The following is a 57,190-nucleotide window of genomic DNA, read 5'->3' on the forward strand; positions in this document are numbered from 1 at the left end:
GCAGACCAGCGGAATCGAATCCATCAGCGCATCGGTCAGAGGCGTCACCATGTTGGTGGCGCCGGGTCCCGACGTCACCAGCACCACGCCGGGCTTGCCGGTCGAGCGCGCATAGCCCTCGGCGGCGTGGCCGGCGCCCTGCTCGTGCCGCACCAGGATGTGCTCGACCTCGCTCTGCTGGAAAATCTCGTCATAGATCGGCAACACCGCGCCGCCGGGATAGCCGAACAGGTGCTTGACGCCATGATCGATGAGCGCGCGCACGATCATCGCGGCGCCGGTCATCTGGTTCGGATCGTGGCTGTTGTCGGTCATGACGTATTCCTTGGCTGGCTTCGGTCTTGCGTTTTGGGAAATAAAAAAGGGCCCCAGAGGCCCCATGCGCACCGCCCGAATTCGGGATGGCTTCAGCCACCCCCGGCGGTGCGCCTGGGTACGACGACGATAAGCAGTTTGGTAATAATATTACGCATTCGAGGGCTCATACTTCTCAAAGGTTGCGCGGGTTATACCGTCCGATCCCTGGAAGTCAAGGGAAGGACGCTTTCAGCGCGATTTGGCCAGTGTAGCGGGGTTACTGACGTTCGGCGAGCGGGAATTTTGCCATTTCCAGCCCGGCGGCGCGGAACACGCCCGCACGCGAAGCGCGAACCTCAGATGCGCAATCGCGCATCTGGGAATCACGAGATTTCGGGCTGGCTCGTTTCACGAGCGCCCCGGAATGACTCGGGCCAGCCACTCCCTTGCCGCCTCCGGCGCCACCCATTCGAACTCCGGCAGCTGGTGCCGGAACCAGGTGAATTGCCGCTTGGCGTAATGGCGGGTATCGGCGCGGCCGATCTCAGCCGCCTGATCGCGGGTGATCTCGCCGCGCAAATGGCGGATCAGCGCCGGCACGCCATGGGCCTTCATCGCCGGCAGCAAGGGATCGAGCTTTCGCGTGGCCAGCGCGGCGACCTCCTCCAGCGCGCCCGCATCCAGCATCGCGTCGAACCGCGCATCGATCCGCGCGTAGAGCTGATCGCGCTCCGGCGCCAGAAACAGCGCACTGAATTCGCCCGGCGGCAGCAGCGGCGGCAGGCCGTCCCGATGCCAGTCCGGCAGCGCGCGGCCGGTGGCCTCCACGACCTCAAGCGCGCGCGCAATCCGGGTTCGGTCGCGCGGCTTCAGGCGTTCAGCCGAAACGGGATCACGCCGCGCCAGTTCGGCATGCAACGCCTCGACGCCGTCGCGTTCCATCCGGGCGCGAACGGCGTCGCGCACTTCAGGCGGGATCGGCGGCACCGCCGAAAGACCGCGCGTCAGCGTCTTGAAGTAGAGGCCGGAGCCGCCGATGAAGATCGGCAGGCGGCGTTCTGCCCGCGCCTCCGACAACGCCTTACCGGCGTCGGTCACCCAGGCGCCGGCCGAGAAATTGACCGACGCATCGACATGGCCGTAGAGCCGATGCGGCACAGCGGCCTCTTCGGCCGGCGTCGGTCGCGCGGTGATGACGCGCAGATCGCGATAGACCTGCATGGAGTCGGTGTTGATGACGACGCCGCCGGCCTGTTGCGCCAGATCGAGCGCCAGCGCCGACTTGCCGCTGGCGGTCGGCCCTGCGATAAGCACGGCCTTGCCTGGAACTAGCGAACTCGCCTGCATGTCCCTCGTCGCCACCCTCATCTGCAATCCGGCCAATCCCGCGCTCGACGCCAGCATCGTCGAGGGCGCGCGCGCCGTTCTTCCCTCGCCCGGAGCAGCCCAATGGCTGTTCGACGAGGTCGCGGTCGACATTCCCTTCGCGAGCCAGGAGAACGTCAAGGCCATCGAAGCTCGCCTGCAACAGGTGCGCGGCGACCTGCCGATCGACATTGTGGTGCAGCCTGAAGCGGCCCGGCGCAAGAAGCTTTTTCTGGCAGACATGGATTCCACCATGATCGGCCAGGAATGCATCGACGAGTTGGCCGACTTCGCCGGGCTGAAGGCGCATGTCGCGGCCATCACCGAGCGCGCGATGCGCGGCGAGATCGAGTTCGAGCCGGCGCTGCGTGAGCGGGTGGCGCTGCTGAAGGACATGCCGGTCAGCGTCGTCGACGAGGTGCTCGCCAGCCGCATCACGCCGACGCCGGGCGGCCGCGAGCTGGTTTCGACCATGCGCGCCAACGGCGCCTGGACCTGTCTGATCTCGGGCGGCTTCACGTTGTTCACCAACGCGGTCGCCGCCCGCATCGGCTTCCAGGAAAACCGCGCCAACGAATTGAAGCTTCGCAACGGCAAACTCACCGGCGAAGTCACCGAGCCGATCCTGGGTCGCGCCGCCAAACTCGCCACCCTGATCGAGCTTCGCGACTCCTTCGATCTCGACGCGATCGACACGCTGGTGACCGGCGACGGCGCCAACGATCTCGGCATGATCGAGGCGGCGGGCCTCGGCGTCGCCTACCACGCCAAGCCCGCGGTGGCGGCAGCGGCGGCGGCGCGGATCGACCACGGCGACCTCACCGCGCTATTGTATGCGCAGGGTTACCGGCGCGAGGAATTCGTTGGAGGATAGCATCCAAATGTCATCACCCGCGAAAGCGGGTGATCCAATATTCCAGAGCCATCAGCGATGGAACCGAAGGGCCGCGGCGTACTGGGTACTCCGCTCTCGCGGAGTATGACCGGCCGCTATTGCACGCTCAACGCCACGAAGCGCAACTCGCCTTCGCCGTTGGCGACCATCAGCAGCACCGACTTCTTGCCGTCCTTCTTGAGCTGATCGACCCGCTTCTTGATGTCGGCGGCGCTGCCGACCGCCTCCTGCGCCACCTCGACGATGACGTCGCCCGCCGACAGCCGCTTTTCGGCGGCATCGGAGGCGTTGTCGACGCCGGTGATGACGACGCCCCTGACGCTGTCCTTGATCTTGTACTTGCTGCGCAAATCCTTGCTGAGCGCGGCGAGATCGAGGCCGAGCGCCTTTTGCGTCACCAGCTTCTCGGCCGGTTCTTCCTTGGCCTTGGCGGACGCCTGCTGCGCCTTTTCATTGTCCTCGAGACGGCCGAGGGTAACCTTGCGGGTCTCTTCCTTGCCTTTGCGGATGATCACGACGTCGACTTCCTTGCCGACCGCAGTGTCGGCCACCACCCGCGAGAGATCCTTGGGGTCCTTGACGTCCTTGCCGTCGAACCTGACGACGACGTCGCCGGGTTCGATGCCGGCCGGCTTCGCCGGCCCCTTGTCGTCGATGCCGGCGACCAGTGCGCCGCGGGCAGGCTTGATGTTGAGGCTTTCGGCGATTTCCTCGGTGACCGGCTGAATTCGAACGCCGAGCCAGCCGCGGCGCAATTCGCCGAACTGTCGGAGCTGGTCGACCACGCCGGCCGCCGTCTTCGACGGCACCGCGAAACCGAGGCCGATCGAGCCGCCGGTCGGCGAGATGATCAGCGTGTTGACGCCGACCACTTCGCCTTCGAGGTTGAACAGCGGCCCGCCGGAATTGCCGCGATTGATCGACGCGTCGGTCTGGATGTAGCTGTCGTAGGGCCCTTGGCTGATGTCGCGGTTGCGCGCCGACACAATGCCGGCGGTGACCGACCCACCGAGGCTGAACGGATTGCCGATCGCGATCACCCATTCGCCGAGCCGCAGCTTGTCGGAATCGCCGAACTTCACCGCGGTCAACTGCTTCACCGGCTTGAACTTCAGGACCGCGATATCGGTCTTCTTGTCGACGCCGACCAGCTCGGCCTTGATCTTGGTGCCGTCGTTCATGATCACGTTGATTTCGTCGGCATCGGCGATGACGTGATTGTTGGTGACGACGACGCCTGCGGCGTCGATGATGAAGCCGGAGCCAAGCGAATTGGTCTTGCGCGGCTGCATCTCCCCGCCCCTGTCGCCCCCCTTGGGAGATCCGCCACGCCGGTTCTTGAAGAAGTCGTCGAAGAACTCTTCGAACGGCGAGCCCGGCGGCAATTGAGGCATTGCTTCCCGGTTACCGCCGCCCTTGGCCTCGACGTTCTGCGAGGTGGAAATGTTGACAACGGAATCGATCACCTTCTCGGCGATGTCGGCGATGCCATCAGGCCCGCGCGCGCTGACGGGCGTCGCAACCAGAAAGCTGGCTGCCCCGAGCGAGATGGCAATCCCCATCAGGCGCAGGCGACGGGTCAAGGCGGGTCTGGCACCGGTCATGTCAGGGTGTCTCCAAGGGATATCGGAACGGGCCCACAGTGCGCCCGAACGGGTCCGAGGCGCAAGCATTTGGGCCGGTCAATTCGGCGAAAAACCGACCGGCGACGGCTCACGATTTCGTTTTCACGACAGCCCATTGCGGGGGTTTCGATCGCCGGCGTTCCGGGCGCCTAGCGAGCCGAATCTCTTCAGGGTCTTGTCCTTCGGAACATCCCGGAATGACGGTGAATGCCTAGCGCCGGACGAACCAGATCAAGAGCAAGCCCACGACCGCCGAGGCGATGCCGACGATCCGCAGGATGTTGTCCGGCGTTGCCAAGGCGCTCTTCATGGCCCGGCGCATCCAGGCCGGGCTCGCTGCGAACATCAGGCCTTCCAGCACGAAGAGGATACCCAGGCCGATGAGGAAGTCGGCGAACGCAATGGACCTCATCGGATGACTTCCCCCGCTAACCGAGCTTTTTTTATTTCAGCGAAGCGGACAACCGCTTCGCTCCACTGACATGTCCGGCCGTAGTCTTTAGGGCTTCGGCGCGGCCGTCAGCGGACGGCCGGACGGATTGGCGAAGAAGCGGAAGAACTCGGAATCCGGGCGCAACAGGAAACGGGTGTCGTTGGAGCGCAGTCCGGTTTCATAGGCGGCCATGGAACGGTAGAAGGCGAAGAAATCCGGATCCCGCCCATAGGCCTCGGCAAACAGCCGGTTGCGTTCCGCGTCGCCGACGCCGCGCGTCTGGTCGGCGGTCGAATTGGCCTCGGCGATGATGACGGTCGCCTCGCGGTCGGCCCTGGAACGGATCTCCTGCGCCTTCTGGCCGCCCTGGGCGCGGAACTCGGCGGCCTCGCGCTGCCGCTCGGTCTGCATCCGCTGGTAAACCGCCTGGCTGTTGGCTTCCGGCAGATCGGCGCGGCGGATACGCACGTCCACCAGCTCGATACCGTATTGGTCAGCCTCCTTGTCGAGTTGCTCGCGGATGCGCGCCATCAGGAGTTCGCGTTCGTCACGCACCACATTGATAAACGTCGCCCCGCCCAGCACCCGGCGCAACGACGCGTTGAGCAGCGTGGTAAGCTGGAGGTTGGCCGCCGGGATCGAGCCGACGCTCTGATAGAACCGCAGCGCGTTCTTGATGCGATAGCGGGCGAAGGCGTCCACCACCAGCCGCTTCTGGTCCGAGGCGATCACTTCCTGGGACGGATTTTCAAGGTCGAGGATGCGCTTGTCGATCGAGATCACGGTGTCGATGAACGGCGCCTTGAAGTTGAGGCCGGGTTCGGTGACGACGCGCACGGGCTCGCCGAGCCGCACCACCAGCACCTGTTCGGTCTGCGCGACCGTGAAGACCGAGCTGTAGCCGACGATGATGACGACAAACAGCAGGATCAGGGCGACAACGCCTGTAACGGGGGATTTCATCGGTTGCCTCCCTGCTGGCTGGCGGCAGGCGGCGCCGGCGGACGCCGCGGCGTCAATTCACTGAGCGGCAGATAAGGCACGATGCTCTGCGCGGAATTGCCACCGTCATAGACCAGCTTCTCGGCCCCGCCGAGGATCCGCTCCATCGTTTCCAGATAAATTCGTTGTCGCGTCACGTCGGGCGCCTTCCTGTACTCGTCGTAGACTTTCTGAAAGCGCGAACTCTGACCCTTGGCCTCGGCGACCGCCTGCTCCTTGTAGCCTTCGGCGACCTGCAATATCTGCGCGGCGCGTCCGCGGGCGTCGGGAATGACGCGGTTGGCATAGGTCTGCGCCTCGTTCTGCAAGCGCTCGAAGTCGGCGCGCGCAGCCTGAACGTCGCGAAACGCGTCGATCACTTGCGCCGGCGGATCGACCTTCTGCATCTGGACCTGAGTGATCTGGACACCGGCTCCGTAGCCATCCAGCGTCTTCTGCATCAGTTCCTGCACGCCTGCTTCGGTCGTGGTGCGGGCGCCGGTGAGAATCGGCTGGATGTTGGAGCGGCCGATCATCTCGCGCATCGCGCTTTCGGCCACGGCCTTCACGGTGCCTTCGGGGTTCTGGATGTTGAAGAGATAATTGCCGACGCCGTCGGGCTTGATCCGCCACAGCACGGTGAAGTCAACGTCGACGATGTTTTCGTCGCCGGTCAGCATCAGGCTTTCTTCCGGCACGTCCCGCATGGTGCGGCCGCGCCGCCCCGGATCTTCGGTCAGCGTCATGCCGATCGAGATGGTGGAGACGCGCAGCGCCTTCGGCAGCAGAACGGTTTCGATCGGATAGGGCAGATGATAGTTGAGGCCCGGCTGTACGGTGCGCACATGTTTGCCGAAGCGCAGCACGACTCCGAGTTCTTCCGACTGCACGCGGAAGAAGCCCGACAATCCCCAGATCGCCATCGCGCCGATCAAGACCAGTGCGACGCCCATGGCGCTGAAATGACCGCCCGGCAGCAGCTGCTGCAGCCGGTCCTGGCCGCGCCGCAGAAGGTCCTCGAGATCCGGCGGCCTTGGCCCGGCCGACTGCGGACCCGAGCCCCACGGTCCCTTGGGACCCGAGCCCCACGGGCCCCCGCCTTGATTCTTCCACGGCATGAAAAACTCTCCTTCGCGAAGCCCGGGTCCGCCTGTTGGGCAGAATGCCCGACCTCGCCTATCCGCCCGGCTTTATAGGGGACCGCCGGGGGCCTTACAACGCAAGCTTCCCGCTCGAAGCAGCTATGCTTGACGCCGAATTTGTCAATGTAAACATTGGCGAGCGCGGTTAACGCGGCTGGCGCCGGCGATATGTCACATAGGAGAAGTCGGCGCTATCGCCGGGACCGGCCTGATTCCGCACCCGCGCCGCCTCTTCCCAGCGAGTTGCATCGATTGCGGCCAGAAGCGTATCGCCTTCGGGCTTGGCATGCACCTCGGTCACTTCCAGGCGATCGGCGCGATCCATCGACTGCGCGTAGATTTCGGCACCGCCGATGACCGCGATCTCAGTGGCGAAACGCCGCAGAGCGTCCCCCAAGGCGACCGCCATGCCGTCCGCAAGCGAATGCGTCACCACGACGCCGTCGGCACGAAAGCCCTTGTCGCGCGTCACTACGACATTGGTCCGTCCCGGGAGCGGCCGGCCGATCGAGGCGAAGGTCTTGCGGCCCATCACCACCGGCTTGCCCATGGTCATCGCCTTCAATCGCGCCAGGTCGGATTTGAGTCGCCACGGCATGGCGCCGTCGGCACCGATGACGCCATTCTCGGCAACCGCGAAGATGAGGACGATTTCCACTAGCGCGCTCCCTGCGCCAATGCCGCCAGCGCCGGACCGCCGACACGGAAAACCGTCCACTCCTGCACCGGGACCGCGCCGAGCGATTTGTAGAATTCAATCGACGGCGTGTTCCAGTCCAGCACCGACCATTGCAGGCGGGGCCAGCCGTTCGCCACACATTCCCTGGCGAGATGCGCCAGCAACGCCTTGCCGATACCCTTGCCGCGCAGCGTCGGGCGGACGAACAGGTCTTCCAGATAGATCCCGTGCTGGCCGCTGAACGTCGAGAAGTTGACGAACCAGACCGCGAAGCCGGCCACCTGGCCGCTGAACTCGGCGATCTCGCAGAACAGCCGCGGGGCGCCGCAAAACAGCGCCGCGTCCAGATCGGATTCGGTCGCGCGCACTTCGTGCGAAAGCTTTTCGTACTCGGCGAGTTCGCGAACCAGCGAAAGGACAAGTCCGGCTTCACCCTTGCGCGCGCGGCGGATCAGCAAGGTCATTCAGTCGCTCGCGCCGCGGCTCATACCGCCACCTCGGCCTTGATATGCGGATGCGGCTCGTAGCCCTCAAGCGCGAAATCCTCGTAGCGGAATCCGAAAATATCCCTGACGTCAGGGTTGATTTTCATGACCGGCAGCGGGCGGGTCGGCCGCGTCAGTTGCAGCCGCGCCTGTTCGAGATGGTTGACGTAGAGGTGCGCATCCCCGAGCGAGTGCACGAAGTCGCCGGGTTTCAGGCCCGTCACCTGCGCCACCATCATCGTCAGCAATGCGTAGGAAGCGATGTTGAAGGGCACGCCGAGGAAGACGTCGGCCGAGCGCTGGTAGAGCTGGCAGGACAATTTGCCGTTGGCGACATAGAACTGAAACAGGCAGTGGCACGGCGGCAGCGCCATTTTGTCGACGTCGGCCGGATTCCACGCGCTGACGATCAGCCGCCGCGAATCCGGGTTGCGCCTGATCATGTCGATGACGTTGGATATCTGATCGATGCTGCGCCCGTCCGGCGCCGGCCATGAGCGCCACTGCGATCCGTAGACCGGGCCGAGATCGCCATTGGCGTCGGCCCATTCGTCCCAGATCGAAACCCCGTTGTCCTTCAGATATTTGATATTGGTGTCGCCGGCGAGAAACCACAGCAATTCATGCACGATCGCCTTCAGCGGCAGCCGCTTGGTGGTCAGCATCGGAAAGCCGGCCGACAAATTGAAGCGCATCTGGTGACCGAAGATCGACAGCGTTCCGGTGCCGGTGCGGTCCTGCTTCTCCGCGCCGTCGCTGAGGATTCGTTCGAGCAGATCGTGGTACTGGTTCATGGTCTGTGGTTCGGGGGCTTCGGGAGCGCGATTTTAGCGGCCGGCGCCGGCGCCGCCGATTCGGCACCTTCATGCCATTATACCCGGAAAAAGGAACGTTCCACCGCCAAACGACAAGGGGCGGAACCTGGGTCCCGCCCCTCGCCCGATGTCAGGATTATGTTGGCTAATTTTGGACCGGTTTCAGCACCGGCGTCCACTTGGCGATTTCCTTGTTCACCAGCGCGCCCAGCGCTGCGGGGGTACGCTCGGCGGCCGCGGGGATGACGCTGCCGAGATCCAGCAGCCGCTTGCGCACGCCCTCGTCATCGAGCGCCTTGACGACCGCCTCGTTCAAGCGGGCGACAACGGCCGGCGGTGTTCCCTTGGGTGCAAAAATCGCGTTCCACGCCTGGGCCTGGAAGGCCGGCAGGCCGGCCTCGGCCGTGGTCGGGACGTTTGGCAAGGACGGATTGCGCTGGGGCGTCGCGATGGCATAGGCCTTGATCGTGCCGCCGTTGATCTGCGGGACGGCGTTGACGATCTGGTCGCACATGTAATCGACCTGACCGCCGACAAGGGCGTTCATCGCCGGCCCGGTGCCGTTGAAGGGAACGCCGGTCGGCTTGATGCCCAGAATTGAGTTCAGCAACTCGCACGACACGTTCGAAACCGAGCCGACGCCGGCGTGCGCCGCGTTGACCTTGGCTTCGTTGGTCTTCACATACGCAACGAATTCCTTGAGGTCCTTTGGCGGGAAATCCTTGCGCGCCAGGATCAGGATCGGGGTTCCCGCCAGCAAGGCGACCGGCTCGAAATTCTTCTCCGGGTGGTAGGCCAGATTGGGATAAAGCGGCACGGAAGCGGCGTGGGTGCCCATATGCCCTGTTATCAGCGTGTAGCCGTCATTGGCGGCGCGCGAGGCGCGCGTCGTGGCGGTGGTGCCGCCGGCGCCGACCACATTCTCGATAATGATGGTCTGGCCGAGCGTTTGCGCCATATGGCCGGTGACGATGCGCGAGATGACATCGGTCGGACCGCCCGCCGCAAACGGCACGATCATGGTGATGCTGCGCGTCGGATAGGCTTGGGCCTGCGCCTGCGAAGACGGCAAGCCCAAAACGGCCAGCGCCGCCAGAAATCCGCCCGCGACTGAGCGACCATAACGCTTCATCTTGATCTCCCAAAGTTCGTTGTGATGCCGGACCTGCCGGCCGTTCTTTTCATGGCCTGGTTCTTGGCACATCAGCCAACCCAGGGTCGATCAGACCTTCGGACTGTGACGCACCGTCGCAGGTCAGTTTTCCGACTCAACAAACACCTCGTCCCGTTTCTTGCGCAGCGAGGGCAGGATCGCCAGCACGAGCAGTGCGGCGGCGAGAACCATCAGCACCGCCGAAAGCGGCCGCGTCAGGAACACGCTCCAGTCGCCGCGCGAGATCAACAGCGCCCGGCGCAGGTTCTCCTCCATCAGCGGTCCCAGCACCATCCCGAGCAGCAATGGCGCCGGCTCGAAATCGTGCTTGATCAGCCAATAGCCGAGCAGCCCGAATCCGCCGGCGAGCATGACGTCCGTCGGGGCGTTGTTCACCGAATAGATGCCGATGCAACAAAAAACCACGATTGCCGGAAACATCAGGCGATAGGGCACCCGCAACAGCCGTACCCAGATCCCCACCAGCGGCAGGTTGATGATCAGCAGCATCAGATTGCCGACCCACATCGAGGCGATCATGCCCCACACCAGTTCCGGCTGCTTCTGCATCACCTGGGGGCCCGGCACGATGCCGTGGATGGTCATCGCACCGACCATCAGCGCCATCACGGCGTTGGGAGGAATGCCGAGCGTCAACAGCGGAATGAACGAGGTCTGCGCCGCGGCGTTGTTGGCGCTTTCGGGCGCCGCCACGCCTTCGATCGCGCCGCGGCCAAAACGCGACGGATTCTTCGATATCTTCTTTTCGAGCGTGTAGGCCGCGAAAGATGCGATCACGGCGCCGCCGCCCGGCAGGATGCCGAGGATCGATCCAAGCGCAGTGCCGCGCAAGATGGCGGGGGTCGAATCCTTGAGATCCCTCACCGTCGGCATCAGCCCCGAGACTTTTTCCTGAACCAGTTTGCGATCGGTTTCGCCGCCGGCATCGAGGTTGCGGATGATCTCCGCAAAACCGAACAGGCCCATCGCCACCGTTGCGAAGCCGAGGCCATCAGCCAGTTCGGGAATGTTGAAAGCCATGCGCGACGCGCCGGTTTCGATGTCGGATCCCACCATGGACAAAAGCAGCCCGAACACGATCATTGCGATCGCCTTCAGCACTGACCCTTTCGCCAGAACCACCGCAAAGATCAGTCCGAGCACCATCAGCGAGAAATACTCGGCAGGCCCGAACGCCAGTGCGAGCTTGGTGAGCGGCGCGCCGAGCACGGCAATCAAGACCGTCGCGACGCAGCCGGCAAAGAACGACCCGATCGCGGCGATCGCCAGCGCCGGTCCTGCGCGACCTTGCTTAGCCATCTGAAAGCCGTCGAGCGCAGTGACGACCGAGCCGGCCTCACCGGGAATATTGACCAGGATCGAGGTGGTCGAGCCGCCATACTGCGCACCGTAATAGATGCCGGCCAGCATGATCAGCGCGCCCACCGGCGGCAGGCCGAAGGTGATCGGCAGCAGCATGGCGACAGTGGCGATCGTGCCGATTCCCGGCAGCACGCCGACCAGTGTTCCGACCAGCGCACCGATCAGGCACAGCAGGATGTTTACCGGGATCGGGATGGAAGCGCCGCCAAGAAAGGCGGGGCTCCACTGCACGAGCTGGAAAACGACGCCGAAGCCAAGCCCAAGATTTGAAAAGAGATCGCCCATCGTGCCCTCAGCGGATCAAGAAAGACGGCAGGAGCTGCAATGGCAGGCCGAGCGCGTAAGGAAACAAAAGGCTGCAAAACGTGGTCAGACAGACGCCGACGATGAACGTCTCCGTCCACCGTGTCTCCGGTGTTCCGCAGGCAGCGATCATGAAGCTCGTCATGGCGGCAAAGATCATTCCCATCGGCCGGATGGTGACGGCAAACGTCAGGATCGCGAGCGTCACAAACAATGGACCGCGCCAGTGATACTTGGCGAGGTGGGCCCCTTCGGTCAAAACCCCGACAACGGTGACGGCGGCGCCCAGTCCCAGCAGCAGAAACGCGAACATCCGCGGCGCCGTGCCGGCGCCGAACGAAAACCCGCGCATTCCCTGTAGATCGCTCGACGCCCAAAGCGCGAACAGGGCAATCGCCATCAAGGCGATTCCGCCAACAAAATCCTGCGGGCCGCGAACCCATCTCGGCATGATAGATTTGACCGGCGAATGGCCCGGCGTAGCGTTCATGTCTCTCTCCCCCCAAAGCCGGGCTTCTTGCCCGTTGTTTGGATCACCCGGATACTTGTCCCTGTCACTGCCTAGCATTTTTCTCACATAACGCCAGCAAAACCCAAGCCGCGGTCGGCCCGCAACGCCCGGAGCTTTAGGCCCGCGCCAAGGCTGGATACGCCGCAAGGCCGAGGTAGGGCCGCCACGCCTTGCGACGCGGCTGCCGCCTGCCAGCATTGCCAGCCCGGATGCCGTCCCCGGACGGCCCCTGTTTTTCTCCCGGATTTAGCCCTATATTGGGGATGCCGGTTCGCCGGCTATGGAAATAAATGACCGTCGCAATAAACCATTCGGACCCGGGGGCAGTACCCGGCGCCTCCACCGAAGCCCACCAATCGCGGGCGGGCTTCGGCGGGGGCGAACCAGGATCGACGAGGGCGTAAAGGGCGCGTTTTTTCCCGGTATGGTTCCGCCGTTATCGGGCTATGCAATAGTTGCAAACGACAACTATGCTCCGGTTGCTCAGGCTGCGTAACGCAGTCTGAAAGACCAAGTCTGAAGTCCTGACGGGTTAAGCTCCGTCAGGCGGGGTCCGGAGGCACCTGGCAACAGAAGCCTCCACCTCATTCTTTTGCCTTTGGCCGCCCCGGCGGCGGGTTTCCGCCGCAAATTCGGCCCGTCACGGCTGCTGACCTGCGGCCGGCGGCAGGATACGATCAGTCTAACAGGGCGAGTCGGGCGACCGGCGGCCACTCAACGCAACAGGACACCCATGGCGACCGATCACATCCGTTATGACGTGCTGGCGCGCGACGCGCTGCGCGGCGTGCTGCGAAGCGTACTGACCGACGCGGCCGAGCACGGGCTGCCCGGCGAGCATCATTTCTTCATCACCTTCATGTCCACCGCCGAGGGCGTCAAGCTGTCGCCGCGTCTGCTTGCGCAATATCCGGAGGAGATGACGATCATCCTGCAGCACCAGTTTTGGGACCTGGTGGTTACGGAAGATCGTTTCGAGGTTGGCCTGTCGTTCGGCGGCATCCCGGAGCGGCTGGTGGTGCCGTTCGCGGCGATCAAGAGCTTTCTCGATCCTTCCGTTCAATTCGGCCTGCAGTTCGAGCCGTCGGAGGCGGCGACTGAGACGCCGGCGGCCAAGCTTCCCGCGGTTGCCCCCCCGTCCGCCCTGCCCGTCATCGAACCGGCAGCTGCCGCCGAAAGGGGCGATGCGCCGGCGAAGCCTGGCGACGGCGCGGAAGTGGTGCGGCTGGATCGTTTCCGCAAGAAATAATCCGCGCGCGAGAAAGTCGGCGATGCGGTAGTGTGGATGTCCCGCCATTGGACGGCGCAACGGACGTTATGCATGGCCCGACGGGTGACATCCGGCAGAAAATCCACCCGCCGCGAAACCGACAGCTTCGGTCCGATCGAGGTGGCCGCCGACCGCTACTGGGGCGCCCAGACCGAACGCTCGCGGCGGAACTTCAAGATCGGCCAGGACCGCATGCCGATCGCAATCGTCCATGCGCTCGGCATCGTCAAACTCGCGGCTGCGCAAACCAATCAGGAACTCGGTCAGCTCGACGCGCGCCGCGCCGGGGCCATCATCCGCGCCGCGCGCGAGGTGATCGAGGGCAAGCTCGACGAGCACTTCCCCCTGGTCGTATGGCAGACCGGCTCCGGCACCCAAACCAACATGAACCTCAATGAGGTAATCGCCAACCGCGCCAACGAGATGCTCGGCGGAGAGATCGGCGCCAAGGCGCCGATTCATCCCAACGATCACGTCAATATGAGCCAGTCCTCAAACGATTCGTTTCCGACCGCAATGCATGTCGCCGCGGCCGGGCGGATCGTCACCGACCTGATCCCGGCCCTGAGCGAACTTCATCTCGAATTGCGCAAGAAGGAAAAGGCGTTCGCTGCCATCGTCAAGATCGGGCGAACCCATACCCAGGATGCGACGCCCCTCACCCTGGGGCAGGAATTCTCCGGCTATGCCGCGCAGGTCGAGAACGGCATCGCGCGGCTGCAGGTGGCGGTGAAGGAACTGTTCCCGCTGGCGCAGGGCGGCACCGCCGTCGGTACCGGTTTGAACTCGAAACCTGGTTTTGCCAAACGGTTCGCCAGGCACGTCGCGAAAATCACCAGCCTGCCCTTCACCAGCGCTCCCAACAAATTCGAGGCGCTGGCGTCGAACGACGCCTACGTGCTGGTGCATGGCGCGATCAATTCGGTCGCGACCGGCCTGTTCAAGATCGCCAACGATATTCGCCTCTTGGGATCGGGTCCGCGTTCCGGCCTCGGCGAGTTGATCCTGCCCGAAAACGAGCCGGGCTCCTCGATCATGCCCGGCAAGGTCAACCCGACCCAATGCGAGGCGATGACCATGGTTTGCTGCCAGGTGTTCGGCAATCAGACCACCATCACAGTGGCCGGTAGCCAGGGTCATTTCGAGTTGAACGTCTACAAGCCGGTGCTGGCATATTGTATGATGCATTCCATAGAACTGTTGGCTGATGCTGCCCGCTCTTTCAGGGAACATTGCGTGGCCGGTATACGAGCCGACGAAAAGCGCATCCGCGAGTTGATGGAACGTTCTCTGATGCTGGTCACCGCGCTCGCGCCCAGGATCGGATATGACAACGCTGCAGCGGTCGCCAAGGCCGCGCATGCTCGCGGAACGACGCTGAAGCAGGAGGCCGTGCGGCTTGGGTTTGTGGACGCCGCGGAATTCGACCGGCTCATGCAACCGGGCAAGATGACACGCCCAGGCTGATTGCAGCGGACCGGGAAACTACGGAAGCAGGCAATTATTTTTGCAACCAAGCGCCTAAAGATTGTAGTGCATCAAACTATCGCCGTTCCGCCGACATATTGCAAAAAGCACGGATTGTTTGGTTTTCGAAGAGCGAAATTTGACTTTTGATGCTATCAGAGCACATCGCACGGGGATCCCCGATGACGGTCGTCTTTGCTTGCGCGCCGCCCGATGGCTTTCTTCTTGCCGATGAATTTCGCCTGCGAGTCGCCGGATGAGGGATACGGGAATGGGCGATCTGGTCAACTTCAAGCGCTTCAAGAAGCGTAGCGAGCGGCAGCAATCGGCCAGCGAGGCCGACGCCAACCGCGCGCGGTTCGGCCGGACCAAAGCCGAACGCGTACGCGACGAACATCAGAAGGACCGCGCCAACAATGTGCTGGACCAGCACAGGATCGAAGACGGAGACGCATCATGAAGTCGCCCGTCGTCAAACGCTCGATCGTGGTAGGCGGTCACAAGACCAGCGTCAGCCTGGAAGAGGCCTTCTGGAACGGCATGAAGGAAATTTCGGGCCTGCGAAACATGACATTGTCGGAGCTGGTGGGCGAGATCGACAGCAACCGTCAGCAGGGCAATTTGTCCTCGGCAATCCGGCTTTTCGTGCTCGACTATTTCCGAACCCGCGCAATGCCCGCCGCCGCACAGGAGGGGCAGCGTTCGCAGGCTTAGATGCATGCGGATGCCATTGCCTTCGCGCCCCCAGGCACCGTCGCCGGACGATTTAACTCCAATCCCGATCAATTGCTGTTTTGCAACGGCGGACGCGGCGGATTGGCGACCTGCGGCGTCAGCGCCAGCGGCGGACGCGGTTTCGGCTTTGCGGCACCCGCGGCGGGCTTGACATCGATCGGAGGCGGTAGCGGCGCAACCTGCGGCTGCCCGCCGGCTGGCGATGGTGCTAACGGGGCGCTGACAACCGGCGGCGCGCGCGGCGCTGCCGGCTTCGACTTCTGCGGAGATCGCCGCGGGTCGCGGCCGGGCAGCGGCACATGGGTCAACGCCTCGCCGGGTGGGATCGCCTCCGGCGTGGGTCCGTGCGCATCCACGGGCAGTGATATCGGCGCCGGCATGGCCGGCGGTGGCTCGCCCCGTTCAATGGCGTCGAGCCTCCGGGTCTCGTAATCGATCGCCCGCACTGCCAACCAGGATGAAAACGCGGTCACGTCAATGCTTCGCGTCAGCGCATCGGGCGTGCCGACGGCAAACAGCTGGATCTCCGGTCGCCCGGCCGTCATCGTCAGGGCGAGCGCGGCGCGGATATCGGCCTGATCGGCGGGAACGTCGTATCCACCAGAAACAACGGCACGCACGCCGTTGCCGTCGAGCGTGGTGGCGCCGACGCGAACGCGGCCGTCCCGGATGATGAAAGGTATTTGCGCCGACGGTATTGCGAGCGCGCCGGCCGAAAGCGCCGCCTCGACGATCTGCGCGAGCCTCGCGCCATCCCTCGCCTGCCCGCTGTCGTTGGCGCGAACTCCTGCCTCGAAGGCGCGCGGGTCGAGCCCGGCGATCCTGGCCTGCTCCAGCGTCAGCGTTCCGCTGCCGGACAGCGCCCCCGACAACGCCGAAGCGCTACGGCCCTGGCTCGTCAATGTCATCTGCATCGAAGCCCGGCCCGCGGGCATTGCGAGGTTGCGATAGCGCAGCGACGTGCCGTCGACGCCGCTGAACTGAACGCTGGCGTTCAGCATCGTGCCATTGGCTCCCGGCCTGGCATCGACGCTGGCGGTGACCTCTCCACCGCCGATCTTGCCCTGGATGGAATCGAAGGTCAGCGAACGGCCGTCGCTCTTGATGATCCCGCTTACCGGCTGAATTTCGCTTCCGCCCGGAAGCAGTCCCTGCAACGCCTGAAACGCGATCCGGCCGCGCCAGCCCTTCATCAGCCCGGCCCCGAGCGGCTCGGCCGCGTCATGTCCGGCCGCGCCCAGCGCAAAGGCAAAGGCCGGCGCCAGTGCGAGCCGGTCGGCGCCGATCTCGCCCTCCACCTCCTTCTCATGCGCCAGATTGACCGCCAGCCGACCGCGCAGGCGCGCACCGCCGATGCTGCTGTCGAGATCGTCGAAAGTCAGCCGGCCACCGGCAAGGACGACGCGCGCGGACAGGCCTATGTTCTGCGCCAGCGTATCTGCCGGCCTGAGACCGAGCAGCGGGCCGAGATTGGCGCTGCGAACCTTCAGGGAGAGATTGGCCTTGGCGTCCTGCGCCCACGGTTCGGCCGAACCCTCCGCTTCGGCATCGAGCCCCGTACCTGCTATCCGTGCCTTGAGCCGCAACGCAGCGCCCCACGCGCCCGTCGCCGTCCCCTCGAATTGCGCCGGGCCGTCGCCGGCTGCAACGGCGCCATCGAAACCAAGCAACGCCAGCAGCGCGCGGCCTTGCCCGGACGACCATTTCGCCTCGATCCCGACTTCGCTGCGTCCGAGCGCGGCCAGATCAACGCCGGTGATCGCTGCGACGGGCGGCCTGGCGGTGAGGGTGGCGCGGCCCTTGAGTTGCGGCGAGTCGAGGTCGACGACGGCGCGCGCCTGGGCGCGATCGGCCTGCCCGGGATGATTATCGAGATCGAGCGACAGTTTCAGGCGCGCCGGCCCCGGGCTGGAGCCCATCGCGTCGAGCCGCGCTGCCAGCGAAGGCGCAAACGGCGCGATCAAACCCGTGAGCCGCGCGAGCGAGGCGGCGCCGGAGTCCAGCGCGAGCCTTCCGGACGCATTGACGCGGTCGAAACTTCCCGCGCCTTCCAGCGTCACGCTGTCGGGCTGGCCGATCTTCAGCTGGTCGAGCGATATCCTGTTCGGCGAATAGCCCAGCCTGGCGAGCAACGGCCTGAGCTCCTGCCCGGCAGAAATGGCCTGGCCGATGTCGAGCGAAAGCTGCCCCTCATCCGGCCACTCGGCCTGGGGCCCCGCCAGCGACCGTGCAACCGCCGTGGCGGCGTCGAGATCGAGACGCTCCGCTTTCACTTCCGCAACGATCCGGGAACCGCGATCTGGCCTCCGGTGCGACACCGCAACGCGCCCCTCCACGGTGCCACCGTCGATCTCGGCCTTCATGGCGTCGATGACAAAGCCATCCGACGCCATGGTGACGTCGCCGCGCAGTCTCAGCGGTTTCTGGCTGCGATAGCCGATGTCGCCGCGGCCCTGCAGCCAGGTCAGCAGCGCGTCGGGGTCGGTCGATTCGATGTTGATGCCGGCCTTGAACTGGTCCAGTCCAACATTTTTCGCACCCGCCTCGCTGAGTGAGACTCGTGTCGCGCCGGGCGCGCGGAATTCCAGCCTGTGGACCCGCCAGGACCCGGCGTCACCGTGCAACTGGGCGGCAATATCCTGCAACGGGCGCCCCCCGAGCATGACCTGTTCGGAGGCGAGCTGGATCTGCGAGGGCAGCGGCAGATGCGGAATTCCCGCGGTCAGGGCCCGCAAAGCCGGCCAGGCCCGGACCGGCTCGGCCGGATTGTTCGCAGAGCTGTTCTTCGCCGAGTTGCTGGTAGAACTGGTCTTGGCGACGAACCGGTCGGCGTCGAGCTGGCGCGCCGACAGCGCCGCGCGCAGCAGCGGCGTCGCGCCGAAGCGGATATCGCCGGCGCCGGAAAGCTTCAGCGCCCGCTCTTCCGCGCCATAGGTCAGCTCGACCTGTTCGAGCCGGGCCGCCGAATAGTCGGCCCTGACCTTCGCGGCGATGCGCCATGGCGTCTCCTCGTCATTGCCTTTTTGGGCGGGAGCGGCGAACGAGAGCGCGCCCTCGAAACGTGGCGCGCGGGCCTCGAAGGTCAGGACGCCATCGAGATCGACCGCCAGCGCGCGCTGGCCCGGATCGATGTTCAGATGAATCCGGGTGCCGTTGCCGTCGGGGCCCTGCCCCGACGAGACGCGAAACGGGTAACGCGTGTCCGACAGCATGAAGGTGCCGTCGCCGCGGATCGAGCCGGCGAGCGAGCGGACGTCGCCGCTGAAGACGATGTCGTTGAGTTCGAGCGTGCCACGGCTGGCCGCATCATGCAGGGCGATGCGGCCGGTGAGATTCAACCGATCGATCGCCAGCGAGCCCAGATTGAACGCACCGGTCGAGGCCGGCCAGTCGATCCGCCCTCGGGAATCCAGCCCAAGATCGAGCGACATGCCGTTGATCGTCAGTTCGGTGGCGCGCACCTCGCCGCGCATCAGCGACCCCAGGCTGAATTCCACATCGAGCTTGTCGGCGCGAACCTTGCCGAGGTCGTTGGCGCCGCCGACCACCACGGAATGCAGTTGCAACGAGGGCGACGGCAGCAGCCGGGCGTCAAGCTTGCCCCCGACGCGAACCGGCGCGCCGATGATCCGCGTCGCCTCGGCCTCGAACTGCGGCCGAAACTGGTTCCAGTCAATGAAGTACGGCCCGACAAGCGCGGCGATCAGCGCGATGATGAAGGCGATTGCCAGGCCGAGCAGCGTCGTCTGCACGGTGTCTCCCCTTGAACCGCCCCGGCGCAGGCCGCGTCACGCCGAACCCGGTGCCGGAGCAACCCGGAATATAGAGACAAGTGTGCCGAAGTCACAGCGCCATCGCGAGCTGCCCCGATTAGACCGAATCAGGCGGGGAAACGCTGCCCGGAACCGTTACCAGCTCGCGGGCAAGCGCTTCAGGCCGCGCAACACGAAGGTCGGCCGCCATTCCGGATTGACCGCGTCATCGAGCCGCAGCTCCGGGAGCCGGCGCAACAGGGTCGAGATCGCGACCTCGGCCTCGATCCGCGCCAACTGGGCGCCGAGACAGAAGTGAATGCCGCCGCCAAACGACAGCGGCCTGACGTTGGGCCGGGCGATAACGAGGCGCTCAGGGTGATCTGGATAGACCGCAGGATCGTGGTTGGCCGAGCCGAGCAGGCACAGCACGGTCTCGCCCTTCGGGATTCGCTTGCCGCCGAGGTCCTCGATGTCCTCCAGCGCCACCCGGCCGGTCAGTTGCACCGACGAATCGTAGCGCAGGAACTCCTCGATGGCGTTGGTGATCAGTTGCGGGTTGGCCTTCAGCAGTTCGAGCTGATCGGGATTGCGATGCAGCGCCAGCAGGCCGTTGCCGATCAGGTTGACCGTGGTCTCGTGGCCTGCGCCGAACAGCAGGATGATGTTGGCGGTCAGCTCCTCGTTGGAGAGCTTGCTGCCGTCTTCCTCGGCCTGCACCAGGAGGGTGATCAGGTCGTCGCGCGGATCCTTGCGCCGCAGCTCGAACAATTGCTGGAAATACATCGAGGCCATGGCGTTGGCGGCGTTGCCTTTCTGGATTTCCTCGGCCGACAGCGGCACCGGGTCGAGCAGCCGTCCGCCGTCGCGCGAACTGGCGTAGAACACCTCGCGATGGTCTTCGGGGATTCCGAGCATGTCGCAGATGATGGTCACCGGCAGGCGGAACGCGAAATCCTCGATCAGGTCCATCCTGCCCTTGGGAATGATGCGGTCGAGCGTCTCATCGACGATCTGCTGGATGCGCGGGCGCATGTCCTCGACCCGGCGCGCCGTGAAGGCTTTGACCACCAGCCCGCGCAGACGGGTATGGTCCGGCGGATCCTGCTGCAGCATCCAGTGGCTCATGCTGCGGAACACCGGCTCGTCCATGATTCTGGGGCCGTAGCGGCGGATGGTGCGGTTGACGTAGTCCTTGCCGAAGCGCTTGTCCCGCATCACGAGGCTGGCCTCGGCATGGCGGCTGGCCACGTACATGCCGAGCGGCGTCAGGTGCACCGGATCGGTGGCGCGCATGCGCGAGTAATGCGGATAGGGATCGCGGATGAAATCGGGGGACAGCGGGTCGAACAATGGCGCGCTGCTCGCGGCCTGAACATGCTCGTTCATGGTGACCTCTTGTTGCCGCGGGGGCCGCGGGGCGCAATCCGTCCACTCGATACATTGTTGTATTGAGTTGCATTCTGACCTAACCTGAAGCGATGTCAAGAGTCCGAACCAGACCCACCCGCGACGACACCCGCGAAAAACTGTTCGAGGCGGCGGCACGCGTGTTCGAGGAACTGGGCATCGGCGGCGCCAGCATCGAGGCGATCGCGGCCGCGGCCGGTTTCACCCGCGGCGCGTTCTATTCGAACTTCAAGAGCCGGGACGAACTGATCATCGCCATGCTCGAGAACCATGTCGAGCAATCGATCCGGCGCATTCACGATCTGCTCGACCGGCACAAGAGCCTGGCGGATTTCATCGACGCGCTGAAGACCATGGACCGCAGCCGGCAGGACCCGCTCGGTCGCTCGCCGCTGCTGCATATGGAGATGATCCTGTTCGTGGCGCGCGCCGAAAAGCGCAGGCCCGAACTCGCCAAGCGGCTGCGCGCCCGGCGCAGACTGGTCACCGACATCATCGAGACCACCGCCAGGAACAGCGGCCGGACGACCATTCTCAATCCGACCTGGGCCGGCGCCGTGGTGCTGGCGCTGGAAGACGGTTTCAGGCTGCACCGCCTGATCGATCCGGAAACCACGCCGCCCGACAGCTTCCTGCGCGCCATCGGCGACCTGCAAAGGGCGATGGGCATCTCAGCGGCCTGACGCCAACCCGTCAACGCGCGCCGGCCTGTGAGACTTTATACACCTGTCCCGCGACCGCCCGCACCTTGCGCGGCGAGGCCTGCCAGATCGCCACTGCCGACAGGATGCTGACGACGATGCCGATCGCAAACGCCACTGTATAACTGCCGGAAAGATCGAACACCAGCCCGGTCACCCACGGACCGGCGGCGCCGCCGGCCAGCGCCGCCAGCATGATGGTGCCGAAAATGCTGCCATAATGTCTGCCCTGGAAGATCTCCAGCACCACCGCGCCCATGATCGAGGTCAGGCCATAGCCGAGCGCGCCCTGGGTGAAGATCATGAGGTAGACCAGCGGCAGCGCCGGCGCGAACTTCAACCCGATCAGCGCCGCAAAGCAGATCGCAAAGCCGGCGCAGCTCACCGCCCAGATCCATTCGCGCCCGATCCGGTCGGATAGATGCCCGAGCCAGATCTGGCCGGGAATGCCGAGCAGGCTGACGACGCCGAGCGACCACACCGCGACATTGGCGCTGAAGCCGATGTCGAGCAGGAACTTGGTCTGGTGCACCTGCACCGCGTACCAGACATAGAGGCCGCAGAAGTAGCCGAGCGCAATCCACCAGAACCGCGCGGTCGCCATCGCGCGGCGGAGCGTCCAGTCGGTTGCGGCCCAGACCGGATCGACAATGTTCGAGATTGGCGCGGCCGATGTCGCCGACGGCGCCGCGTCGCCGTCCGGCAGCAGGCCGAGATGCTCGGGCCGCATTCGCAGCAACAGGTTGATCGGCCCGAGCACGACGAAAACCAGAATGCCCATTGCGGTGCAGGCGGTGCGCCAGCCGGTCTGCTCGATCATGTGCTGCACCCACGGCAGCAGCGTCACCGAGCCGATGCCGACGCCGGCGAACGCCAGCCCCATCGCAAGCCCGCGGCGGCGGATGAACCAGTTCGGCAGGAACAGCGACTGGCCGGAATAGCCGAGGCAGACGCTGCCCGCGCCGACCAGCACGCCGATGGTGAGGTAAAGGTGCCATGGCTCGCTCGTCAGCGGCGCCAGCAGCAACCCGCCCCCCATCAACGCAACGCCGAGTTCCATCACCGCGCGCGGACCAAAGCGGTCCATCAGCCGGCCGATCAGCGGGCTGACGCCGGCGGACACCACAAAGCCAAAGGAAAAGGCGCCCGCGGTGACGCCCCGCTCCCAGCCGAACTCGCCGATGATCGGCGGAAAGAACAGCGAGAACGCGGTCCGCGCATTGACCCCGATCGCCATGGTCACGAACGTCACCGCAACGATCAGCCAGCCATAGAAGAAGGGAAGACGCATGGGGTTTGGCCGGGTGAGAGTTGGGTGGCGCGCTGTCGCGGCGACGCGGATACTGCGCCACCATCATGCACGGCCCGAACCTCGGCGCAATTGCGCGACCGCGATCCACGTCTGCCGCTGGATGTCCTGCCACTTGCTTCTGGCCGAGGACCAGGAAGCAGGCTAACATGGCTTTTTCAGCAGTGTTTTCAGGAGGTGTAGAATGGGTGCGTTAGTCGCCGATGGGTACGTCCCTCATGTCCAGCAACAGTTGAATGCCCGGTTCGCCATCGGCGATGCGTTGACCGAGATGATCGGGTTTCAGCGCGAGTTCAAGCTGTTCTCACGGCCACATACGCTCAAGAGCGCGTTTGCTTTGCTCAACATCGCCCCCGTCGGAGAGACCGACCGCGACGGCTTCATGAAATACCTCCAATCCCTGATGAAAACCAAAGCCGACGTCGATGAAAAGCCGTCGACGCTGAGCGGACACGATCAAATCCTCGCTTCGCTCCGGGAAAACCTGGAAAGTTCACGGCCCTTGCCAGTCTATTTCACCTGGCACCCGGCAGAATCTCCCCGAGGTATCGTTCACATCACCTCAGACAAGCCGTTCTCATTTTCAACCAAGACCTATCTCACCATCTCGGTGCCGACCATCGGCGCGGACCGGCCCAAGGCAGGCGCACGCAAGAAGTAGATTGAAGCTCGCGCATGCGTGGGTTGCGCGCCAGGGTTCGCGATTACTATTCGGGAACGATCGAACGCCACGGCCCTAACCCGCTTGGGGTCGATTGGCCGAATGCGGCCTCGCAGTATCTGCGGTTCGCCCAGCTTATGAAGGTTTGCGATTTCAGCGCGCCGCTCAGCCTGAACGATTTCGGCTGCGGCTACGGTGCGCTGCTGGAGTATCTGAACATGCGACATGCCGAGGCCGAAGTCGGCTATCGCGGCATCGACATTTCAGCGTCGATGATCACGGTGGCCCGCGAACGCTGGGGCAGCCACGGACGCGCGGTTTTTGCCGTGGGCTCACGCTGCGGTCGGAGGGCGGACTATTCGATCGCCAGTGGGGTCTGCAATGTCCGTCTCGGTCACCCCGTCGGCGAGTGGGAGAATTATGTGGAGTCAATCCTCGCCGATATGCGCGCCAGCAGCCGGATCGGCTTCGCCGTCAATTTCCTGTTGCCGCACGACGACAAGCCGACCGAGGATGGGCTCTATCGCAGCAACCCACAACGCTGGGCCGGTTTCTGCAGGGAGCAACTCGGTTGCAGCGTCCGATTGCTCGGAGATTACGGCCTGCGCGAGTTTACGTTGCTCATCCGCATGAAGCCGCAGAAGGCTGCGCCTCGGAAAGCAGTTTCTTGTAAGGAAGTGCGCCGGTCTCCTCGATAAGTCGACTCGCCAGCGCGAGCAGATCGCCGGTCCTGAATTCGGAGTGGCTGAACTCTCCTTCGCCCAGCACTTTCGCTAGGACGATTGCGGCGCGGCATTCCGCCAATCGGGCGCGACGATCCCTGGCAACCGCCATCGCCCTTTCGGCGACCCGGAACGCGGCCGTCGGGCTGTTGCTCCTCAAATGGATCTCCGCAAGGAACGCCAGCATTTCGCTTTGATACTCCATTCCTGCAAAGGCCTCGGTCGCCAGCCGGATGGCCGATTCAAGCTTCTGTATTGCGGCGACGTGGTTACCTGACAACGAAAGCGCCAACGACTTGCAAACGGCAGCATAGACCGCGACATAGGGAATGCGGCTGCTTGTAGCGATCTCATCGATGCGGCTGCTGTGAAGTTCGGCGAGTTTCTGGTCCTGTGTGAGCCATGCGAGTTCGACCGCAGCCAGATGCGGAATGAACTGGACGGCAGGATCCGAATTATCCTTCTCACTCGACGCCAGCCTGTCGATGCTTTGCTTCGCCGCGGCGAAACTGCCCATTCGCACCAGCAGCCGCGCCCGGAGGCTTTCAACCCACCTTTCCACGCTGAAGCCGATCATCGCGTCGTGGGACGGCCGGATATCTCCAATCCGCGCAAGCGCCGTATCGCTGGCCTGCAGCGCCTCCCGAAGCTTTCCGGCGTAACCACAGGCCTGGCACAGGAACACCTGCAGCATGGTCCTGACGCCGGGATCGGCATTCCCGGAAAGATTGATCGCCTGCAAGACCTGTTTCACATAATCGTCCGCCGAGCCCGTACATGCGGAAAGCCGGCCGTACACGGCTAGCGTCAGCACCTCAGCGGCGGAGTCCTGCATCTCCCTGGAAAGATCGAGCGCTTCCTTGGCAAACGGCGCGATTTCCTCGGCGCTGATGCCTTCCCGCCACGCTGCATTCATCACCTGTCCGGATGCCTTGAAGCGCAGGCGGTCGGTTTCGGGCGTGCGCGGCAGCGACTGCAGCAACAGCCGCACCTTTTGCCACGACTTCAACGCCAGCCTCGCATTCGTGGTCCCGATCCAGGCGGCGGCGCGGGCAGTGTAGATTGCGGCCGACGCCAGATCCCTGGCCGCCTCGAAATGATATGCGATCAGATCGGCATATTCGCTGAGCTGATTATGATGAAACCGTTCCAGCGCCTTCGCCACCGCCGCATGAAGCTCGATCCGCCGGGTCCGCAACTGCATGGCATAGGCAACCTCCTGGATCAAAGGATGGCGGAACGCGAAACGATCGGGCTCATTCTCGATCGACATCCCTTGGACCAGCCCCACCTGAGACAGCCTGCCGAGAATGCCGGCGAGATCGGCGGCGGTCGCTCGCGTTATCTCGGCGAGAACCGACACCGGAAATTCTCGCCCGATCGTTGCACCGATCTGCAGCACCTCCTTGTCCGATGGCGAGAGGCGGTCGACGCGTGCTCCGATCACGGATTGGACGGTGGCCGGAAGTGTTTCCGCCCGCGATCCTTCTAGCGCCCTGTAATTTCCCGGCCGGCCATCCAGCTCGCCGCTGTCGACCAGCGACCTGATCAATTCCTCCGCAAAGAACGGGTTGCCACCGCTTCTCTCGACGATGCGATCGCGAATGGCGGCGGTGGACGGATCATCGCCGACCAAGTCCCTGATGAGGGAGGAGACGTCTTCGTCGCGCAATTCCTCGAGCCGGATTTCGTGAAAGCCCAATCCATCCTTCCAGGGGGCCTGAAAGGTAGGTCGATAATTGAGCACGAGCAGCACGCGGCTAACCGGTGCTACTCGCACCAACGCCGACACAAACTCGATACTCGCCTCGTCGAGCCAGTGAATATCTTCGATGACGATCACCGAGGGCGTTCGCGTTCCATCACGCACGAGGCTGACGACCAGGTTAATGAGTCGCGAATGCCTGACCTTGGGATCGAGGGTTGACGGGGGTAGCTTGGCATCGGCAATGCCAAGAAATTCGAACAGTACCGCCACGTCCTCGACAAGCTCCGGGACCGCCGCCTCGATCCGCGATACGATTTTCGCGCGCGCCGTCTCTGGGGCGTCCGCGGATGTGATCCTGAAATAGGTCCGGAAGAATTCCACCAGCGGCTGCAACGGACCCGAATGATCATAGGGTGACGCCCTCGCCTCCAGCACCGGCACCATCCGGTCCCTCGCGGCCTTGGCGAACTCGAAACACAGGCGGCTCTTGCCGAGACCGGGAGGCGCCGAGATCCCAATCGCCTTGCCGGTTCCGCGCTCGGCCCCCGCAAACGCGTCGTGAAGGATGGTCAGTTCCGCATCCCGCCCGCGATAGGCTCCGATGACATTGTCCCGGAACGGCGCGCGCGACGCCTTCATTCCGGCAATCCGGTAGATCCCGATCGGCCGCGGAAATCCCTTGACGTCCTGATGGCCAAGCGGCCGGCCGTCGCAATGCGATTGCACCAGCCTGAACGTCGATTCGGTGACGCAGATGTCGCCGGGCTGGGCCATGTGCTCCAGCCGGCTCGCCAGATGCACGGCGGCGCCGTAGACGCTTTGCTCCCCGGTGAACTTGTCGGGCAGACCGGCGACGATCTCTCCGGAGTGAATTCCGACCCGAAGCGTGATGCCGTTGTCGTGTGACGACTGCACCATCAAGAGCGCGGCCTGGCAGGCGCGCAGCGCGTGGTCCTCCTGGGCGTGGGGGACGCCGAAAATCACCATCAGGCCGTCGCCCATGCTGCGGATGATGGTGCCCTGGAATTGATTGACCGCGTTTCCCATGCGGGCCAGCGCGGGGGGCAGCCGATCGAGCGCCTGTTCGGGATCGTTGTCCCCGATCAGTTCGGTCGAACCGACGATGTCGGCGAAAAGGACGGTGACCACCTTGCGCTCGCCCAGCGCCTGCGGTTGGTCGAGGCGCTCACCGCAATCCCCGCAAAACCTCGCGGCTCCGAGGTTGGGATGACGGCAATTCGGGCAAATGACGGAAAAGCTGATGCCGCACGATCGGCAGACCCTGTCTTCCGCCAACGTTTCCATCTGACAGGCCGGGCACAGCATTTACAAACCCTTGACTTGCGGCCTTCCGGCCGCCGACATCCTAGCACGGTCAAGGCAAAAGAGCGCATTGGGGGAAGGCAATACCGGATACCCTGGCGGCTTCACGATAGCGCCCTGCGGAACCCGGGCGGCACCGCGGCAGCGACTACTTGCTCCGCGCCACCGTCGTCCCGTCCCAGCCCTCGCCGGCCGGATGTTCGAGCTGGCGCCGGCAGCGCTCGATCATCGCCCGCGAGGCTGCGTCGTCGGTGCGGGTTTCCAGCACCTGCTCGAACGCGGCGATCGCGGCGGTGAATTCGCGCGCGCGCCAGGCGGCGAGGCCGGCCTCGTAGGACGCCACCCAGCCGGGCGCGCCATCGAGTTCGCCGGCCATTCCCAGCAGTTCGTAGATCTGCAGCCCGCCGGCGCGGCCATACACCGCGAGACGGTCCAGTTCGCGGACCACGATATGGTTCCCGGCCAGCCGGCGGGTTTCCGGGCCGATGATGATGGTGGATCCGTAGACCTTGTTGGTGCTCTCCAGCCGGCTTGCGATGTTCACGGCGTCGCCGATGACGGTGTAGTTGAGCCGGACTTCCGACCCGATGTTGCCGACCAGCATGTCGCCGGAATTGATGCCGATGCGAATCCGGGCCGGCTGGCCGTGGTCGTCGACCAGGCGCGCCTGCGCCACCGCGCGCTGGCACGCCAGCGCCGCCCGGCAGCAGTCGACGGCGTGATCGGGATTGGGCGCCGGCGCGCCCCAGAACGCCATCACGGCGTCGCCGATGAACTTGTCGATGGTGCCGTTGTGGCTCTGAACCTGCGCCGAGACGGCGTCGAAATAGCGCGACAGCAGCGGAATGATGCGGTCGCCGAGCCGCTCCGACATGCCGGTGAAACCGGCAAGATCGACGAACATCACGCTCATCGGCCGCACCGCGCCGCCGAGGCGCGCCCCGTTGCCGTCGCTGATCAGCCGCCGGACCAGATCGGCCGGAATGTATTTCCGGAACGCGGCGAGCCCCTGCGCCATGTCGCCGATGGCGCCCGACAGGTTCTCGATCTCGGTCAGCCGCGACGGATGCCGCTGCACCTTGTCGAGATCGAAGCGCTCGACATGCCTGATCTCGCTCATCACCTTGATCAGGGGCGCGGCGATCAGGCGCTGGGCCAGCCATGCCGACAACAGCCCGGCAAGCACGATCAGGACCGCAAGGCCGATCAGCAAGTTGCGGATCGTCATCTGCACCGGTCCGAGAAACTCCGATTCCGGCACCACGGTCACCAGCGACCAGCCCGGAAACGAAATCGGCGTCAGCACCGCCTGATACGCCTTGCCGTCCCGCATTACCTTGGTGTGAAACGGCTCCCCTTCACCGGGTTGGTAGGCGCTGGCGTTGCGGATCGCATCGACGGCGACGGCAAACAGCGGATGATCGGTTTTCAGCGCCGTCACCTCGTTGGCGTCCGGATCGGGTGCGGCGACCACCTTGCCGTCCCGCTCGAGGATAAAGGCGCCGGCCGATTTTCCGACCGTGAGCTGCGACAGGAAATTCGAGACGCGGGTCAGTTCGATGATGATGATGGCAATGACGCCGGCAGGCTTCTGGTCGATCTCGACCGGCGCCGCGAACGCCGCCGCCAGCCGTTCGCCGCTCGGCAGGGTGGTCAGCGTGGTCCAGTGTTCGTCATTGGTCTCGGTGGCGACCTTGAACCATTCCTGGTCGATGACGGCGTAGCCGGTGTCCTCGTCCCGCGTGTTCTTCAGCCGAAGGTCGTTGCCGACGAATTCATATCGATTGGTCCGCATCCGGCGGTCGGGGGCGATCGCGAGCATTTCGAGAACGCCGTCGCCGGCCTTGCGCCCGGCAAAGAACGACCCGTCGGGCCAGCCGAACGCGACCCAGGAGATGGTCGGGTGAGACAATAGCTGCGACTGGAACACGACTTCGCGCTTCCGTTCGTCGCGCGGCTCGAACACCTTTTCGGCCATCAGCGTCCGCACCGCCAGCATGGCCGACCGCGCTTCGGTCGTGACCGACTGCAGTTCGTCACCGACCGCGGACACGATCTGGCCGTTGATGGTGTTGGCCAGGGTCTGGCTGATCTGCTGGGCGGTGCGCCACCACAACAGATGCACGCCGACGGCGCTGACGACGATCGACGCCAGCACGAGGGCCGAAATGGCGCTGCGGATGCCGAGGCGCATGCGGATGGTCCTTGTTCGCGGGGCTGCTACCGCAATACGGAACCATAGCAGCGTCCGTTTCACCGGCGAGGCCATTTCCGCGTCCCGGACACGGCTCTGTGACCGGAGTGAACGCCGGAATGCGGCGAAACAAGCCGATTGCCTGTTCCGTACCGGCTGGTACGGCGCTATGCCTTGCATCAGTTCTCGAAGGTCATGCAATGAACGATGTTTCGATCCCGGCGGCCCTGATCGCCGGCCTTGTCAGCTTCCTCTCGCCCTGCGTACTGCCGCTGGTGCCGCCCTATTTGATCTATCTCACCGGCGCGACCATCGAGCATGTCGCCAATGACGAGACGACGCAGGCCTCCAAGCGGGCCGTGATGGCTTCGGCATTGATGTTCGTGGCTGGCTTTTCCACGGTGTTCGTGGCGCTCGGCGCCAGCGCCTCGCTGGTCGGCGGCCTGATTCGCGCCTGGTCGGCCGAGCTCTCGATCGTGGCCGGCATCGTCATCATCATCATGGGCCTGCATTTCCTCGGCCTGACCCGGATCGGGCTGTTGATGCGCGAAGGCCGGATACCCATGCCAAAGCCGGTCGGCCTTTGGGGGGCCTATGCCATGGGGCTCGCCTTCGCCTTTGGCTGGACGCCCTGCATCGGCCCGATCCTGGCGGCGATCCTGTCCATCGCGGCCGCCGAGGCCACCGTCGCCAAGGGGGCCGGCCTGCTCGCGGTCTATTCCGCCGGCCTCGGAATCCCGTTCCTGCTGGCGGCCTTCATGATCGAGCAGTTCTCCTCGCTGTTCGCGCGGATGAAGCGTCATCTCGGCAAGGTCGAGCGCGCCATGGGCATCCTGATGGTGTTGACCGGCATCGGTTTTCTCACCGGCTCGGTGACCAGCATTAGCATCTGGCTGCTGGAGACCTTTCCCGCCCTGCAAAACTTTGGCTGAGCGCAAGCGGTTTTCACCCCAGACCACGTCCGGGCAGACGTTCGCTCGAAAAGCCCTCGCACGCCCGTAACAATCGGGCTGGCCAGAGCGAACTACCAGCCGAGGCCAGATCGCCACGGTCGCGGTATTGAATGCTTTTTCAACCATTTGTCCCAAACAACCCGCAGCTTGCGGCTTCAGGCGAGCAAAATACTTGAAGGGATTTGCATGAATTTCATGGTCCATCTTCTGATCCTTCTGCCCGCCCGGATCGCGTCTTATTTCTCTTGGGCCGGACCGCTGATCATGCGGATCGTCGTCGGCTACACCTTCATGCTGGCAGGCTGGGGCAAGCTGAACAATTTGACTCAGGTCACCGCGAATTTTGCCGGCTGGGGCATCCCGTTTCCGAATCTCCTCACCCCGTTCGTCTCCGGCGTCGAATGCTTTGGTGGCGCCATGCTGATCGTTGGGCTGTTCACGCGAATCCCAGCCGCCATGCTGGCGGTGGTGATGCTGGTGGCCATCAAGTCGGCGAAATGGGGCGACGTCGATTCCCTGGAAACGCTGCTTGGCTTTGAGGAGGCCACATACTTCGCCGCCTTCATGTGGCTGGCGATCGCGGGTCCCGGCGCCGCTTCGCTGGACCGGCTGCTGGTCAACGCGAGCGGCGGCCGGGAGAAGTCGATCTGAGTTCACGTATCCGTGACCGGGGTCAGGAAAGCAACCGCAAAGCTGGGCCCGGCTGCCAGATCGTCACTTTCTCGAGGCTATGGCCAAAATAAAGTCTGTACGGCGTGTAACTAGTCGGAACACGCCGCGTAGCTCTCCCAGGTGCAGCTGCCGGCCGGACCTGACGCGGCTGGCGGCGATGCGCCTGACACTTCTCTTTTGGAGGATAACCATGAAGATGACGTCCAAGTCCGGCGCCGCCATCGCCGCCGCTGCTGCCACCCTGTTCCTCGCCGGCGCCACGATGTCGACCCCGACCTACGCCGCCGGCGAAGGCAAGTGCGTCGGCGCCAACGCCTGCAAGGGCCAGAGCGCCTGCAAGGGCGGGGCAAACGCCTGCAAGGGTCAGAACGCCTGCAAGGGCCAAGGCTTCTCGGCCATGACCAAGGAAAAGTGCGAAGCCGCCAAGGGCAAGTATTCGCCGGCGTAAACCGCTGACGGCGCGGAAGGGGCCCGGCTTAGGCCGGGCTTCCTTCCCGTGGTAGCTTACGCTCGGAAGTCTGGGACACGCCGCCGGCCTGGCGGGCGTTCGATCGGAGACGACATGAACGTCGCAAGCAGATTGCCCGACACTTCGGCGGCGGCGCTTGCGGACCGCTCGACCACATCGACCAAGCCGCCTTTCCTCGGCTTCGGCCTCGGCCTGCGCCATCAGCATTACGACGAGATCCTGAGCGGCCATCCGACGATCGACTGGTTCGAGGTCATCAGCGAGAACTACATGCTGCCCGGCGGCCAGCCGCTGCGCACGCTCGACCGGATCTGCGAACGCTATCCCGTCGTGATGCACGGGGTGTCATTGTCGATCGCTTCCACCGCGCCGCCGAACTTCGAATACCTGCAGGAACTGAAGAATCTCGCCCGGCGGGTTGAGCCGAAATGGATATCGGACCATCTGTGCTGGACCGGCGTACACGGCAAGAACCTGCATGACCTGCTGCCGATCCCCTACACCAGGGAAGCGCTCGACCACGTTGTCAGCCGCGTGCAACTGGTGCAGGACTTCCTTGGCCGCGCCATTGTGCTCGAGAATGTCTCGACCTACGTCCAGTTCAACAATTCCGAGATGACAGAGTGGGAATTCCTGTCCGAACTGTCGGCCCGTTCCGGATGCTGGCTGCTGTTCGACATCAACAATGTCTATGTCAGCGCCTTCAACCACGGCTACGATCCCCTCGCCTTCCTCAACGGAATTCCGGCGGATCGGGTGGTACAGTTTCACATGGCCGGTCACAGCCACATGGGCACCCACATCATCGACACCCACGATCATCCGGTCTGCGAGGATGTCTGGGATCTCTATGTCGCCGCGCTGAAGCGCTTCGGCCGGGTTTCGACCATGATCGAGCGCGACGACAACATACCGCCGCTCGACGAACTCCTGGCTGAGGTCATCAGGACCCGCGAGATTGCGGAGAAAATCTTGCCGACGGGCAGGCAGCGGGAATGAGGGACCTCGCCCGACAGCAGGCCGATTTCCAGCGCGGCATCCTCGGTGACGACGACACGGTGCTGGCTGAAATTCTCGACAGCCCCCGGGAGACGCGCGCAAGGCTGTTCGGCGTCTATCGCCATGCTTATGGCTCGCGCCTGGTCGAGGCGATCAGCAACGATCACGCGCTGCTGCATCTCTATCTCGGCGACGAGACGTTCGACGAGATGGCGCATGCGTATGTCAAGGCGCGGCCATCAGGGCATCCTAACCTGCGCTGGTACGCGCAAGGCCTGCCGGATTTCCTCAGATCGACGGAGCCTTATTCGGATCATCCGGCGCTGGCCGATCTCGCCGCGCTGGAAAAGGCGCTCAACGACGCCTTTGACGCCGGCGAAGGCGCGGTGGTCGGACTGGCCGACATGGCCGGCTTCGCGCCGGAAGCCTGGGCCGACCTCCGGTTCCAGCCGCACCCCAGCGTGTCCAGGGTCGATCTTGTGACCAACGCATCCGCGATCTGGCTCGCACTCAAGAACGACGAAGCCCCGCCGGAAGCAGCCGCGCTGGATCAGCCAGCCCGCCTGCTGGTCTGGCGCCAGGAGGTCACGCCGATGTTTCGCGAACTTCCGGCGGAGGAAGCGATGATGTGGGACGAGGCTAAGAACGGCATTTCGTTCGGCGTACTCTGCGAGATGCTCGCGACCTATGACGACCCCGACGGCGCGGCCGGCCGCGGCGCGGGCTATCTGCACGGCTGGATCGCCACAGGACTTCTGACCGGCGTTTCGATCGGCACGTAACTTTGCACATTCGACGCATTGTCTGGGAAGGCGATGAAAGGCCCGAGGATGGGAGCGCACACCGATCGCCATTTCATCGAGCGGATGCGCTGGGACGACGTCGCGCGACGGATCGGCGACGGCGCGGCGGCGATATTGCCGATCGGCGCCGCGGCCAAGCCCCACGGATTTCACCTGCCCCTCAATACCGATCGCATCCAGGCCGAATGGCTCGCCGGCAAACTGGCGGAGCCGTTCGACGCGCTGGTCTGGCCGACGCTGACCTACGGCCATTACCCCGCCTTCGTCGAATATGCCGGCAACAGCAGCCTGTCAGCCTCGACGTTCGAGGCGCTGGTGCGCGAGGTCGCGGCGGCAATCCTCGCCAGCGGTTGCCGCAAGCTGTTGGTGCTCAATACCGGGATCAGCACCTTGGCTCCGGTCGACCGCGTGCTGGCGCGTCTCGATGCCGGTCGGGTCAAGCATGTGTGGATCCACGGAGGCCCGCGCTATCCCCGCGCGGCGAAGGCGCTGGCCGAGCAGAGCCATGGCAGTCATGCAGATGAGCTGGAAACCTCGTTGATGCTGGCGATCGCGCCTGAACTGGTCGACATGGCCCGCGCCGAAGCCAGCCCTGCGGTGAAACACGCGACGCCAGGGCCGTTGACGCCGTCGGATTCGAATTCGCCGAACTATAGCCGCTCCGGCAGCTACGGCGATCCGACACGGGCGACACTGGCGAAGGGCGAAACCTTGCTCGCCGCCATGCTCGACGATCTCAACGAACAGATCGGCGCGTTCATCGTGAAAGGCCCCGCCGCAAGCCATCAACCTGACGCGATCCAAACCGTGTTGCGATGAGCATCTCCTTCGCCGTTCGCTGCACCATCGCCGCAGCCCTCACCGCCGCGCTGCTGGCCAGCACGGTCGCGTTCCGCGCCGACGCGCAATCGGAGTATATGCGCGGCAGCGGCATGCCCTACGATGCGTTCGACCGGTTGCCCAAAACCGACATCGAGATGCCCGGCGGGGTTATCCACGTCGCGTTCGCACCTGGCGATATCACGCTGCCGAGGGAAAAGCTGCTGGACTGGATAAGGAAGTCGGCCAGCGCCGTCCATGCCTACTATGGACGGTTTCCCGTCAATTCGTTGCGGCTGCTGCTGGTGCCCGTCGACGGCGCGCGGATTCGCGGCGGCACCACCTGGGGCTATCGCGGCGCCGCGATTCGCATCCCGCTTGGCCGCGACGTGACCGAGGAGGTATTGCGGCACGACTGGGTGCTGGTGCATGAGATGGTGCATACCGCCCTGCCGGATATGCCCAACCGCCACGCCTGGCTGTCGGAGGGACTTGCCGTCTATGTCGAGCCGGTCGCGCGGGTACAGGCGGGAGCTCTCACGGCACCGGAGATCTGGCAGGCGATGATGCGCGACATGCCGAAGGGGCTGCCGCAAGCCGGCGACGATGGCCTCGACAACACCGGCACCTGGGGACGGAAATACTGGGGCGGCGCCATGTTCTGTCTGCTGGCCGACATCGAAATCCGCAGGCGAACGAACAATCGCCTCGGCCTGCAGGACGCCATGCGCGGCGTGATCGCGGCGGGCGGCAATCACGAACAGGGTTGGTCGATCGACCGCGTTCTCTCAACCGCCGACAAGGCAGTCGGCGTCGACGTGCTGACCCGCCTGCACGGCGAAATGGGGCCGAAACCCGTGACCCCCGATCTTGCGGCGCTGTGGCGCGACCTCGGACTGAATCCGCCGGGCGAAGGTCTCGAGTTCGACGACACCGCGCCGCTGGCCGCGATCCGCAAGGCCATCACCGAAAGGCGTGCAAATTAGCAACAACGAATCGGTCGGCGCCGCGAGGCGATCAATTGGCTGGCACGATCTTTCCGGGGTTGAAGATGTTCTGAGGATCGAGCGCCGCTTTCAGCGCGCGCATGGCGTCGATCGCCTCAGAGCCGAGTTCGGCCTCGAGGTATTTCTGCTTGCCCTGCCCGATGCCGTGTTCGCCGGTGCAGGTGCCGCCCATCGCCTGCGCGCGCTCGACGAGGCGATGCATGAAGGCCTCACCGCGCGCCATTTCCTCGGGGTCGTCGACGTCGCAGACCAGCGAGCAGTGGAAGTTGCCGTCGCCGACATGGCCGACGATCGGCGACAGCAGGCCGATCCGCTGAAGGTCGTCCTCGGTTTCGGTGACGCAATCGGCGAGCCTGGAGATCGGCACGCAGACATCGGTCGCGACCACGCCCGCGCCCGGACGCAACGCCTTCACCGCCCAATAGGCGTCATGCCGCGCCTGCCAGAGTTTGGTGCGGTCCTCGGGCCGGGTGGTCCAGGTGAAATCGCCGCCGCCGCATTCCTGGGCGATCTCGCTGAAGTTCCTCGATTGCTCGGCGACCTCGATCTCGCTGCCGTGGAATTCCAGCAGCAGCAGCGGCGTCTCCGGCAGCGAAAGTTTCGAATAGGCATTGCAGGCGCGCACCTGCTCGGCGTTGAGCAATTCGATTCGCGCGACGGGGATACCTGTCTGAATGGCTAGGATGGTGGCCTGGCAGGCGCCGCGCACGGTCTCGAACGAACAGGCCGCAGCCGCAATCGTCTCGGGGATGCCGCGCAGCTTGATGGTGAGTTCGGATATGATGCCGAGCGTGCCCTCCGCGCCGACAAAGAGATGCGTGAGGTCGTAGCCGGCCGATGATTTCTTTGCCCGCGTGCCCGTGGTGATGATCTCGCCGTCGCCGCGCACCACCTTGAGCGCCAGCACGTTGTCGCGCATGGTGCCGTAGCGCACCGCATTGGTGCCGGAGGCCCGCGTCGAGGTCATGCCGCCGAGCGAGGCGTCGGCGCCGGGATCGATCGGAAAGAACAGTCCCTGGTCGCGCAAATGCTCGTTCAGCGCCTTGCGGGTGACGCCGGGCTGGATCACGCAGTCCAGATCCTCGGCATGGACTTCGAGAATACGGTTCATGTCGCGCAGGTCGATGCAGACGCCGCCGGCCGGCGCGTTGACCTGGCCCTCCAGCGAGGTGCCGGTGCCAAAAGCGATCACGGGAACGCCGTGCCTGCTGCAGATCCGCACCACGTCCTGGATGTCGGCGGTTTCCTGCGCCATCACCACCGCGTCCGGCGGCTGCGCCGGCAGCCAGGTGGTGGTGTGCGCGTGCTGCTCGCGCACGGCCTGCGAGGTGATCAACCGGTTGCCGAACCGCGCCGCCAGCGCCGCGACGGCGCCTGCCAGCGCCTGCGGCTCCGGCCGTCTGGCATTACCTGATATCTTGGTCGCCACGCCAAATCCTCCCGACTTTGAGCCGACCGTGGCAAAGGATATAAGGGGGGTCAAGAGACCGCGGAGCGAGGAGAGCGGGGCATTTTGCTGAAAAGCCCGAACGAACACTACCTTTGGCAACAATCGGATCGATCGAACCCGCCGGCTTGATTCTATCGTTCGCTTCAGGCTCGGATCTTGAATCAAGAATTGCTCGTGGCCTTCCTGAAAAACTTTCTCAGCGAACCCAAAGGAAAACCTGAACGACATGCTGAAGCCTTCCGCCCCGTTCCTGTCCTCGGTGATGCAGATCGAGCCGCAATGGATCGACTACAACGGCCATCTGAACATGGCCTACTACAACGTGATGATGGACCGCGCGATCGACGAGATGTGGCTGCAACTCGGGATCGGGCCGGCCTACATGAAGGAGCGCCACCACTCGACCTTCACCGCCGAGTGCCACGTGCGCTATCTGCGCGAAATTCACCTCGGCGACCCCGTGCAGATTTCGGTTTATCTGCTCGGCGCCGACGACAAGCGGCTGCATACGTTCGAAGAGTTGCGCCACGCAACCGAAGGCTGGATTTCCGCCACTTCCGAGAACATGACGCTGCACATGGACATGAGGCAGCGCAAGGTGGCTCCCTTCCCGCCGGATATCAGCGCCCGCATCCAGACCGTGATGGATGCGCACGCGGCCGTTCCCAGGCCCGAGGGCATCGGCCGCAAGGTTGCGATGCCCCAGAGATAGCGATGCGATAAAGCCTGTCAAAACAGCCGGCCAGCCCCTATATGGCCATCGATCCCCGCTATGAGGGCTCCCCTTTACCGCCGCACGGTGCCATCGTGGGAATGAGACGATTCGACCATGACCGAGCCGAGCAAACTGCCCCATCCCGGCGTCCCCGAGCACCAGCCCGCCGCTGGCGGCATCGCCGCGCGTGCGCGGGCCGCAGCCGGCCCGCAATACCTCGCCGGCCTCAATCCGGAACAGCGCGAAGCCGTGGTGACGCTGGACGGCCCGGTCCTGGTGCTGGCCGGCGCCGGCACCGGCAAGACCCGCGTGCTGACCACGCGCATCGCCCACATCCTGAGCGAGGGCCGGGCGCGGCCGCATGAAATCCTGTCGGTGACCTTCACCAACAAGGCCGCGCGCGAGATGAAGCTGCGTCTTGGCCAGATGCTCGGCCAGGCCGTGGAAGGCATGCCGTGGCTCGGCACCTTCCATTCGATCGGCGGGCGCATCCTGCGCATCCACGCCGAACTGGTGCAGCTCAAATCCAATTTCACCGTGCTTGATGTCGACGATCAGGTCCGCCTGCTGAAGCAATTGCTGCAGGCCGAGAACATCGACGACAAGCGCTGGCCGGCGCGCATGCTGGCCGGGCTGATCGACGGCTGGAAGAACCGCGGGCTGACGCCGGCGCAGGTGCCGCCGGGCGAAGCTGCGGTGTTCGGCAATGGCAAGGGCGGCAAGCTCTACGCCAGCTACCAGGAGCGGCTGAAGATTCTCAACGCCGCCGATTTCGGCGATCTCTTGCTCGAGAACATCCGGCTGTTTCGCGAAAACCCCGACGTGCTCCGGCAGTACCAGAACCGGTTCAAGTTCATCCTGGTCGACGAATATCAGGACACCAACGTCGCGCAATATCTGTGGCTGCGGCTGTTGTCGCAGGCGCCAGCGCGACCGGGCGCACCGCTTTCGTCCGTGATTTCTGGCGCTACGGAGCCTGCTGACATTCCGGGGCGCACTACCGCGTCAGTCATTCCGGGGCGCGTCGAAGACGCGAACCCGGAATCTCGAGCTGAAGAGGACTCATCTCGGGATTCCGGGTCCGCACCTGCCGGTGCGCCCCGGAATGACGCGGGAAATGCCGTGGCTCAGCCCTCCTCCCCGCTTAAGAACATCTGCTGCGTCGGCGACGACGATCAGTCGATCTATGGCTGGCGCGGCGCGGAGGTCGACAACATCCTGCGCTTCGACCACGACTTTCCCGGCGCCAGGGTCATCCGCCTCGAGCGCAACTATCGCTCCACCGGCCACATCCTCGCCGCCGCCTCGCACCTGATCGCGCATAATGAAGGCCGGCTCGGCAAGACGCTGCGCACCGAGGATGTCGACGGCGAGAAGGTCACCGTGACCGGCTCCTGGGATTCGGAGGAGGAAGCCCGCGCCATCGGCGAGGAGATCGAGGAATTGCAGCGCGCCGGCGAGAACCTCAACCAGATCGCGATTCTGGTGCGGGCCTCGTTCCAGATGCGCGAATTCGAGGACCGTTTCGTCACCCTCGGCCTGCCCTATCGCGTGATCGGCGGCCCGCGGTTCTACGAGCGCGCCGAAATCCGCGACGCGCTCGCCTACCTGCGGGTGATCAACTCGCCTGCCGACGACCTCGCCTTCGAGCGCATCGTCAACGTCCCGAAGCGCGGGCTCGGCGACGCCACCGTGCAGATGCTGCACGACCACGCCCGCAAGCGCCGCATTCCCCTGTTCGAGGCCGCGCGCGCCGTGGTCGAGACCGACGAGCTGAAGCCGAAGGCGCGCGGCTCCTTGCGCGATCTCATCCTGCATTTCGACCGCTGGCGCGCGCAGCGCGAGGTCGCCTCGCACACCGAACTGGCCGAGATCGTGCTGGACGAAAGCGGCTACACCGAGATGTGGCAGAAGGACCGCTCCGCCGACGCCGCCGGCCGGCTCGACAATCTGAAGGAGCTGGTGCGCTCGATGGAGGAGTTCGAGAACCTGCAAGGCTTCCTCGAACACATCTCGCTGGTGATGGACCGCGACGGCGGCGCCGCTGACGAAGCGGTGTCGCTGATGACGCTGCATTCGGCCAAGGGGCTCGAGTTCGAGAACGTGTTTCTGCCCGGCTGGGAGGAAGGCCTGTTTCCGAGCCAGCGCACGCTCGACGAACAGGGCCGCGCCGGCCTTGAGGAAGAACGCCGTCTGGCCCATGTCGGCCTGACCCGCGCCCGCCGCCGCGCCAAACTCTATTTCGCCACCAACCGGCGCATCCACGGGACCTGGACCACCACGATCCCATCGCGCTTTCTCGACGAACTGCCGGCGGCCAATGTCGAGATCACGGAGTCCAAGGGCGGCTCCGGCTGGGGCGGCAGCGGCGGCTACGGCCCGTCCCGCTTCGACAACGTCGAATCCTTCGGCTCCAGCTATACGACGCCGGGCTGGCAGCGCGCGCAGGCCAACCGCGCCCGCGGCCAGGGCAATCGCAGCGGCCAGGCCCGCGGCGGCTTTGAGGAAAACCAGGCGCATTTCTCCCCGCGCGGCGAGACGCCCGGCGGCTTCGCGCGCAACAAGCGCGGGCCGGTCGTGATCGAGGGCGAACTGGTCGCGAAATCCACCGGCACGGTTTCGGAATTCTCGCTCGACGACCGCGTGTTTCACCAGAAATTCGGCTACGGCAACGTGGTGAAGGTCGACGGCAACAAGCTGACGATCGCGTTCGAGAAGGCAGGCGAGAAGAAGGTGGTCGACAGTTTCGTGGAGCGGGTGTAGCGACAGGACAGTGAATTCGCTTACTTGTCGCAGGCTAGGCACGGATATTTTCCCGTCGTACTGTTCGATGGGGGCCCGCTTTCATGTTGACGAACAGCCGTGAAATCATCCGACGCCTGGAGCAGGAGAGATGGATTCTTGTTCGCGTGACGGGTTCCCACCACGTTTTCAAACGTACCATCTCAGGCGAAACAGAAACACTTGTCGTTCCGCACCCCAAGAAGGACTTGGAAAAGGCTTGGTTCGTGCCATTTATAAGGGCGCAGGTTGGAAACCTGACTGAGATTCACCATGGCCCACTACATTGCTTTCATTGAGGATGCAGGACCGGACCGCGCCGTTGGCGTCTGGTTTCCGGACCTGCCCGGCTGCACATCCGGTGGCGATGATATGGACGAGGCATTGCGTAATGCGCCGGAAGCTTTGGAGCTTTATGCAGCAGGGTACGAAGAAGACGGCAAACCGCTGCCACGTCCGCGAACGCTGAGCGAGCTGAAATCCGACCCGGAAATCGCCGGTGATCTCAAGAGCTATATGGTCGCCCTGATCGAACTGCCCGCGCGCGCTCACGCTGCGGAATAGCCCCGTTTTCGTCCGCACGGTGGATTGCGGAGCCTCGCCCCCGTTCCTATCTCCCCCTCTCCCTCGAGCCGGCCCAAGCGTTCTTTTCGTCGATATCCTGTTCACCCCGCCATGCTGGTAATGCCCTCCATCATATCCGTATCCAATCTTTCAAAAACCTACGGCTCCGGATTCAAGGCGCTCAACGGTATCAACCTGGATATTGTCAGCGGCGAAATCTTCGCGCTGCTGGGGCCGAACGGCGCCGGCAAGACCACGCTGATCAGCATCATCTGCGGCATCGCCAATCCGAGCGAGGGGCGCGTCAGCATCGATGGGCACGACATCGTCAGGGATTATCGCGCCGCGCGCGCGCTGATCGGGCTGGTGCCGCAGGAACTGCACACCGATTCTTTCGAGACGGTCTGGGCGACCGTCAGCTTCAGCCGCGGCCTGTTCGGCAAGCCAAGGAATCCTGCGCACATCGAAAAGGTGCTGAAGGACCTTTCGCTGTGGGACAAGAAAGACTCCAAAATCATCACCCTGTCCGGCGGCATGAAGCGCCGCGTGATGATCGCCAAGGCGCTGTCGCACGAGCCGCGAATCCTGTTCCTCGACGAGCCGACCGCGGGCGTCGATGTCGAGTTGCGCAAGGGCATGTGGGAGGTGGTGCGCGCCCTGCAGGCCTCCGGCGTCACCATCATCCTGACGACGCATTACATCGAGGAAGCCGAGGAAATGGCTGACCGCATCGGCGTCATCAACAAGGGCGAGATCATCCTGGTCGAGGACAAGGCGGGATTGATGGAGAAACTCGGCAGGAAGGAACTGAAGGTGCATCTGCAAGCCAGGCTGGAGGCAATCCCCGCCTCGCTTGCCGCCTACAATCTCCAACTGTCCGACGACGGCCGCGCCGTGACCTACGATTACAACACCAGGGGCGAACGCACCGGCATCACCAGCCTGCTCGGCGACCTGCGCAACGCCGGCATCCGCATCTCGGACCTCGATACAAGGCAATCCTCGCTGGAAGACATCTTCGTCAGCCTGGTGCGGCCGTCATGAATTTCCGCGCCGTCCGCGCCATCTATTTGTTCGAAATGGCGCGCACCTGGCGCACGCTGCTGCAGAGCATCGTCTCGCCGGTGGTCTCGACCTCGCTCTATTTCGTGGTGTTCGGCGCCGCGATCGGCTCGCGCATCACCGAGATCCAGGGCGTCAGCTACGGCACCTTCATCGTGCCCGGACTGGTGATGCTGTCGGTGCTGACGCAGAGCATCGCCAACGCCTCGTTCGGCATCTATTTTCCAAAGTTCGTCGGCACCATCTATGAAATCTTGTCGGCGCCGGTTTCGTATTTCGAGATCGTGATCGGCTATGTCGGCGCCGCCGCGACCAAGTCGATCATTCTCGGCCTGATCATCCTGGCCACCGCCGCGCTGTTCGTGCCCCTGCATATTCAGCATCCCTGGTGGATGCTGAGCTTCCTGGTGCTGACCGCGGTGACTTTCAGCCTGTTCGGCTTCATCATCGGCATCTGGGCCGACGGGTTCGAAAAGCTGCAGATGATCCCGATGCTGGTGGTGACGCCGCTCACCTTCCTTGGCGGCAGCTTCTACTCGATCGACATGCTGCCGCCGGCCTAGCGCGCATTATCCCTTCTCAATCCCGTCGTGTATTTGATCTCGGGCTTTCGCTGGAGCTTCTACGAGATCGCCGACGTCAGCGTGGCCTTGAGCCTCGGCGTGACGCTCGGCTTCCTTGCGATCTGCCTCGTTCTGGTCTGGTGGATTTTCCGGACCGGTTACCGGTTGAAGAATTGACGCAGCTTCCGCGTTGGCGGGAGACCGCGCTGGATTCCGCCCCGCCGCTGCCTTGTTTGCGCCGCGAGAGGCATTAACGATGGGGCGCAGGTCTCTGGAACCAAAGCCGGATTCAGGGCATATTACAGGCCGGGGACGGAGGCGAGCCGCGGCGCCAGTGTTTTAGCGCCATGGAAAGGCCGGGAGGCCAAAGGTAGATGCGTTCGTTCCTCGTTGTTTTCGCTGCCCTGTCGTTCTGTGCCGCGGGCGCTGCACAGGCCAAGGTCGCCATCACCGTCGACAAAGACAACCAGCAGATGACCGTCGCCGTCGACGGCGTCGAGCGGTATCGCTGGCCGGTATCGTCGGGCCTGCCGTCGTATGAGACGCCGAACGGTAGTTTCCGCGCCTTCCGCATGGAAGCCGATCATTATTCCAAGGAATTTGACGACGCGCCGATGCCGCACGCGATCTTCTTCACCAAGGACGGCCACGCCATCCACGGCACCGATTCCGTCAACCGGCTCGGCTCTCCGGCCTCGCATGGCTGCGTGCGGTTGTCGCGCGAAAACGCCGCCAAGCTCTTTGAGCTCGTGAAGGATCGAGGTGTGCTTAACACCACGGTGAAGCTTAGCGGCTCGTCACAGGTCGCGCTGGCGCGCAATCCCCGGCCGCGCGGCAACACCGCCGTCGCGCGTCGCGCACCGCAGCCGCAATATGAGCAGCAATATGATAGCGTGGGCGAACCCGTCGTCATCACCCCGCAAGGGCAGCGCTTGGCGCCGCAGGCGCGCGCCGACGACGGGTATATCTATCCCGCCGATGGCTCGTCGAGCGAGGCACGGTATCCCTCGCCATCCAGCCGCCGCGTTTACGACACCCAAGCCTATCAGCAGGCGCAGCCCTATTACGGCAACCGGGTCTATGCGCCGGCGACGCAGGGATACTATCAGCCCCGGCCCTATTACCAGCAGCGCGGAATGTTCGGCTATCAGGATTAATTAGCTGGAGCCTCAACCGTCGGTCGCGCCCGCAAGCTGGCGGTCGCGTTCGGCGGTAAGCTGCGACTGTTGCCAGGCGTCATGCCCGATCGTGCCCACGGTCATGGCGCCAACAAAGACGATAACGCCGGGCGATAGTGTCGCGAGGCTTTCCAGCGCCGGCCCCGGGCAAAGCCCGACGAGGCCCCACCCGATTCCGAACAATGCGGCGCCCGCTACCAGCGGCAGATCGATCCCGGCTTTGCTTGGCCGGAAATACTGGCTCGCCAGCCAAGGCCGCGAACGGCGGTCCGCCAGCATGAAGCCCGGCACCGAAACCGCGAGCGCGGCGCCCATCACCACCGCGAGACTCGGATCCCATGCGCCGAACACATCGAGAAAATCCAGCACTTTGGTCGTTTGCAGCATGCCTGATATCAACAGGCCCGCGCCGAAGATCAGCCCGCAGATCAGGGGGACAACGATCCACATGGCTCATCCTCCCAAGGCGTGACGGGTGACCGCCACGGTGATGACCGCCGTCACCATGAAGACAATGGTCGCGACGATGGAGCGCAGCGACAGCCGCCCTATTCCACAGATGCCGTGTCCGGAGGTGCAACCGCCACCGAGGCGCGAGCCGAAGCCGACCAGCAGTCCCGCCGCGACAATGACGGCCCAGCTACCCGGCAGCTTGGGCGGCGTCATCCCGTAGCCGATCAAGCCTGCGATGACAGGAGCCAGCACCAGCCCGGAAATGAAGGCGAGGCGCCAGCCCTTGTCCGCGCTTCGCCAGTTCAGCAGACCGCTGAAGACGCCGCTGATGCCGGCGATCCGGCCGGTCGAGAGCATCAGCAGGACGGCGGAAAACCCGATGAGAAGGCCGCCGATGGCGGCCGATACCGGCGTGAAATTGGCCACTGGGATGCTCCATTGCTTGGACGCGCCTGAACATAGAGCATGATCCCGGAAAAGTGTGCAGCGGTTTTCCGAGAGATCACGCTCAAACAAAGAGCTGGAGTGCGACGACGGTTCCAACAAAGTCACGCCGCTCCAGCCGCCCCCGCCTGACCGCGGCTAGTCTATTCCTCGCCCTTCCGGAACCGCCGCCACACGGCGCCCAGCACATTGGAATAGTCGTCGGTCCAGACCCGCTGGCCGTCTTCGGCCTCGGTCATCGTCCATTGCTCGGAGCCCGCAAGCTTGCCGACATCGGCCTCTTCCCGCGCCGACACCACGACCGTGGTGGAGAAGATGTATTCGCTGTCGCGGCCCGAATCCTCGTTATAGACCCAGCTCTTCATGTCGTTGGCGTCGGCGATGCCGACCACCACGCTGGACAGTTCCAGATGACGGTTGGAGACGTGCATGACCACGGCCCCGCGCGGCGCCAGCTTGGCCTTGTAGATTTCCATCGCCTCCTCGGTCGCCAGATGGATCGGGATCGCGTCCGAGGAGTAGGCGTCCACGATGATCAGGTCGTAGGCGCCGTCGGGCTCGCGGGCGAAGGTCAGCCGGGCATCGCCGATCACCAGCTTTAGGTTCGGGTCGCATTTCTGGATGAAGGTAAAATATCGCGGGTCGCGCGCGGTATCGACCATCGTCTGGTCGATCTCGAAGAATTTCCAGTCCTCGCCGGCCTGCGCCGCGCAGGTCAGCGTTCCCGCACCGAGCCCGATGACCGCCGCCCGCAATGGCGCTCCCTTGCGTTCCCGGATCGCGGCGATCGCCTGGCCGATGCCGCCGTCCTGATGGTAGTAGGTGATCAGCTCCGGCCGGCCGGTGACGGGTGAGCCGTCGGTATTCCTGAATTTTTCGGCGCCGTGAATCGTGGTGCCGTGCATCAGCACGTGATACTGGCCGTTCGGCGTCACCAGGATCTTGTGGACACCAAAGAAGCTGCGCACGGTTTCCACACGCCCGTCGTCGGAAGGATAGGCGCGCAGCAGCACCAGGGCCAACGCGACGGTCGCAAATATCTTCCAGCGGTCGGCGTTCAGGCCGTGCGCCAACACCACCGATAGCGCGCCGACCCCACCGATCACCCAGAGCCGGTGATCCACGAACCAGGCGAACATTTTTCCGCTCGACCAGGCCGGCAACGTCAGCGCCAGCGCCAGCGCGGCAAGGAACGGCCAGTACCAGACGGTCCAGCGCGCCAGGCGCTCTCCGCCGGACGGTCGGCACAGGGCCGCGAGCGCGAGCAGAACCGGATATTCCGCGATCCACGAGAAGGCGAAAGGCGCGACCAGGCCGGCGAACAGGCCGCCGACCATGCCGCCGAACGATAATGCGACATAGAAGCCGGTAAGGTGCTTCGCCGCCGGCCGGGTCCGCGCCAACTCGCCGTGGCAGGCCATGGCGATGACAAAAAAGCCGAGCTGATGCCCGCCGAGCGTCAGCAGCAGGTTCTGCTCGCCACCGAAAGCCAGCAGCGAGACGATTCCGCTGATGACCAGCGGCTGCGCCAGCAGCATCCATGAATGAGGCAGCAACGGCCGCGACTGGAACACCAGCACCCAGGTCAACAGATAGAGCGACAGCGGCAGCACCCACAGCAACGGCGCGGCCGCCACGTCGGTGGAAATATGCGCGGTCACAGCGATCAGCAGGCCCGACGGCACCGCGGCGAGAAAGATCCAGCGCGCGCGAAGGATCCATGACGGCGGCGGCGCGTCGGCGTTGTCGGCCGGCATGTTCAGCGCCGCCGCATCGGCCGGCGAGCGCAGCAGCATGACGCCGCAGGTTGCGATCAGCGCGATCAGCACGACGTACCCGCCGGTCCAGATCAGGTTCTGCGCACGCAGCGTGAACATCGGCTCCAGCAGCACCGGATAGGTCAGCAGCGCCAGGAAGCTGCCGATATTCGATGACGCGTAGAGAAAATACGGGTCGGGGCCATCGGGATGGCCGGTGCGAACGAACCAGGCCTGCAGCAACGGATTGTTGGCGGCGAGCGCGAAAAACGGCAGCCCGATCGACACTGCGAACAGGCCCAGCAGCCATAGCGCGTAACCCGAAGTCGGCGGCTCGCCCCAGCCGCCGGCGATCGACAGCGGCAGCGCCAGAATCGCGACCGCCAGCAGCGCCAAGTGGATCGCCACCGGCAGCGCGCGGTTGCGAAGCTGCATCAGGTAATGTGCGTAGGCGTAGCCGCCCAGCAGCAGCGACTGGAAGAACACCATCGCCACCGACCATACCGCCGGCGACCCGCCGAGCCGCGGCAGCACCATTTTGGTGAACAGCGGCTGCACCGAGAACAGCAGCAGCGCGCTGACGAAGATCGCGGCGGTGTAGGCGATCAGGACCAGCCGGTTCCGGCTTTCGGAAGGCAGGCCCGATGAAACGGACAGATCAGACGAATTCATCGAAACTCCGGCGAGAACCCGGGCGGGTGCCGTTGGCGGGATTTCCGGCCGAGCCGCCGGAGGGGCAATGGAGCATAGGGCGACACGGCGGGCAATGCGGGATAAGAAGCGTCGTTCCGGAGCGATGCGCAGCTCGAACCCGGAAGTTCGAGATTCCCCGGTGTGCAATTGCACACTTGGGGTATGGTCCTTCGGACCATCCCGGGATGACCAATCCAACACTCATCAAACCTTCTTGAAGCGAGCATGAACGAAACGGACGTGGTCATCATCGGTGCGGGGCATAACGGCCTCACCTGCGCGGCCTATCTGGCGATGGCCGGTCTGCGGGTGAAGGTGGTCGACCGCCGCAAGGAGGTCGGCGGCGCCGCGGTGACCGAGGAATTCCACCCCGGTTTCCGCAATTCGGTGGCCGCCTATACCGTCAGCCTGCTCAACCCTCAGGTTTCCGCCGACCTCCGCCTCGCCGACCACGGCCTGCGCATCGTCGAGCGCCGCGCCCAGAACTTCCTCCCCGCGCCCGACGGCAGCTATCTGCTGACTGGCGAAGGCCGCACCGGCCCCTCGGTGTCCAAACTCAGCCCGCATGACGCCGGCGTCATCGATACCTTCTCGCGCGAACTGGAGGCGATTGCCGACGTGCTGCGGCAATTCGTATTGCGTGCGCCGCCCAACCTGGTCGAGGGGTTTGGCGTCGGCGCGATCCGCGAGGCGTTCAACGCCGTCGGCACCGCCGGCATCCTGCGCAAGCTCACGCTCGATCAGCAGCGCAGCCTGCTCGATCTGTTTACGCGCTCGGCCGGCGAAATGCTGGACGAGCGCTTCGACAACGATCTGGTGAAAGCGGTGTTCGGCTTCGACGCCATCGTCGGCAATTACGCCAGCCCCTATGCCGCGGGCTCGGCCTACGTCATGCTGCACCATGCTTTCGGCGAGGTGAACGGCAAGAAGGGCGTCTGGGGCCACGCCATCGGCGGCATGGGCGCGATCACGCAGGCGATGGCGCGCGCGGCGCGCGGGCACGGCGCCGAAATCGAAACCGACGCCGGCGTTCGCGAAGTGATCGTCGAAGGCGACCGCGCCACGGGCGTCGTCCTCGACAATGGCGCGACCATCCGCGCCAGATACGTCGCCTCGGGCGTCAATCCGAAATTGCTGTACACGCGCCTGATCCCGCCCGGGGCCCTGGCGGCGGAATTTCTCGAGCGCATCGCGCGCTGGCGTAACGGCTCCGGCACCTTCCGGATGAATGTCGCGTTGAACGCCCTGCCCTCGTTCACCGCGCTGCCTGGTACGGGCGATCATCTCACCGCGGGGATCATCCTCGCGCCCAGCCTCGATTACATGGACCGCGCCTGGCAGGACGCCCGCGCCCATGGCTGGAGCCGCGAACCCGTGGTCGAAATCCTGATCCCCTCAACGCTGGACGATTCTCTGGCGCCGGAAGGCCGGCATGTCGCAAGCCTGTTCTGCCAGCATGTCGCGCCGGAACTGCCGGACGGAAGGTCCTGGGACGACCACCGCGAGGAGGTCGCCGATCTCATGATCGCCACCGTGGACAAATACGCGCCGGGCTTTGCGGCGAGCGTGGTCGGCCGTCAGGTGCTGTCGCCGCTCGACCTCGAGCGGCAGTTCGGCCTGCTCGGCGGCGACATCTTCCATGGCGCGCTGACGCTCAACCAGTTGTTCTCGGCGCGGCCGATGCTGGGCCACGCCGACTATCGCGGGCCGCTGAAGGGCCTCTATCATTGCGGATCGGGCGCCCATCCCGGCGGCGGGGTCACCGGCGCCCCCGGCCACAACGCCGCGCGGGTGATCCTCGGCGATCATCGCGCGCTGTTTGGATAGATAGGCCAGCGACCGAAATCCCGTCCTGCGAACCCCCGCACAAGGCGTGCGTATGCTGTGGGTAACCGGTGGATAAGCCTGTGGATTACCTGTTGAAGTCCAGTCTCCGGGGGTGTTGGAAACTTCGACACAATGAGGGTATCAGGCTTGGGAAAAGCCCTGGCCTCGGATGGGGACCGAAGGTGGAAAAGTGGCCCGGGCGATAGCGGAAACAACAAAGGGACCGGGCGCTCCGCACGCCCGGCCCCCTCAATTCTTCCGAAATCAGCGGCTTACTTCAGCGAAGTGCTGACCTTGTCAAACGTGCCGCTGAGCTGGGTGCCGACACCGTTCACCGCCGTGATGATGGCGATGGCGATACCCGCGGCAATCAGGCCGTACTCGATGGCGGTGGCGCCGGATTCGTCGTTACAGAACTTCAAGAGGAGTGATTTCATGGCGGTTCCAATCCATAATTAATGTCTGCAGAACAAGGGGTTCCCTCAAGTTCCAGCGGGACCCTAGCGACCGGATGCTAAGGTTGCTCTAACGGACGGCCGCTAAATTCTCGGGAATTTTGCGAGAAAAATCGCTAAATTTTGAACCAATCACGCCGACCTGATCCCTGTCCCGGTCCAGTTCTAATACCGACATGACAATGGCTTACATCGACCCAACCCACCGTGCCCGTCTCGCGATCGGCGGCGAGCAGGCCGCCCGGCGGGTCGTCGATGTTCTCACCGAGGTTTTTTTTGAGGGCCAGGCCGCCGTGGCCGCGTTCGAACGGCCCGACAGCTGCTGGGACGTCACCGTGCATTTCGCCGACCCGCCCGATCAGGCGCTGGTACGGCAGATCGTCATCAATGCGGCGGGGGCGGAAGCGGCAACAGGTCTCACCTTCGACACCGTTGAACCCCGCGATTGGGTCTGGGCCAGCCTGCAGGATCTCGTCCCGGTCCCCGCAGGACGCTTCGTCGTGCACGGCCGGCACGACCGCGATCGGATCGCCGGCAACAAGCTCGGCGTTGAAATCGAGGCCGCGCTGGCGTTCGGCACCGGCCACCACGCCACGACCCGCGGCTGCCTGCTGCTGCTCGATCACATCCTCAAGGCCTGGCGGCCCCGGCGTGTGCTCGACCTCGGAACCGGCACCGGCGTGCTGGCCATTGCCGCCGCCAAGGCTTTGCGCGAGAAAATCCTCGCAAGCGACATTGACCCAGTTTCAGTTCAGGTAACCCGCGAAAACGCCCTGCTGAACGCATCGGGACATCTGGTGCGTTCGATCCGCGCCACCGGTTTCTCCGCCCGGCAATTCGCAACTGCCGCGCCGTTTGACCTGGTGCTGGCCAACATTCTCGCCAATCCGCTGCGCCAAATGGCAACGCCGATGGCGCGGCATCTGGCGCCATCGGCGCTGGTTATTCTGTCCGGCCTGCTGACGCCTCAGGCATCCAGCGTCATTGCCGCCTATCGCGTGCGCGGACTGGTGCCACTGCGCCATCTGCGTATCGACGGCTGGAGCACCCTGCTGCTGCGCAAGCTGAATTGAGCCTCATTCGGGTCGTTGCGGATCGCGGGCGATCGCGCCCTTACCCTTGCGCAGATTTCGTTTGACGCGCGCTTGCACCAACCGGTCCAGGATCTGGCCAATCACCCCGCGCTGCTTGAGCACAATGGGTGCGATCGGGCCGCGTCGGACCGGCGGCGAGATCTTCTCGAACATGAAGGCAGGCATGGTGCATCTCCTCCTTGAGCTGAGACACTCCTGGAATTCCCCCGGTCTCGTTACGAACGGTTCGAGCGGCCAACAGTTCCATTGCGATGGGACGCGGCTGATCATTCGAAGCACGGATCATGCCAGACTGCGGCCCTCGCCGCCGCATTGCGGACCGCGCCACCCGACTCTAGAGTAGCCGGGCAATGTTCGAAGCCCATTTCCAGACCTTCGAAGAGCCCGAAAGCGGTGTGGCGCTGACCGCACGGCTGGCCGTTTTCCGCGAGGAGTTGGCGCGCCGCAAGCTGACGGGGTTCGTGATTCCGCGCGCCGACCAGCAGCAAAATGAGTATGTCGCCCCGTCGGAGGAGCGGCTGGCCTGGCTCACCGGCTTCACCGGCTCGGCCGGCATGGCGGTGGTCCTCACGCACCAGGCGGCCGTTTTCGTCGATGGCCGCTATACGCTGCAGGCCGCCAAGCAGGTCGACCGCAAGGCCTGGCAGATCGCGCCGCTGGCCGATCCGCCCCCGGAACGCTGGCTGGAGCAGAACCTCTCGGCCGACGACCGCCTTGGTTTTGACCCGTGGCTGCACACCTCGGCGGCAGCCGAGAAGCTGGCGCTGGCCTGCGCCAAGGCCGGCGCTGAACTGGTCGCGGTCGAGAGTAACCCGCTGGATGCAGTATGGACCGAGCGCCCCGCGCCGCCGCTCGGCCTCGTCGCGATCCATGGTGTGCAGTTTTCCGGCGAGGACGCGGCCGACAAGCTCGCGCGAATCCAGCTGGAGATCGCAAGGCTTGGCGTCGAGGCGCTGGTGCTGTCGGACAGCCACGCGGTGGCCTGGACCTTCAACATCCGCGGCGCCGATGTCTCGCACACGCCGCTGCCGCTGTCCTACGCGCTGGTGCCCAGGGAAGGCCGCCCCACCGTCTTCATCGATCACCGCAAGCTGTCGAACCTAACGCGCGACCATCTCGAACAATCCGCCGACGTCCACGAGCCTGACGCGCTGGCCCCGGCGCTGACCGAGCTTGCGCGTAGCGGCGCTTCGATCGCGCTCGACAGCGTCACCGCCGCGGACGCCTTGTCCCGCCTGATCGCCGCGGCCGGCGGCAAGCCGGTGCGCGGCAACGACCCGGTGGGCCTGCTCAAGGCGGTGAAGAACAGCACCGAAATAAAGGGCACGCGCACGGCGCATCAGCGCGACGCGGTGGCGCTGGCGCGCTTCCTGGCCTGGATCGACCGCGAGGCGCCCTCCGGCGCGCTGACCGAGATCGACACGGTGGAGGCGCTCGAGACGTTCCGCCGCCAGACCGGCGCGCTGAAGGACGTCTCGTTTCCGACCATCGCCGGCGCCGGCCCCAACGGCGCCATCGTGCACTACCGCGTCACCCGCAAGAGCAACCGGCGCATCGTTCCCGGCGACCTGCTGCTGATCGATTCGGGCGCGCAGTACGAAGACGGCACCACCGACGTCACCCGCACCATGGCGATCGGCGAGCCTACCGCCGAGATGCGCGACCGCTTCACCCGCGTGCTGCGCGGCCACATCGCGATCGCGCGCGCGGTGTTTCCCGACGGCACCACCGGCGCGCAGCTCGACTCCTTTGCGCGCCAATATCTCTGGCAGGCCGGCCTCGATTTCGAGCACGGCACCGGCCACGGCGTCGGCAGCTATCTCTCGGTGCACGAAGGGCCGGCGAGGATTTCCAAGCTCGGCACCACCGCGTTGAAGCGCGGGATGATCCTCTCCAACGAGCCCGGCTACTACAAGGCCGACGCCTATGGCATCCGGATCGAGAATCTCGAACTCGTTGTCGGCGCCGACATGGCGGATGCGGAAAAACCAATGAACGCGTTCGAGACGCTGACGCTGGCGCCGATCGACCGCCGCCTGATCGATCTCGCCGCGCTCAGCGCGGGCGAACTGAAGTGGCTGAACGATTACCACGCGCGCGTCAGCCGCGAGGTGCGTCCTCATCTCGACGACGCCACCAAACTGTGGCTCGACGAGGCGACGGCGGCGCTGCTGCCGCTGTAGGCCGATGTTACCCAAAGGCTCCGACGCCTGCGGCCCCCTTCAAAGGTCCGCCGCGGCGGGCAGATTCGAAATCGCCAAAACAACCCCATGCAAAGGAGAGCGGGAGGTATAAAAATACAGTTGCGCGCCTATTCTCCCTGTCATCGCCCGCGAAGGCGGGCGATCCAGTACGCCGCGGCTTCTCGATCTTGCACGGCGGCCTCTGGAATACTGGATCACCCGCCTTCGCGGGTGATGACAGGCTGGATGCAGAGACGACGAAGCCTCACTCTCCGATCAGCTTCAGCCATTCGTCCTCGGTCAGCACCGTCACGCCGTGCTTCTTGGCGTCGGCCAGCTTCGAGCCCGCGCCGGGCCCCGCGATGAGATAGTCCGTCTTCTTCGACACCGAACTCGCGGCCTTGGCGCCGAGGCGCTCGGCGCCGGCCTTGGCCTCGTCGCGCGTCATCCTTTCCAGCGCCCCGCTGAACACCACGGTCTTGCCCGATACTGCCGAATTGCGCTTGGGTTTCTCCGCATCGATGATTTCGTCGAGCTCCCTGGTCAATCGCTCGACGATGCCGCGATTGTGACTCTCGCCGAAATAGGCGCCGACGCTTCTGATCACGGTGTCGCCGATCTGGTCGAGCGCGTCCATCTCCGCGATCGCCTCCTCGTCGCCGGCGGCGACCTTGAGCGCGGCGTCGTGGAACGCCTTCCAGGAGCCGTAGCCGCGGGCCAGCGCCAGCGCCGTGGTTTCGCCGACATGGCGCATGCCGAGCGCATAGATGAACCGCTCCAGCGATATCCTGCGCCGCTCCGCGATCGCGGCGAACAGGTTGCGCACCGAGGTCTCGCCATAGCCCTCGATCTCTTCCAGCTTCAGCTTCGCATTGCGCTTCTGCAGCGTAAAAATGTCGGCCGGCTCCTTCACCCAGCCCTCGTCGAAAAAATACTGCAGCTGCTTCTCGCCGAGCCCGTCGATGTCGAACGCGCGGCGCGAGACGAACAGCTTCAAGTGCTCGATCTTCTGGAACGGGCAGGCGAACTCGCCGCTGCAGCGGGCGCGCGAGCCCTCCTCGCCGGCCGCGGTTTCCTCGCGCACCACGTCGGTACGCAGCGGACACGGACATTTTTTCGGAAAGTGAAACGGCTTCGCGCTTTTCGGCCGCTTGTCGATGATGACATCGACCACTTGCGGGATCACGTCGCCGGCGCGCTGGATCACGACGGTGTCGCCGATCCTGATGTCGCGCCCCTCGCGCAACTGCTCGCCGTCGCCGCCGACCCCCTTGATGTAATCCTCGTTGTGCAGCGTGACGTTCTGCACGATGACGCCGCCGACGCCGACTGGCTCAAGCTTGCCGACCGGTGTGAACGAGCCGGTGCGCCCGACCTGGATCTCGATATCGCGCAGGATGGTGGTGGCGCGCTCGGCCGGAAATTTGTGCGCGACCGCCCAGCGCGGCGTGCGCGACACGAAGCCGAGCCGCTCCTGCCAGTCGATCCGGTCGACCTTGTAGACGACGCCGTCGATGTCGTAGTCGAGCTCGGCGCGCTGCTGCTCGATCTTGCGGTGGAACGCGATCAGCTGTTCGACCGAATGGCAAAGCCTGGTCAGCGGGTTGGTCTTGAAGCCGCAGCGCTCGAACCAGCCGATCATGCCGCTCTGGGTGGCTTCCGGCATCGCGCTCATCTCGCCCCAGGCGTAGGCGAAGAAGCCGAGCGGGCGCGAGGCGGTGATGGCGGGGTCCTTCTGGCGCAGCGAACCCGCCGCCGAATTGCGCGGATTGGCGAACGGGGCTTCGCCGGCCTCGACCTGCTTCTTGTTGAGCGCCAGGAAGGCCTGCTTGGTCATGTAGACCTCGCCGCGCACCTCGCAGACATCAGGCAGGTTACGGCCCTTGAGCCGTTGCGGCACGTCATGCAGCGTGCGGATATTGGCGGTGACGTCCTCGCCCTCCGCGCCGTCGCCACGGGTGGCGGCGGTGACCAGTTCGCCGCCCTCGTAGCGCAGCGACATCGACAAGCCGTCGATCTTCGGCTCGGCGGAAAAATCGATCTTGCCGTCGCCAAGCTTGAGGAAGCGCGAAATGCGTCCGACAAAGTCGATCACGTCCTGCTCGGCGAAGGCGTTGTCGAGCGACAGCATCGGCACCGCGTGGCGGACCTTTCTGAAGCGCCCGGAAGGCGCCGCGCCGATCTTTTGCGACGGCGATTCAGCGGTGACGAGTTCGGGAAAGCGCCTCTCGATCGCGCCGTAGCGCCGCCGCAACGCATCGTATTCGGCGTCGGTTATGCTTGGCGCATCGTCCTGATAGTAGCGCTTGTCGTGACCCTCCAGCTCCAGCGCCAGCCGCAAATGTTCGACCCTGGCTTGGGCCTTGGTGAGTTTGGCGACGTCGGGGGGGGCTTTTGCTGTCTTGGCCATGACGGACAAAGGCTACGCCGTCGCCGCGCGCAACAGGCGCTCCGCCGCGGCCCGCGCCTCGGCGGTGATCTCCGCGCCGGCCAGCATGCGGGCGATTTCCTCGCGGCGGTGGTCGGGGGCGAGTGCGTTGACGCGGGTGGCGACGCGCTTGCCCTTGTCGAGCGCGTCCTTGGAGATCAAGAGATGCTGGTTGGCCCGCGCCGCCACCTGCGGCGCGTGCGTCACCGCCATCACCTGGACCTTGCCGGCCAGCCGCGCCAGCCGCGCCCCGATCGCATCCGCCACCGCGCCGCCGACGCCGGTGTCGATCTCGTCGAACACTAGCGTCGGCGCCGAGCCGCGGTCGGACAGCACCACCTTGAGCGCCAGCAGGAACCGCGACAGCTCGCCGCCGGAGGCGACCTTCATCAACGGCCCCGCCTTGGTGCCGGGATTGGTCTGCACCCAGAACTCGACGCGGTCGATGCCCTGCGGCCCCGGCGCGTTGGCGTCGGTCTCGACCTGGGTCATGAATTTGGCGCGCTCCAGTTTCAGCGGCGCCAGCTCGGCATTGACGGCCTTGTTGAGCTGCTCGGCGGACTTGCTTCGCGCCCCCGAAAGCTTCGCGGCCGCGGCGCCATAACGCTTGTCGGCGGCATCGGCCGCCGCCTCCAGCTTCTTCAGTTGCTCGGCGCCGGCGTCGATCAGCGCCACGTCGGCGACGAATTTGGCGGCCAGCGCCGCCAGCCCGTCCACCGGCGTCGAATATTTGCGCGAGGCGGCGCGGAGCGCAAACAGCCGCTCCTCGATCCGCTCCAGTTCAGCGGGATCGAAATCGGCCGCGACCAGGGCGGCGCTCAAATGCTGCTCGGCCTCTTCCAGCGCGTTGATCGCGGTGTCAATCGCTTTCACCGCGGGCTCGACCAGCGCCGGCGAATTGGCGGCGCGGCGTTCCAGCCGGCGCACCGCCGCCGCCAGCGCCGGCACCGGCGAATGGCTGCCGCTGACCGCCTCCAGCGCCTCGCGCAGGTCGCCCGCGATCTTCTCGCCCTGCATCATCGTGGTGCGGCGCTCGGCCAGCGCCGTCTCCTCGCCATCGGCAGGCTTCAGCGCCTTGAGCTCGTCGGCGGCATGGCGCAGGTAGTCCGCCTCGCGGGCGGCGCGCTCCATGGCGGCGCGGTGCGCGTCGAGCGCCGCGGTGGCGGCGCGGCGCGCCTCCCAGAGCGTCTCCAGCGCCGCGACCTCGCTCTCCAGCCCGGCAAAGGCGTCGAGCAGCCGCCGGTGGGTGGCGGCGTCGACCAGCGCGCGCTCGTCATGCTGGCCGTGAATTTCCACCAGCGCCGCGCCGACCGCTTTCAGGGTCTGCACGCTGATCGACTGGTCGTTGATGAAGGCGCGGGTGCGGCCGTCGGCCAGCTGGACGCGGCGGAGAATCATTTCGGAAGATGGTTCGGAGCCGGCAACGTCGAGCCCGTTCTCGGACAGGATCCTGGCGGCCGGGTGATCCCTGGGGACGTCGAAAGTGGCCGTCACCTGGCCCTGCTCCGCGCCATGTCGAACCAGCCCCGAATCGCCGCGGCCGCCCAGCGCCAGCGCGAAGGCATCGAGCAGGATGGATTTACCCGCGCCGGTTTCGCCGGTCAGCACCGCAAGGCCACGGGAGAATTCGATATCGAGCCGTTCGATCAGGACGATGTCACGGATCGACAGACGCGCCAGCATGCGAGGTAAGTTCCTAGTGGTCCGGTTCCAACACTCACGCCCCGCCTGGGGCCCACCTTGGCCAATGTCAGAATCGGGATGACCACTAGCAGATATTGGGGTGTTAGGGGAGCTTCCGGATCGGTGGCGCGAACCGGTCGCCATCGCGCCTGCAAGGGCGATCTACCCGAGGCCCAGCTTCTTGAAGGCCCTGGAAATGTAGGAGCCCTTGTTCTCGCTCGGCTCCAGACCGCCCGACTTCACAAGATTGTAGGCGTCCTTGTACCAGCGGCTGTCAGGAAAATTGTGCCCCAGCACGGCCGCCGCCGTCTGCGCCTCGCCGACGATGCCGATCGACATATAGGCCTCGGTCAGCCGCGCCAGCGCCTCCTCGACATGGCGGGTGGTCTGGTAGCGGGTGACCACGGTCTTGAAGCGGTTGATGGCGGCGGTGTAGTCGCGCTTTTCCATGTAATAGCGGCCGACATCCATTTCCTTGCCGGCGAGCTGGTCGCGCGCGCCCTCGAGCTTGGCCTTGGCTGACGTCGCGTATTCCGAGGTTGGGTATTTGCGAATCACCTCTTCCAGCGCCGCGATCGCCTTTTCGGTGCGGCCCTGGTCGCGGGAGATGTCGGGGATCTGGTCGTAATGCGAAGCCGCGATCAGGTATTGCGCGTAGGCCGCATCGGGGCTGCCGGGATGCAGCGTGACATAGCGGGTCGCAGCACCAATGCAGCTGTCATAGTCACCGGAATTGTAGAACGAATAAGCGGACATCAGCAGCGACTTGCGCGCCCAGTCCGAATAGGGATGCTGGCGGTCGACTTCCTCGAATTTCTT

The 57,190-nt window shown here is 64.8% G+C and carries 49 protein-coding genes, 1 other RNA gene and 3 pseudogenes (2 of these 53 running past the window's edge); 26 read left to right on the forward strand and 27 right to left on the reverse strand.

Annotated features, from left to right (window positions below; all coding sequences use genetic code 11):
- Positions 1–315 carry the 5' portion of an acetolactate synthase 3 large subunit gene (locus Q0D31_RS09215; protein WP_291848775.1) on the reverse strand. 1,461 nt of this gene lie to the left of the window's left edge, so the window shows 315 of its 1,776 coding nt (coding positions 1–315); the start codon lies at positions 313–315; the stop codon falls past the left edge of the window.
- A gap of 390 nt (positions 316–705) precedes the next feature.
- On the reverse strand, positions 706–1,644 hold the full coding sequence (gene miaA / locus Q0D31_RS09220) for a tRNA (adenosine(37)-N6)-dimethylallyltransferase MiaA (protein WP_291849179.1): 939 nt from the start codon (positions 1,642–1,644) through the stop codon (positions 706–708).
- On the opposite strand from miaA, the gene serB reads away from it, so the two are divergent.
- On the forward strand, positions 1,643–2,536 hold the full coding sequence (serB, locus tag Q0D31_RS09225) for a phosphoserine phosphatase SerB (RefSeq protein WP_291848778.1): 894 nt from the start codon (positions 1,643–1,645) through the stop codon (positions 2,534–2,536). The genes miaA and serB overlap by 2 nt on opposite strands.
- A gap of 116 nt (positions 2,537–2,652) precedes the next feature.
- Here serB and Q0D31_RS09230 read toward each other — a convergent pair whose 3' ends face one another.
- The 10 genes from Q0D31_RS09230 to Q0D31_RS09275 form a co-directional block, all read right to left on the reverse strand.
- The gene (locus tag Q0D31_RS09230; protein ID WP_291848781.1) at positions 2,653–4,161 is read right to left on the reverse strand and encodes a Do family serine endopeptidase; all 1,509 of its coding nucleotides are present in this window, start codon (positions 4,159–4,161) and stop codon (positions 2,653–2,655) included.
- A 232-nt stretch (positions 4,162–4,393) separates the two neighbouring features.
- Positions 4,394–4,594: a DUF2065 domain-containing protein gene (locus tag Q0D31_RS09235; protein ID WP_291848784.1), complete on the reverse strand. Its 201-nt coding sequence runs from the start codon at positions 4,592–4,594 to the stop codon at positions 4,394–4,396.
- An 87-nt stretch (positions 4,595–4,681) separates the two neighbouring features.
- Positions 4,682–5,578 (reverse strand): protease modulator HflC, encoded by an 897-nt coding sequence (locus Q0D31_RS09240; RefSeq protein WP_291848787.1) that lies wholly within the window; start codon positions 5,576–5,578, stop codon positions 4,682–4,684.
- Positions 5,575–6,714 carry an FtsH protease activity modulator HflK gene (gene hflK / locus Q0D31_RS09245; RefSeq protein WP_291848790.1) on the reverse strand — a complete coding sequence of 380 codons (1,140 nt, stop codon included), beginning with the start codon at positions 6,712–6,714 and terminating at the stop codon, positions 5,575–5,577. The genes Q0D31_RS09240 and hflK overlap by 4 nt, the downstream gene beginning before the upstream one ends.
- A gap of 169 nt (positions 6,715–6,883) precedes the next feature.
- A complete protein-coding gene (locus tag Q0D31_RS09250) occupies positions 6,884–7,396 on the reverse strand; it encodes a dihydrofolate reductase (RefSeq protein ID WP_291848793.1) in 513 nt (170 codons plus the stop codon).
- Positions 7,396–7,881: a GNAT family N-acetyltransferase gene (locus Q0D31_RS09255; RefSeq protein WP_291848796.1), complete on the reverse strand. Its 486-nt coding sequence runs from the start codon at positions 7,879–7,881 to the stop codon at positions 7,396–7,398. The genes Q0D31_RS09250 and Q0D31_RS09255 overlap by 1 nt, the downstream gene beginning before the upstream one ends.
- Before the next feature lie 20 nt (positions 7,882–7,901).
- Positions 7,902–8,696 carry a thymidylate synthase gene (locus Q0D31_RS09260; RefSeq protein WP_291848799.1) on the reverse strand — a complete coding sequence of 265 codons (795 nt, stop codon included), beginning with the start codon at positions 8,694–8,696 and terminating at the stop codon, positions 7,902–7,904.
- A gap of 166 nt (positions 8,697–8,862) precedes the next feature.
- Entirely contained in the window at positions 8,863–9,849 is a 987-nt protein-coding gene (locus Q0D31_RS09265) for a tripartite tricarboxylate transporter substrate binding protein BugD (RefSeq protein ID WP_291848802.1), read from the reverse strand.
- A gap of 123 nt (positions 9,850–9,972) precedes the next feature.
- The gene (locus tag Q0D31_RS09270) at positions 9,973–11,538 is read right to left on the reverse strand and encodes a tripartite tricarboxylate transporter permease (RefSeq protein ID WP_291848805.1); all 1,566 of its coding nucleotides are present in this window, start codon (positions 11,536–11,538) and stop codon (positions 9,973–9,975) included.
- A gap of 7 nt (positions 11,539–11,545) precedes the next feature.
- A complete protein-coding gene (locus Q0D31_RS09275; protein WP_291849182.1) occupies positions 11,546–12,046 on the reverse strand; it encodes a tripartite tricarboxylate transporter TctB family protein in 501 nt (166 codons plus the stop codon).
- A gap of 247 nt (positions 12,047–12,293) precedes the next feature.
- On the opposite strand from Q0D31_RS09275, the gene ssrA reads away from it, so the two are divergent.
- The 5 genes from ssrA (at position 12,294) to Q0D31_RS09300 (ending at position 15,518) form a co-directional block, all read left to right on the forward strand.
- Positions 12,294–12,651: a transfer-messenger RNA gene (gene ssrA, locus Q0D31_RS09280) on the forward strand.
- A gap of 149 nt (positions 12,652–12,800) precedes the next feature.
- Positions 12,801–13,316, forward strand: coding sequence for a ClpXP protease specificity-enhancing factor SspB (locus Q0D31_RS09285; RefSeq protein WP_291848808.1), 516 nt, complete (start codon positions 12,801–12,803; stop codon positions 13,314–13,316).
- Positions 13,317–13,388: 72 nt separating this feature from the next.
- Positions 13,389–14,804: a class II fumarate hydratase gene (gene fumC / locus Q0D31_RS09290; RefSeq protein ID WP_291848811.1), complete on the forward strand. Its 1,416-nt coding sequence runs from the start codon at positions 13,389–13,391 to the stop codon at positions 14,802–14,804.
- Positions 14,805–15,075: 271 nt separating this feature from the next.
- A complete protein-coding gene (locus tag Q0D31_RS09295) occupies positions 15,076–15,264 on the forward strand; it encodes a DUF4169 family protein (RefSeq protein ID WP_291848814.1) in 189 nt (62 codons plus the stop codon).
- Complete coding sequence (locus Q0D31_RS09300) at positions 15,261–15,518, forward strand: ribbon-helix-helix domain-containing protein (RefSeq protein ID WP_291848817.1); 258 nt, start codon at positions 15,261–15,263, stop codon at positions 15,516–15,518. Before Q0D31_RS09295 ends, Q0D31_RS09300 begins: the two co-directional genes overlap by 4 nt.
- A gap of 68 nt (positions 15,519–15,586) precedes the next feature.
- Here the strand turns inward: Q0D31_RS09300 and Q0D31_RS09305 are convergent, their stop codons facing one another.
- The gene (locus Q0D31_RS09305) at positions 15,587–19,291 is read right to left on the reverse strand and encodes an AsmA family protein (RefSeq protein ID WP_291848820.1); all 3,705 of its coding nucleotides are present in this window, start codon (positions 19,289–19,291) and stop codon (positions 15,587–15,589) included.
- 156 nt (positions 19,292–19,447) lie between these two features.
- Positions 19,448–20,680 carry a cytochrome P450 gene (locus tag Q0D31_RS09310; protein WP_291848823.1) on the reverse strand — a complete coding sequence of 411 codons (1,233 nt, stop codon included), beginning with the start codon at positions 20,678–20,680 and terminating at the stop codon, positions 19,448–19,450.
- Positions 20,681–20,772: 92 nt separating this feature from the next.
- Between Q0D31_RS09310 and Q0D31_RS09315 the strand changes: the two genes are divergently transcribed.
- The gene (locus Q0D31_RS09315; RefSeq protein WP_291848826.1) at positions 20,773–21,384 is read left to right on the forward strand and encodes a TetR/AcrR family transcriptional regulator; all 612 of its coding nucleotides are present in this window, start codon (positions 20,773–20,775) and stop codon (positions 21,382–21,384) included.
- A 10-nt stretch (positions 21,385–21,394) separates the two neighbouring features.
- Here the strand turns inward: Q0D31_RS09315 and Q0D31_RS09320 are convergent, their stop codons facing one another.
- A complete protein-coding gene (locus Q0D31_RS09320; protein WP_291848830.1) occupies positions 21,395–22,693 on the reverse strand; it encodes an MFS transporter in 1,299 nt (432 codons plus the stop codon).
- Between the two features lie 202 nt (positions 22,694–22,895).
- On the opposite strand from Q0D31_RS09320, the gene Q0D31_RS09325 reads away from it, so the two are divergent.
- Both Q0D31_RS09325 and Q0D31_RS09330 read left to right on the forward strand, forming a co-directional pair.
- On the forward strand, positions 22,896–23,372 hold the full coding sequence (locus Q0D31_RS09325) for a hypothetical protein (RefSeq protein WP_291848832.1): 477 nt from the start codon (positions 22,896–22,898) through the stop codon (positions 23,370–23,372).
- Between the two features lie 23 nt (positions 23,373–23,395).
- Complete coding sequence (locus tag Q0D31_RS09330; protein ID WP_291848836.1) at positions 23,396–24,070, forward strand: class I SAM-dependent methyltransferase; 675 nt, start codon at positions 23,396–23,398, stop codon at positions 24,068–24,070.
- Here the strand turns inward: Q0D31_RS09330 and Q0D31_RS09335 are convergent.
- From Q0D31_RS09335 to Q0D31_RS09340, 3 genes and pseudogenes are all read right to left on the reverse strand, one after another.
- Positions 23,994–26,951: an adenylate/guanylate cyclase domain-containing protein gene (locus Q0D31_RS09335; protein WP_291848839.1), complete on the reverse strand. Its 2,958-nt coding sequence runs from the start codon at positions 26,949–26,951 to the stop codon at positions 23,994–23,996. The genes Q0D31_RS09330 and Q0D31_RS09335 overlap by 77 nt on opposite strands.
- Before the next feature lie 51 nt (positions 26,952–27,002).
- A pseudogene (locus tag Q0D31_RS23985) lies at positions 27,003–27,128 on the reverse strand (zinc ribbon domain-containing protein); the annotation flags it as partial.
- 145 nt (positions 27,129–27,273) lie between these two features.
- A complete protein-coding gene (locus tag Q0D31_RS09340; RefSeq protein WP_291848842.1) occupies positions 27,274–29,319 on the reverse strand; it encodes an adenylate/guanylate cyclase domain-containing protein in 2,046 nt (681 codons plus the stop codon).
- 200 nt (positions 29,320–29,519) lie between these two features.
- Between Q0D31_RS09340 and Q0D31_RS09345 the strand changes: the two genes are divergently transcribed.
- The 7 genes from Q0D31_RS09345 to Q0D31_RS09375 all read left to right on the forward strand — a co-directional run bounded on the left by Q0D31_RS09345 (position 29,520) and on the right by Q0D31_RS09375 (position 35,020).
- On the forward strand, positions 29,520–30,251 hold the full coding sequence (locus tag Q0D31_RS09345; protein ID WP_291848846.1) for a cytochrome c biogenesis protein CcdA: 732 nt from the start codon (positions 29,520–29,522) through the stop codon (positions 30,249–30,251).
- A gap of 207 nt (positions 30,252–30,458) precedes the next feature.
- Complete coding sequence (locus Q0D31_RS09350) at positions 30,459–30,923, forward strand: DoxX family protein (RefSeq protein ID WP_291848849.1); 465 nt, start codon at positions 30,459–30,461, stop codon at positions 30,921–30,923.
- Between the two features lie 211 nt (positions 30,924–31,134).
- Positions 31,135–31,392 carry a hypothetical protein gene (locus Q0D31_RS09355; protein ID WP_366518508.1) on the forward strand — a complete coding sequence of 86 codons (258 nt, stop codon included), beginning with the start codon at positions 31,135–31,137 and terminating at the stop codon, positions 31,390–31,392.
- 114 nt (positions 31,393–31,506) lie between these two features.
- A complete protein-coding gene (locus tag Q0D31_RS09360) occupies positions 31,507–32,412 on the forward strand; it encodes a DUF692 domain-containing protein (protein WP_291848852.1) in 906 nt (301 codons plus the stop codon).
- Entirely contained in the window at positions 32,409–33,194 is a 786-nt protein-coding gene (locus tag Q0D31_RS09365) for a DNA-binding domain-containing protein (protein ID WP_291848855.1), read from the forward strand. The genes Q0D31_RS09360 and Q0D31_RS09365 overlap by 4 nt, the downstream gene beginning before the upstream one ends.
- Before the next feature lie 48 nt (positions 33,195–33,242).
- On the forward strand, positions 33,243–34,034 hold the full coding sequence (locus Q0D31_RS09370) for a creatininase family protein (RefSeq protein WP_291848858.1): 792 nt from the start codon (positions 33,243–33,245) through the stop codon (positions 34,032–34,034).
- Positions 34,031–35,020 (forward strand): hypothetical protein, encoded by a 990-nt coding sequence (locus Q0D31_RS09375; RefSeq protein WP_291848861.1) that lies wholly within the window; start codon positions 34,031–34,033, stop codon positions 35,018–35,020. The genes Q0D31_RS09370 and Q0D31_RS09375 overlap by 4 nt, the downstream gene beginning before the upstream one ends.
- Positions 35,021–35,051: 31 nt before the next feature.
- Here Q0D31_RS09375 and Q0D31_RS09380 read toward each other — a convergent pair whose 3' ends face one another.
- Positions 35,052–36,470, reverse strand: coding sequence for an FAD-linked oxidase C-terminal domain-containing protein (locus tag Q0D31_RS09380; RefSeq protein WP_291848864.1), 1,419 nt, complete (start codon positions 36,468–36,470; stop codon positions 35,052–35,054).
- A gap of 247 nt (positions 36,471–36,717) precedes the next feature.
- Between Q0D31_RS09380 and Q0D31_RS09385 the strand changes: the two genes are divergently transcribed.
- From Q0D31_RS09385 to Q0D31_RS09415, 7 genes and pseudogenes are all read left to right on the forward strand, one after another.
- The gene (locus Q0D31_RS09385; protein WP_291848868.1) at positions 36,718–37,203 is read left to right on the forward strand and encodes a thioesterase family protein; all 486 of its coding nucleotides are present in this window, start codon (positions 36,718–36,720) and stop codon (positions 37,201–37,203) included.
- A 117-nt stretch (positions 37,204–37,320) separates the two neighbouring features.
- Entirely contained in the window at positions 37,321–39,969 is a 2,649-nt protein-coding gene (locus Q0D31_RS09390) for a UvrD-helicase domain-containing protein (RefSeq protein WP_291848872.1), read from the forward strand.
- Positions 39,970–40,052: 83 nt separating this feature from the next.
- Positions 40,053–40,252, forward strand: a pseudogene (locus tag Q0D31_RS09395) (type II toxin-antitoxin system HicA family toxin).
- Positions 40,253–40,260: 8 nt separating this feature from the next.
- On the forward strand, positions 40,261–40,551 hold the full coding sequence (locus Q0D31_RS09400) for a type II toxin-antitoxin system HicB family antitoxin (protein ID WP_291848875.1): 291 nt from the start codon (positions 40,261–40,263) through the stop codon (positions 40,549–40,551).
- Between the two features lie 120 nt (positions 40,552–40,671).
- Positions 40,672–41,595, forward strand: a complete 924-nt coding sequence (locus Q0D31_RS09405; protein ID WP_291849188.1) for an ABC transporter ATP-binding protein — start codon at positions 40,672–40,674, stop codon at positions 41,593–41,595.
- Positions 41,592–42,353: pseudogene (locus tag Q0D31_RS09410) on the forward strand (ABC transporter permease). Before Q0D31_RS09405 ends, Q0D31_RS09410 begins: the two are co-directional and overlap by 4 nt.
- Positions 42,354–42,550: 197 nt before the next feature.
- Positions 42,551–43,333, forward strand: coding sequence for a L,D-transpeptidase (locus tag Q0D31_RS09415; RefSeq protein ID WP_291848878.1), 783 nt, complete (start codon positions 42,551–42,553; stop codon positions 43,331–43,333).
- A gap of 12 nt (positions 43,334–43,345) precedes the next feature.
- Here Q0D31_RS09415 and Q0D31_RS09420 read toward each other — a convergent pair whose 3' ends face one another.
- From Q0D31_RS09420 to Q0D31_RS09430, 3 genes are all read right to left on the reverse strand, one after another.
- On the reverse strand, positions 43,346–43,804 hold the full coding sequence (locus Q0D31_RS09420; protein WP_291848881.1) for a DUF6691 family protein: 459 nt from the start codon (positions 43,802–43,804) through the stop codon (positions 43,346–43,348).
- 3 nt (positions 43,805–43,807) lie between these two features.
- On the reverse strand, positions 43,808–44,233 hold the full coding sequence (locus tag Q0D31_RS09425) for a YeeE/YedE family protein (protein ID WP_291848884.1): 426 nt from the start codon (positions 44,231–44,233) through the stop codon (positions 43,808–43,810).
- 161 nt (positions 44,234–44,394) lie between these two features.
- A complete protein-coding gene (locus tag Q0D31_RS09430) occupies positions 44,395–46,680 on the reverse strand; it encodes a fused MFS/spermidine synthase (protein ID WP_291848887.1) in 2,286 nt (761 codons plus the stop codon).
- 246 nt (positions 46,681–46,926) lie between these two features.
- Here Q0D31_RS09430 and Q0D31_RS09435 point away from each other — a divergent pair, with 246 nt between their 5' ends.
- Positions 46,927–48,528 carry an NAD(P)/FAD-dependent oxidoreductase gene (locus tag Q0D31_RS09435; RefSeq protein WP_291848890.1) on the forward strand — a complete coding sequence of 534 codons (1,602 nt, stop codon included), beginning with the start codon at positions 46,927–46,929 and terminating at the stop codon, positions 48,526–48,528.
- Between the two features lie 272 nt (positions 48,529–48,800).
- Here Q0D31_RS09435 and Q0D31_RS09440 read toward each other — a convergent pair whose 3' ends face one another.
- Positions 48,801–48,965, reverse strand: coding sequence for a Flp family type IVb pilin (locus Q0D31_RS09440; RefSeq protein WP_291848894.1), 165 nt, complete (start codon positions 48,963–48,965; stop codon positions 48,801–48,803).
- A 194-nt stretch (positions 48,966–49,159) separates the two neighbouring features.
- Between Q0D31_RS09440 and Q0D31_RS09445 the strand changes: the two genes are divergently transcribed.
- A complete protein-coding gene (locus Q0D31_RS09445) occupies positions 49,160–50,056 on the forward strand; it encodes a 50S ribosomal protein L11 methyltransferase (protein WP_291848897.1) in 897 nt (298 codons plus the stop codon).
- Positions 50,057–50,059: 3 nt separating this feature from the next.
- On the opposite strand, the gene Q0D31_RS09450 is transcribed toward Q0D31_RS09445, so the two are convergent.
- On the reverse strand, positions 50,060–50,242 hold the full coding sequence (locus tag Q0D31_RS09450) for a hypothetical protein (RefSeq protein ID WP_291848900.1): 183 nt from the start codon (positions 50,240–50,242) through the stop codon (positions 50,060–50,062).
- Positions 50,243–50,427: 185 nt separating this feature from the next.
- Here Q0D31_RS09450 and Q0D31_RS09455 point away from each other — a divergent pair, with 185 nt between their 5' ends.
- Entirely contained in the window at positions 50,428–52,260 is a 1,833-nt protein-coding gene (locus tag Q0D31_RS09455; protein ID WP_291848902.1) for an aminopeptidase P family protein, read from the forward strand.
- A 265-nt stretch (positions 52,261–52,525) separates the two neighbouring features.
- Here the strand turns inward: Q0D31_RS09455 and ligA are convergent, their stop codons facing one another.
- From ligA to Q0D31_RS09470, 3 genes are all read right to left on the reverse strand, one after another.
- Positions 52,526–54,670, reverse strand: a complete 2,145-nt coding sequence (gene ligA, locus Q0D31_RS09460) for an NAD-dependent DNA ligase LigA (RefSeq protein ID WP_291848905.1) — start codon at positions 54,668–54,670, stop codon at positions 52,526–52,528.
- Positions 54,671–54,682: 12 nt separating this feature from the next.
- Positions 54,683–56,371 carry a DNA repair protein RecN gene (gene recN, locus Q0D31_RS09465; protein WP_291848908.1) on the reverse strand — a complete coding sequence of 563 codons (1,689 nt, stop codon included), beginning with the start codon at positions 56,369–56,371 and terminating at the stop codon, positions 54,683–54,685.
- A gap of 162 nt (positions 56,372–56,533) precedes the next feature.
- On the reverse strand, positions 56,534–57,190 hold the 3' portion of the coding sequence (locus Q0D31_RS09470) for an outer membrane protein assembly factor BamD (protein WP_291848911.1). 243 nt of this gene lie beyond the right edge of the window; only the last 657 of its 900 coding nucleotides appear in the window; its start codon lies off the right edge, out of view; it ends in the stop codon at positions 56,534–56,536.

Source organism: Bradyrhizobium sp. (assembly GCF_022844465.1).
GTDB lineage: Bacteria > Pseudomonadota > Alphaproteobacteria > Rhizobiales > Xanthobacteraceae > Bradyrhizobium.

Coding starts and splice junctions, on each gene's coding strand:
- Q0D31_RS09375 (WP_291848861.1), top strand. CDS start 34,031: ATGAGCATCTCCTTCGCCGTTCGCTGCACCATCGCCGCAGCCCTCACC.
- Q0D31_RS09400 (WP_291848875.1), top strand. CDS start 40,261: ATGGCCCACTACATTGCTTTCATTGAGGATGCAGGACCGGACCGCGCC.
- Q0D31_RS09355 (WP_366518508.1), top strand. CDS start 31,135: ATGAAGATGACGTCCAAGTCCGGCGCCGCCATCGCCGCCGCTGCTGCC.
- Q0D31_RS09385 (WP_291848868.1), top strand. CDS start 36,718: ATGCTGAAGCCTTCCGCCCCGTTCCTGTCCTCGGTGATGCAGATCGAG.
- fumC (WP_291848811.1), top strand. CDS start 13,389: ATGGCCCGACGGGTGACATCCGGCAGAAAATCCACCCGCCGCGAAACC.
- Q0D31_RS09435 (WP_291848890.1), top strand. CDS start 46,927: ATGAACGAAACGGACGTGGTCATCATCGGTGCGGGGCATAACGGCCTC.
- Q0D31_RS09265 (WP_291848802.1), bottom strand. CDS start 9,849: ATGAAGCGTTATGGTCGCTCAGTCGCGGGCGGATTTCTGGCGGCGCTG.
- Q0D31_RS09300 (WP_291848817.1), top strand. CDS start 15,261: ATGAAGTCGCCCGTCGTCAAACGCTCGATCGTGGTAGGCGGTCACAAG.
- Q0D31_RS09390 (WP_291848872.1), top strand. CDS start 37,321: ATGACCGAGCCGAGCAAACTGCCCCATCCCGGCGTCCCCGAGCACCAG.
- miaA (WP_291849179.1), bottom strand. CDS start 1,644: ATGCAGGCGAGTTCGCTAGTTCCAGGCAAGGCCGTGCTTATCGCAGGG.
- Q0D31_RS09260 (WP_291848799.1), bottom strand. CDS start 8,696: ATGAACCAGTACCACGATCTGCTCGAACGAATCCTCAGCGACGGCGCG.
- Q0D31_RS09430 (WP_291848887.1), bottom strand. CDS start 46,680: ATGAATTCGTCTGATCTGTCCGTTTCATCGGGCCTGCCTTCCGAAAGC.
- Q0D31_RS09240 (WP_291848787.1), bottom strand. CDS start 5,578: ATGAAATCCCCCGTTACAGGCGTTGTCGCCCTGATCCTGCTGTTTGTC.
- Q0D31_RS09320 (WP_291848830.1), bottom strand. CDS start 22,693: ATGCGTCTTCCCTTCTTCTATGGCTGGCTGATCGTTGCGGTGACGTTC.
- Q0D31_RS09455 (WP_291848902.1), top strand. CDS start 50,428: ATGTTCGAAGCCCATTTCCAGACCTTCGAAGAGCCCGAAAGCGGTGTG.
- Q0D31_RS09270 (WP_291848805.1), bottom strand. CDS start 11,538: ATGGGCGATCTCTTTTCAAATCTTGGGCTTGGCTTCGGCGTCGTTTTC.
- Q0D31_RS09295 (WP_291848814.1), top strand. CDS start 15,076: ATGGGCGATCTGGTCAACTTCAAGCGCTTCAAGAAGCGTAGCGAGCGG.
- hflK (WP_291848790.1), bottom strand. CDS start 6,714: ATGCCGTGGAAGAATCAAGGCGGGGGCCCGTGGGGCTCGGGTCCCAAG.
- Q0D31_RS09275 (WP_291849182.1), bottom strand. CDS start 12,046: ATGAACGCTACGCCGGGCCATTCGCCGGTCAAATCTATCATGCCGAGA.
- Q0D31_RS09415 (WP_291848878.1), top strand. CDS start 42,551: ATGCGTTCGTTCCTCGTTGTTTTCGCTGCCCTGTCGTTCTGTGCCGCG.
- Q0D31_RS09340 (WP_291848842.1), bottom strand. CDS start 29,319: ATGCGCCTCGGCATCCGCAGCGCCATTTCGGCCCTCGTGCTGGCGTCG.
- Q0D31_RS09365 (WP_291848855.1), top strand. CDS start 32,409: ATGAGGGACCTCGCCCGACAGCAGGCCGATTTCCAGCGCGGCATCCTC.
- Q0D31_RS09230 (WP_291848781.1), bottom strand. CDS start 4,161: ATGACCGGTGCCAGACCCGCCTTGACCCGTCGCCTGCGCCTGATGGGG.
- ligA (WP_291848905.1), bottom strand. CDS start 54,670: ATGGCCAAGACAGCAAAAGCCCCCCCCGACGTCGCCAAACTCACCAAG.
- Q0D31_RS09310 (WP_291848823.1), bottom strand. CDS start 20,680: ATGAACGAGCATGTTCAGGCCGCGAGCAGCGCGCCATTGTTCGACCCG.
- Q0D31_RS09450 (WP_291848900.1), bottom strand. CDS start 50,242: ATGCCTGCCTTCATGTTCGAGAAGATCTCGCCGCCGGTCCGACGCGGC.
- recN (WP_291848908.1), bottom strand. CDS start 56,371: ATGCTGGCGCGTCTGTCGATCCGTGACATCGTCCTGATCGAACGGCTC.
- Q0D31_RS09235 (WP_291848784.1), bottom strand. CDS start 4,594: ATGAGGTCCATTGCGTTCGCCGACTTCCTCATCGGCCTGGGTATCCTC.
- Q0D31_RS09420 (WP_291848881.1), bottom strand. CDS start 43,804: ATGTGGATCGTTGTCCCCCTGATCTGCGGGCTGATCTTCGGCGCGGGC.
- Q0D31_RS09285 (WP_291848808.1), top strand. CDS start 12,801: ATGGCGACCGATCACATCCGTTATGACGTGCTGGCGCGCGACGCGCTG.
- Q0D31_RS09350 (WP_291848849.1), top strand. CDS start 30,459: ATGAATTTCATGGTCCATCTTCTGATCCTTCTGCCCGCCCGGATCGCG.
- serB (WP_291848778.1), top strand. CDS start 1,643: ATGTCCCTCGTCGCCACCCTCATCTGCAATCCGGCCAATCCCGCGCTC.
- Q0D31_RS09445 (WP_291848897.1), top strand. CDS start 49,160: ATGACAATGGCTTACATCGACCCAACCCACCGTGCCCGTCTCGCGATC.
- Q0D31_RS09345 (WP_291848846.1), top strand. CDS start 29,520: ATGAACGATGTTTCGATCCCGGCGGCCCTGATCGCCGGCCTTGTCAGC.
- Q0D31_RS09440 (WP_291848894.1), bottom strand. CDS start 48,965: ATGAAATCACTCCTCTTGAAGTTCTGTAACGACGAATCCGGCGCCACC.
- Q0D31_RS09255 (WP_291848796.1), bottom strand. CDS start 7,881: ATGACCTTGCTGATCCGCCGCGCGCGCAAGGGTGAAGCCGGACTTGTC.
- Q0D31_RS09370 (WP_291848858.1), top strand. CDS start 33,243: ATGGGAGCGCACACCGATCGCCATTTCATCGAGCGGATGCGCTGGGAC.
- Q0D31_RS09325 (WP_291848832.1), top strand. CDS start 22,896: ATGGGTGCGTTAGTCGCCGATGGGTACGTCCCTCATGTCCAGCAACAG.
- Q0D31_RS09315 (WP_291848826.1), top strand. CDS start 20,773: ATGTCAAGAGTCCGAACCAGACCCACCCGCGACGACACCCGCGAAAAA.
- Q0D31_RS09360 (WP_291848852.1), top strand. CDS start 31,507: ATGAACGTCGCAAGCAGATTGCCCGACACTTCGGCGGCGGCGCTTGCG.
- Q0D31_RS09405 (WP_291849188.1), top strand. CDS start 40,672: ATGCCCTCCATCATATCCGTATCCAATCTTTCAAAAACCTACGGCTCC.